At 73.7% G+C, this 57,671-nt stretch carries 46 protein-coding genes and 1 pseudogene (1 of these 47 cut by a window edge); 23 read left to right on the top strand and 24 right to left on the bottom strand.

All coding sequences use genetic code 11. From position 1 onward, the window contains the following. Together OG711_RS00515 and OG711_RS00520 are read left to right on the top strand one after the other, a co-directional pair. A protein-coding gene (locus OG711_RS00515; RefSeq protein ID WP_329558000.1) for an MDR family NADP-dependent oxidoreductase crosses the window boundary here: on the top strand, positions 1-527 show its 3' portion. It extends 490 nt beyond the left edge of the window; only the last 527 of its 1,017 coding nucleotides appear in the window; its start codon lies off the left edge, out of view; its stop codon occupies positions 525-527. A 28-nt stretch (positions 528-555) separates the two neighbouring features. Continuing rightward, on the top strand, positions 556-1,014 hold the full coding sequence (locus tag OG711_RS00520) for a MerR family transcriptional regulator (protein WP_329558001.1): 459 nt from the start codon (positions 556-558) through the stop codon (positions 1,012-1,014). A 191-nt stretch (positions 1,015-1,205) separates the two neighbouring features. Here the strand turns inward: OG711_RS00520 and OG711_RS00525 are convergent, their stop codons facing one another. The 3 genes from OG711_RS00525 to OG711_RS00535 all read right to left on the bottom strand — a co-directional run bounded on the left by OG711_RS00525 (position 1,206) and on the right by OG711_RS00535 (position 4,568). Beyond that, positions 1,206-2,876: an ABC-F family ATP-binding cassette domain-containing protein gene (locus OG711_RS00525; protein WP_329558002.1), complete on the bottom strand. Its 1,671-nt coding sequence runs from the start codon at positions 2,874-2,876 to the stop codon at positions 1,206-1,208. A gap of 377 nt (positions 2,877-3,253) precedes the next feature. Continuing rightward, positions 3,254-3,505 (bottom strand): hypothetical protein, encoded by a 252-nt coding sequence (locus OG711_RS00530; RefSeq protein WP_329558003.1) that lies wholly within the window; start codon positions 3,503-3,505, stop codon positions 3,254-3,256. A gap of 289 nt (positions 3,506-3,794) precedes the next feature. Then, positions 3,795-4,568, bottom strand: coding sequence for a helix-turn-helix transcriptional regulator (locus OG711_RS00535; RefSeq protein ID WP_073792608.1), 774 nt, complete (start codon positions 4,566-4,568; stop codon positions 3,795-3,797). Positions 4,569-4,734: 166 nt separating this feature from the next. Between OG711_RS00535 and OG711_RS00540 the strand changes: the two genes are divergently transcribed. The 7 genes from OG711_RS00540 (at position 4,735) to OG711_RS00570 (ending at position 14,567) form a co-directional block, all read left to right on the top strand. Further along, positions 4,735-5,772 (top strand): ABC transporter substrate-binding protein, encoded by a 1,038-nt coding sequence (locus OG711_RS00540; RefSeq protein ID WP_073792607.1) that lies wholly within the window; start codon positions 4,735-4,737, stop codon positions 5,770-5,772. A gap of 121 nt (positions 5,773-5,893) precedes the next feature. Then, positions 5,894-6,949, top strand: a complete 1,056-nt coding sequence (locus OG711_RS00545; RefSeq protein WP_329558004.1) for a FecCD family ABC transporter permease — start codon at positions 5,894-5,896, stop codon at positions 6,947-6,949. 119 nt (positions 6,950-7,068) lie between these two features. Continuing rightward, entirely contained in the window at positions 7,069-8,073 is a 1,005-nt protein-coding gene (locus OG711_RS00550; RefSeq protein WP_079184946.1) for a FecCD family ABC transporter permease, read from the top strand. Positions 8,074-8,132: 59 nt separating this feature from the next. Further along, complete coding sequence (locus tag OG711_RS00555; protein WP_079184945.1) at positions 8,133-9,074, top strand: ABC transporter ATP-binding protein; 942 nt, start codon at positions 8,133-8,135, stop codon at positions 9,072-9,074. A gap of 5 nt (positions 9,075-9,079) precedes the next feature. Then, positions 9,080-10,930, top strand: a complete 1,851-nt coding sequence (locus OG711_RS00560; protein ID WP_329558005.1) for a siderophore-interacting protein — start codon at positions 9,080-9,082, stop codon at positions 10,928-10,930. A gap of 129 nt (positions 10,931-11,059) precedes the next feature. Beyond that, positions 11,060-12,688, top strand: coding sequence for an ABC transporter ATP-binding protein (locus tag OG711_RS00565; protein WP_329558006.1), 1,629 nt, complete (start codon positions 11,060-11,062; stop codon positions 12,686-12,688). Then, the gene (locus tag OG711_RS00570) at positions 12,681-14,567 is read left to right on the top strand and encodes an ABC transporter ATP-binding protein (RefSeq protein WP_329558007.1); all 1,887 of its coding nucleotides are present in this window, start codon (positions 12,681-12,683) and stop codon (positions 14,565-14,567) included. The genes OG711_RS00565 and OG711_RS00570 overlap by 8 nt, the downstream gene beginning before the upstream one ends. A 142-nt stretch (positions 14,568-14,709) precedes the next feature. On the opposite strand, the gene OG711_RS00575 is transcribed toward OG711_RS00570, so the two are convergent. Beyond that, on the bottom strand, positions 14,710-15,132 hold the full coding sequence (locus OG711_RS00575) for a hypothetical protein (RefSeq protein ID WP_329558008.1): 423 nt from the start codon (positions 15,130-15,132) through the stop codon (positions 14,710-14,712). A gap of 211 nt (positions 15,133-15,343) precedes the next feature. Here OG711_RS00575 and OG711_RS00580 point away from each other — a divergent pair, with 211 nt between their 5' ends. Continuing rightward, on the top strand, positions 15,344-15,790 hold the full coding sequence (locus tag OG711_RS00580) for a hypothetical protein (protein WP_329558009.1): 447 nt from the start codon (positions 15,344-15,346) through the stop codon (positions 15,788-15,790). Between the two features lie 38 nt (positions 15,791-15,828). On the opposite strand, the pseudogene OG711_RS00585 reads toward OG711_RS00580, so the two are convergent. Then, positions 15,829-17,245 (bottom strand): annotated as a pseudogene (locus OG711_RS00585) (amidase). Positions 17,246-17,369: 124 nt separating this feature from the next. Between OG711_RS00585 and OG711_RS00590 the strand changes: the two are divergent. After that, positions 17,370-18,020 (top strand): TetR/AcrR family transcriptional regulator, encoded by a 651-nt coding sequence (locus OG711_RS00590; RefSeq protein ID WP_329558010.1) that lies wholly within the window; start codon positions 17,370-17,372, stop codon positions 18,018-18,020. 48 nt (positions 18,021-18,068) lie between these two features. On the opposite strand, the gene OG711_RS00595 is transcribed toward OG711_RS00590, so the two are convergent. From OG711_RS00595 to OG711_RS00605, 3 genes are all read right to left on the bottom strand, one after another. After that, entirely contained in the window at positions 18,069-18,872 is an 804-nt protein-coding gene (locus OG711_RS00595; protein WP_073792601.1) for a TIGR04222 domain-containing membrane protein, read from the bottom strand. A gap of 426 nt (positions 18,873-19,298) precedes the next feature. Further along, positions 19,299-19,559: a hypothetical protein gene (locus OG711_RS00600; RefSeq protein WP_073792600.1), complete on the bottom strand. Its 261-nt coding sequence runs from the start codon at positions 19,557-19,559 to the stop codon at positions 19,299-19,301. 237 nt (positions 19,560-19,796) lie between these two features. Further along, positions 19,797-21,338: an MFS transporter gene (locus OG711_RS00605; RefSeq protein ID WP_329558011.1), complete on the bottom strand. Its 1,542-nt coding sequence runs from the start codon at positions 21,336-21,338 to the stop codon at positions 19,797-19,799. Positions 21,339-21,428: 90 nt separating this feature from the next. On the opposite strand from OG711_RS00605, the gene OG711_RS00610 reads away from it, so the two are divergent. The 3 genes from OG711_RS00610 (at position 21,429) to OG711_RS00620 (ending at position 24,231) form a co-directional block, all read left to right on the top strand. Continuing rightward, on the top strand, positions 21,429-21,809 hold the full coding sequence (locus tag OG711_RS00610) for a winged helix-turn-helix transcriptional regulator (RefSeq protein WP_073792599.1): 381 nt from the start codon (positions 21,429-21,431) through the stop codon (positions 21,807-21,809). Positions 21,810-21,970: 161 nt separating this feature from the next. Then, entirely contained in the window at positions 21,971-23,767 is a 1,797-nt protein-coding gene (locus OG711_RS00615; protein ID WP_329558012.1) for a PP2C family protein-serine/threonine phosphatase, read from the top strand. Further along, complete coding sequence (locus OG711_RS00620; RefSeq protein WP_073792597.1) at positions 23,764-24,231, top strand: response regulator; 468 nt, start codon at positions 23,764-23,766, stop codon at positions 24,229-24,231. Before OG711_RS00615 ends, OG711_RS00620 begins: the two co-directional genes overlap by 4 nt. Here OG711_RS00620 and OG711_RS00625 read toward each other — a convergent pair. Continuing rightward, positions 24,168-26,522: an ATP-binding protein gene (locus OG711_RS00625; RefSeq protein ID WP_329558013.1), complete on the bottom strand. Its 2,355-nt coding sequence runs from the start codon at positions 26,520-26,522 to the stop codon at positions 24,168-24,170. The two genes, OG711_RS00620 and OG711_RS00625, sit on opposite strands and share 64 nt — an antisense overlap. A gap of 445 nt (positions 26,523-26,967) precedes the next feature. On the opposite strand from OG711_RS00625, the gene OG711_RS00630 reads away from it, so the two are divergent. Continuing rightward, positions 26,968-28,053 carry an NAD(P)/FAD-dependent oxidoreductase gene (locus tag OG711_RS00630; protein ID WP_329558014.1) on the top strand — a complete coding sequence of 362 codons (1,086 nt, stop codon included), beginning with the start codon at positions 26,968-26,970 and terminating at the stop codon, positions 28,051-28,053. A 147-nt stretch (positions 28,054-28,200) separates the two neighbouring features. On the opposite strand, the gene OG711_RS00635 is transcribed toward OG711_RS00630, so the two are convergent. Further along, positions 28,201-28,668 (bottom strand): MarR family winged helix-turn-helix transcriptional regulator, encoded by a 468-nt coding sequence (locus OG711_RS00635; RefSeq protein ID WP_073792594.1) that lies wholly within the window; start codon positions 28,666-28,668, stop codon positions 28,201-28,203. Between the two features lie 151 nt (positions 28,669-28,819). Between OG711_RS00635 and OG711_RS00640 the strand changes: the two genes are divergently transcribed. Together OG711_RS00640 and OG711_RS00645 are read left to right on the top strand one after the other, a co-directional pair. Continuing rightward, a complete protein-coding gene (locus tag OG711_RS00640; RefSeq protein ID WP_266504083.1) occupies positions 28,820-29,968 on the top strand; it encodes a winged helix DNA-binding domain-containing protein in 1,149 nt (382 codons plus the stop codon). A 277-nt stretch (positions 29,969-30,245) separates the two neighbouring features. Next, entirely contained in the window at positions 30,246-31,637 is a 1,392-nt protein-coding gene (locus OG711_RS00645) for a cellulose binding domain-containing protein (RefSeq protein WP_329558015.1), read from the top strand. A gap of 95 nt (positions 31,638-31,732) precedes the next feature. On the opposite strand, the gene OG711_RS00650 is transcribed toward OG711_RS00645, so the two are convergent. Next, positions 31,733-33,673: an HtaA domain-containing protein gene (locus tag OG711_RS00650; protein WP_329563539.1), complete on the bottom strand. Its 1,941-nt coding sequence runs from the start codon at positions 33,671-33,673 to the stop codon at positions 31,733-31,735. 322 nt (positions 33,674-33,995) lie between these two features. Between OG711_RS00650 and OG711_RS00655 the strand changes: the two genes are divergently transcribed. After that, positions 33,996-34,721, top strand: coding sequence for an SDR family oxidoreductase (locus OG711_RS00655; protein ID WP_073792591.1), 726 nt, complete (start codon positions 33,996-33,998; stop codon positions 34,719-34,721). A gap of 135 nt (positions 34,722-34,856) precedes the next feature. Here the strand turns inward: OG711_RS00655 and OG711_RS00660 are convergent, their stop codons facing one another. The 3 genes from OG711_RS00660 to OG711_RS00670 form a co-directional block, all read right to left on the bottom strand. Then, positions 34,857-35,432: a hypothetical protein gene (locus OG711_RS00660; RefSeq protein WP_073792590.1), complete on the bottom strand. Its 576-nt coding sequence runs from the start codon at positions 35,430-35,432 to the stop codon at positions 34,857-34,859. A gap of 240 nt (positions 35,433-35,672) precedes the next feature. After that, positions 35,673-36,356, bottom strand: coding sequence for a lysophospholipid acyltransferase family protein (locus OG711_RS00665; protein ID WP_329558016.1), 684 nt, complete (start codon positions 36,354-36,356; stop codon positions 35,673-35,675). 139 nt (positions 36,357-36,495) lie between these two features. Further along, positions 36,496-37,500 (bottom strand): translation initiation factor 2, encoded by a 1,005-nt coding sequence (locus OG711_RS00670; protein ID WP_329558017.1) that lies wholly within the window; start codon positions 37,498-37,500, stop codon positions 36,496-36,498. Between the two features lie 77 nt (positions 37,501-37,577). Between OG711_RS00670 and OG711_RS00675 the strand changes: the two genes are divergently transcribed. Both OG711_RS00675 and OG711_RS00680 read left to right on the top strand, forming a co-directional pair. Beyond that, positions 37,578-42,110, top strand: coding sequence for a peptidase C14 caspase catalytic subunit p20 (locus OG711_RS00675; protein WP_329558018.1), 4,533 nt, complete (start codon positions 37,578-37,580; stop codon positions 42,108-42,110). A 111-nt stretch (positions 42,111-42,221) separates the two neighbouring features. Further along, complete coding sequence (locus OG711_RS00680; RefSeq protein WP_266504103.1) at positions 42,222-43,718, top strand: lipase/acyltransferase domain-containing protein; 1,497 nt, start codon at positions 42,222-42,224, stop codon at positions 43,716-43,718. Positions 43,719-43,832: 114 nt separating this feature from the next. On the opposite strand, the gene OG711_RS00685 is transcribed toward OG711_RS00680, so the two are convergent. From OG711_RS00685 to OG711_RS00705, 5 genes are all read right to left on the bottom strand, one after another. Next, positions 43,833-45,821, bottom strand: coding sequence for a hypothetical protein (locus tag OG711_RS00685; protein WP_329558019.1), 1,989 nt, complete (start codon positions 45,819-45,821; stop codon positions 43,833-43,835). A gap of 174 nt (positions 45,822-45,995) precedes the next feature. After that, positions 45,996-46,595, bottom strand: coding sequence for a L,D-transpeptidase family protein (locus OG711_RS00690; protein ID WP_329558020.1), 600 nt, complete (start codon positions 46,593-46,595; stop codon positions 45,996-45,998). 190 nt (positions 46,596-46,785) lie between these two features. Next, a complete protein-coding gene (locus tag OG711_RS00695) occupies positions 46,786-47,409 on the bottom strand; it encodes a TetR/AcrR family transcriptional regulator (protein WP_073792583.1) in 624 nt (207 codons plus the stop codon). Further along, the gene (locus OG711_RS00700) at positions 47,406-48,503 is read right to left on the bottom strand and encodes a saccharopine dehydrogenase family protein (protein WP_329558021.1); all 1,098 of its coding nucleotides are present in this window, start codon (positions 48,501-48,503) and stop codon (positions 47,406-47,408) included. Before OG711_RS00700 ends, OG711_RS00695 begins: the two co-directional genes overlap by 4 nt. Positions 48,504-48,656: 153 nt before the next feature. Continuing rightward, positions 48,657-49,628 (bottom strand): AfsA-related hotdog domain-containing protein, encoded by a 972-nt coding sequence (locus OG711_RS00705; RefSeq protein WP_329558022.1) that lies wholly within the window; start codon positions 49,626-49,628, stop codon positions 48,657-48,659. A gap of 357 nt (positions 49,629-49,985) precedes the next feature. Here OG711_RS00705 and OG711_RS00710 point away from each other — a divergent pair, with 357 nt between their 5' ends. Together OG711_RS00710 and OG711_RS00715 are read left to right on the top strand one after the other, a co-directional pair. Beyond that, on the top strand, positions 49,986-51,569 hold the full coding sequence (locus OG711_RS00710; RefSeq protein WP_329558023.1) for an AMP-binding protein: 1,584 nt from the start codon (positions 49,986-49,988) through the stop codon (positions 51,567-51,569). Beyond that, entirely contained in the window at positions 51,566-52,462 is an 897-nt protein-coding gene (locus OG711_RS00715; protein WP_329558024.1) for a class I SAM-dependent methyltransferase, read from the top strand. Before OG711_RS00710 ends, OG711_RS00715 begins: the two co-directional genes overlap by 4 nt. Before the next feature lie 120 nt (positions 52,463-52,582). Here the strand turns inward: OG711_RS00715 and OG711_RS00720 are convergent, their stop codons facing one another. Continuing rightward, entirely contained in the window at positions 52,583-52,816 is a 234-nt protein-coding gene (locus OG711_RS00720; RefSeq protein ID WP_266504117.1) for a hypothetical protein, read from the bottom strand. A gap of 179 nt (positions 52,817-52,995) precedes the next feature. Next, positions 52,996-53,457, bottom strand: coding sequence for a helix-turn-helix domain-containing protein (locus tag OG711_RS00725; protein ID WP_329558025.1), 462 nt, complete (start codon positions 53,455-53,457; stop codon positions 52,996-52,998). A gap of 55 nt (positions 53,458-53,512) precedes the next feature. Between OG711_RS00725 and OG711_RS00730 the strand changes: the two genes are divergently transcribed. Further along, entirely contained in the window at positions 53,513-53,815 is a 303-nt protein-coding gene (locus OG711_RS00730) for a hypothetical protein (RefSeq protein ID WP_329558026.1), read from the top strand. A gap of 32 nt (positions 53,816-53,847) precedes the next feature. On the opposite strand, the gene OG711_RS00735 is transcribed toward OG711_RS00730, so the two are convergent. The 3 genes from OG711_RS00735 to OG711_RS00745 form a co-directional block, all read right to left on the bottom strand. Beyond that, positions 53,848-54,900, bottom strand: coding sequence for a Clp protease N-terminal domain-containing protein (locus OG711_RS00735; RefSeq protein WP_329558027.1), 1,053 nt, complete (start codon positions 54,898-54,900; stop codon positions 53,848-53,850). 186 nt (positions 54,901-55,086) lie between these two features. Beyond that, a complete protein-coding gene (locus OG711_RS00740; RefSeq protein WP_073792577.1) occupies positions 55,087-55,752 on the bottom strand; it encodes a response regulator transcription factor in 666 nt (221 codons plus the stop codon). Positions 55,753-55,815: 63 nt separating this feature from the next. Beyond that, positions 55,816-57,480: a histidine kinase gene (locus OG711_RS00745; protein ID WP_079184943.1), complete on the bottom strand. Its 1,665-nt coding sequence runs from the start codon at positions 57,478-57,480 to the stop codon at positions 55,816-55,818. Between the last annotated feature and the right edge of the window lie 191 nt (positions 57,481-57,671).

Here is a 57,671-nt window from a genome sequence, read left to right on the forward strand (position 1 = left end):
CGATGGCCGGTCAGTTCGCCCGGCTGCACGGCGCCGCCAGGGTCATCGGCAGCACGAGCTCCCGGCAGAAGGCCGACCGGCTGACCGACCGGCTCGGCTACGACGCGGCCGTGATCCGTTCGGCGGGACCCATCGACGACCAGTTGCGTGCGCTGGCCCCGGACGGGCTGGACGCGGTCATCGACCTGGTGGGCGGGGACCAGTTGCGTGCCGCGCTCGCGCAGGCCCGTCAGGGGGCGCGGATCGCGCTGGTGGGCAGTCTCGCCAGTCAGACGGCGGGCAGCGCCACGGCGCCGGTCGTCATCGACACCGCTCATGTCCTGAACCAGGGGATCACCCTGCGCGGTATCGCGGGCCACGCGCATCTGGACGCGCTGGGGCAGTGGACCGAGGAGTTCGGCCGAGGGCTGCGGGCGGGGACCCTCACCGTGCCTCATACGCTGGTGCACGGCATCGACCGCGCTCCGCAGGCCCTGTGCGACCTGCTCGCCGGACGCCATATCGGTGCGGTACTGATAGAGCTCTGACGACGGCCACACGGGGGGGGAAGACGGGATGCGCATAGGCGATGTGGCGGCGGCCACGGGGCTCACCACGCGTGCGGTGCGCTACTACGAGGAGCAGGGCCTGCTGTCCCCCGGGCGCACGCCCTCCGGTCACCGGACCTACACCTCGGCGGACATCAGGCGGCTGCGGACCGTCAGCGAACTGCTTCAGGCGGGTCTGACCGTCTCGGACGTCCGGAGCTTCGCCCACGTCCTGGACAGCGCGCCCCTCCGGGACCCGTCCGGGGCCGGTGAACCGGACCGCTGCGATGTCGCGGAGGTCGCTCAGCACCGCCTCGGGGAGCTCGACCAGCGCATCGCACGGCTGTCGTCGATCCGGGACGGGCTCGCCTCCCAGCTCACCAACCGTTTCGGTGACCTCTTCGCACCGGCACCGGCACCAGGTCCGGCGCCGGCGTCAGCACCGGTGTCCCGTCCCGGGAACTGCCCGGCTGCGGACGGGACGTGACCGTCCCGCTCGGGCCGGACGGGACGACGGGCCCCGCCCGGCTTGGGAGCACCTGTCGGCACTTCCGGGTGCTGGGCGGTGCAGGCGGTGCCGGTCAGTGCTCCCGTCGCAAGGCGGCGCAGGGCGCTACCGGTCAGTGCTCCCGGTGCCGCCCGGTCGTTTCACCCGCCCGACGGACCGGTCACGCCGGATCAGGCCCCCGGTACCGGGGGCTCGTCCAACTCCAGCCGCGGCCAGTCCGCGAGGTCCCGCAGGAGCTGCCGGTCGTGCGTCGCGACGACCACGGCGGCGCTCGTGCCGCGGATCGCCTCGGTCAGTTCGTCGACCAGCGCCGACGACAGATGGTTGGTCGGCTCGTCGAGCAGGATCAGTCCGGGCCGCCCGGCCAGCGCCAGCGCCAGGTCGAGGCGCCGGCGCTGCCCCTGCGACATCCGCCCGACCGGCGTGCGCATCGCGTCGGCGTCCAGCAGACCCATCGCCCTGAGCGGGACGGCATCGGCGTCACGCAGTGTCCCGCGGGCCACCAACCGCCCCATATGAAGCCCGTGCACCTCGCGGGCGGTCGGTCCGGGTTCCTGCCCTGCGGTCTCCTGGGTCACCCGGACGACCCGTGCCCCCTCCGCCGTCCGGACATGGCCGGCCGTGGGCGTGAGCGAACCGGCCAGCACCGCGAGCAGCGTGGACTTCCCGGCACCGTTGGGTCCGGTGACGAGCAGTCGGTCGCCGCCGTCGAGGACGAGGTCGACCGGACCGGCCAGCCGCCCCTGGACCGCGACGCCGAACGCCCGTAGCTGCGGAGCGCCCGGCCGGACACCGGGGTCCGGCCAGCGGAGCGCCGCCGGTGGCTCCGGTACATCGATCCGGTGCGCCTCCAGGGCGTCCTGCTGCCGCTTCAGGGCCTGCACCACGCCCGGTGCCCGGGACTGACGCTGGTGCTTGCCGGTCCCCTTGTCCGGCCGCCAGCCGGTGGAGAGCCGGTCACGGGCCTTCGACACGGCGTCCTTCAGCCGCCGGTGCTCGGCCTGCTGCTCCTCGTGGTCCTGCTCCCAGCGGTCACGCTCACGGCGTCGGGCGTCCTGCCAGCTGTCGTAGCCGCCGGCGTACAGACGCGGCTTGCCGTCGCGGGCCGGGTCGAGGTCGAGGAAGCGGTTCGCGATGTCGCGCAGCAGCGCGCGGTCGTGGCTGACGACGGCGAGCCCGCCGTCGTGCTCGCGCAGCCTGCGGGTCAGGAAGTCCAGCCCGCCCGCGTCGAGATGGTTGGTCGGCTCGTCGAGCAGCAGGATGTCGTGCCGCGCGCCGAGCAGGCACGCGAGCCGGACCCGGTAGCGCTGCCCGACCGACAGTGTCGACAGGGGGCGGTCGCGGTCGGCGCAGGCACCGAGGGCTTCGAGTGCGACATCGACGCGGCGTTCGGCGTCCCACGCGTCGAGCCGGGTGGCGGCGTCGAGTGCGGACGCGTAGCGGTCGTCGGCCGAGGGGTCGCCCTCGGTCATGGCCCGGGTCGCCTCGTCCAGGGCGGTGAGGGCCGCGAGCGAGGCGGCCAGCGCCTCGGAGGTCAGGGTGCCGACGGTCTCGCCGTCCCGTGCGGACAGTTCCTGGCGCGCCAGACCGATCGTGCCGGCCCGGTGCACGGTGCCGTTGTCGGGCGTGAGCAGTCCGGCGAGGACGTGCAGCAGGGTCGTCTTGCCACGGCCGTTCTCGCCGACGACGGCGATCCGCGACCGGGCGGAGACGGTGACGGAGACGTCGGCCAGGACCCGCCGGGACCCGCGGGTGACGGTGACGCCCTCGGCGCGGAGGTGTGCGCTGCCGTCGGCCGGGACGGAGCGGGACATGGCTTCGGGGGTGGGAGTGAGGTTCAACGGAGGCTCCGCGACTCGCAGTGGGAGCCGGGCAGCGGGAAGTGGCCGCCCGGCGGGAACCGGGACGGCGAGCGCAGATTCGAAAGGGAGAAGGCGCCGCCGTCAGCGGGCGGAGCGGACCTTCTGCGACCAGATACCTCGTGCCATGACAATCATGCTAGCAGCGCGGCTTTCCCCGCTCCTCCGGTTTTCCGGCGTGCCCGTCGGGGCCCGGCGGGCGCGTACCGCGGGGTTGCGGGCGGCGGACGGGGCGGGCGGTGCCGTCGTCCGCGGTCACTCGGACGACGACCACGATGTGTACCGGCTCCGCGACGCGTTCGGCTCTCAGCCGTCAGACGGACGCGGTCGTGGGTCGCCGGTGCGGCCAGGTCGGGCCACTACTTCCAGACATTCAGGTGGTAGGGCGGGTAGGGGTCACATCTGAACTCGGTGATGAGCCAGATGGCGACCAGGTGGTTAGCGATCCTCTCGCAATGCTCGTAGGACTGGTGCGGACCGTACGAGACCCAGTGGGCGGCCCCCGCCGCGGAAGCCGGCGGTGCGGCCTGCGCGGCCGGAGCGGCCAGCAGCCCGGTGCCCACCAGGGACACGGCCACAGTTGCGGTGGAGAGCATTCTGCGTAGGGACATGGCGATACGCACTCCTTCTTCACCCGGAGTACCGGAGACGTCACTCCGGTGACTGGCCGAAGCTTCCCGTCAGGTCTCCCCCAGGACAACGGGTAGCGCACATTCCTGTTACCCCCCGATCGGCGGGGCTCCCGGAGGGGGTACCCGGGCCGCGTGGCGTGCGCTCCTCCCGCGTCGGCTGCGGAGGCCGACTGTCCGCGTCTTCACCGAACCATGCCGAATGTGTCGATGGACGCCGACGGCCCACCGGGCATGGGCCGGTGGGCCGTCACCGCCGGTGGACCGGCGGTCAGGTCCGCCGGTCCGGGGCCACGTACTCCGTCGGGCTCATGTCGTAGAAGTCGCGGAAGGCGCGGGCGAAGCTGCTGGGGTCCTCGTATCCCACGCGCTGGGTGACCGAGACCACCGACGAGCCCGCGCGCAGCAGCCGGGCCGCGGCGTGCATACGGCTTCTGGTGCGCCACTGGCCGAACGTCAGTCCGGTCTCCGCGACGAAGGCCCGCTCCAGGCTGCGCCCGCTGGTCCGTACCGCGAGCGCCCAGTCGCGGATGCGCCGGTCGTCGCCCGGGTTGAACAGCAGGGCGCCCGCCACCGCGGCCGCTCCGGGGCTGGTGGGCAGCGGGAGGTCGTCGGAGGCCAGTGCCCGGCGTTCGAGGATGGACAGCACCTGCCGCTGGATGTTCGCGGAGGGGCGGATGATGGTGCTCTGGCTCTGGTGGAGGGCCAGGAAGTAGATCTTCTCGTCGTTGCGGATCGAGACGACCGTGATGTCGGTGAGCACGGTCGCGATCTCGTCCACCGAGATGGAGAGCGGGAACAGGACGGAGTTCGCCCGGACCTCCAGCGCGTGCCTGGTCCCCGCGGGCAGCCAGACGACCTCGCCCTCGGTGATCTCGACGGAGGTCTCCCCGCACTGCACGAGGGTGCTGCCCCTGATCTGCCAGAGCGCCATGTGTTCGTCGTCGTGGACCCGTTCGGGGATGTCGACGCCCGGTATGTGCAGCGGGAAGTCGAGTGACGAGAGGGCCGCGTGCGCTCCGGGGTCCCTTCGGCGTGGGGTCATCCGTCGGCTCCGATTGTCATCATCCGCATCGAAGTTGTCACTTTTCGCACTGGAGCCATCACATAGGTAAGGCTAACCATAGTTGGCAGCACATAGCGCCCTGCCGACCAGGTCATCAGACGGGTCCGGCCCGGGGCATCACCACCCGAGAGGTCCCATGCAAGCCTTGCGTACACCCCGAACCCGCGCGGCACGTCTGGCCGGAGCCGTCATCGCCGGGCTGATCCTGGTCACGGGCTGCGGCGCGGGTACCGGTGAACCCGCTGCCACGGGGACCTCGGCCGGTGCCTCCGCCGCTCTTCCCGCCGGGGAGGGCGTGACCGAGTACCCGCTGACCCTGCGGACCCCGTTCGGTGACACCCGGCTCGACCGGCGCCCCGAGCGGATCGCGGTGGTCACCGCGAACACCCTGGACACCGACGCGCTGGTCGCGCTGGGCGGGACACCGGTGTTCGCGCCGTCGACCGTCGACCGCAATCCCTGGCTCGACGCCGACGACATCGGGAAGATCGACAAGTTGTGGGACGCCGAGGCGGGTACGGAGGTGTCCGCCGAGGCGGTCGCCGCCGCGTCCCCGGACCTCATCGTCGCCCTCGCCGCCTACGAGACGTTCGACCAGGCACGGTTCGACAAGCTCAAGGCCATCGCCCCCGTGCTCCACGCGCCCGCGGGCGAGCTGACCTGGCAGGAACTCACGCGGAAGCTGGGCGACACCCTCGATCTGACCGCCGCGGCAAGGAGCGCCGTCGAAGCGGCGGAGAAGAGCGTGGCGAAGACCCGCGCCGACCACCCCGAGTTCAAGGGCAGGACCGCCACGCACGTCATCGTGTACGACGAGAAGTACGGTCCCTATTACGCGAGCTCCCCCGGCTCCGACACCGCGCTGCTCTTCGAGCAGCTGGGCTTCGTACTGCCCGCAGCCGCCAAGAAGTTCACCAAGGACGGCACGATCAGCGACGAGCTCGTCGGACTGATCGACGCGGACTTCCTGCTGCTCAGCACCTCCGGCGACCCCGGGTACTTCGTGGACGCGCCCCTGGTCGAGGCCGTGCCCGCGGTGGCCGACGGACGAGCGGTCGTCAACGCGCAGGACAAGAAGTCCGGCACCAACCACTTCGCGTGGGGACTGAATGTGCAGAGCGTGCTGAGCGTGCCGTGGCTGATCGACGAGCTCGCCGATCTGGGTGGAAAGGCGATCCGTTGAGGCACGCCGTGTCGGGAGGCAGCCCGTGCATGGCAGCCACTCCCCCGAACCTGATCCGCGGCTCCGGCTCCGGCCCCGCGTCTCGTACCGGCCGCGCGTCATGTGCGGTGGTCGCGCGCGTATGACGACCGTTCATGAGCCCGCTCCTGGCTCCTCGGTCCTCCGTCCCGACGAGGACCGCGCCGCGGCCCGGCGCGTCCCGGGTCTGGTGCTGTCGCTGTTCGTGCTGGTGGTGACGGCGTCGGCGAGTCTGGCCGTCGGTGCCAACGAGTTGTCCGCCGGACAGGTGTGGACAGGGTTCTGGCAGCGCGACGGGTCCCAGGAGTCGGTCATCGTGTGGGACCTGCGGGTGCCGCGTACGGTCGCCGGGGTCGTGGTGGGAGCGGCCCTTGGGGTGGCGGGCGCGTCGATCCAGGCGCTGACGCGCAATCCGCTGGCCGACTCCGGAATCCTCGGGGTGAACGCCGGTGCGGGCTTCGCCGTGACCCTCGGGGCGGGGTTCTTCGGGCTGTCCGGGATCACCGGTTACGTGTGGTTCGCGTTCGTGGGGGCGGCCGCCGCGACGGTGCTGGTGTATCTGATCGGTGCCGCTGGGCGGGGAACGGCCTCGCCGGTGACGCTCGTACTGGCCGGGGTCGCGCTGGGCGCGGTGCTGAACGGGTTCAGCACCTTCCTGACCCTGATCGACCCGGAGACCTTCCGTTCGGTCCGCGCCTGGGGGCTCGGGTCCATCGCCCGTACCAGCCTGGACGACACGGTCGCCGTCGCTCCGTTCCTCGCGGTCGGACTGCTGATCGCGCTGGTGGTCTCGGGATCGCTGAACTCGATGGCCCTCGGCGACGACCTCGCGGTGTCGCTGGGGGCGAAGGTGCTGCGCACCCGGGTCCTGGGTGTCCTCGCGGTGACCCTGCTGGCCGGTGGCGCGACGGCGCTGACCGGGGGGATCGCGTTCGTCGGGCTGATGGTGCCGCACGTGGTGCGGTGGTTCGTCGGACCGGACCAGCGGTGGATCACCGTCCACTGCGCGCTGGCCGGTCCGGTGCTGGTCCTCGCGGCGGACACGCTCGGGAGGGTGATCGCCCGTCCCGGGGAGATCGAGGTCGCCGTGCTCACCGCGGTGATCGGCGCGCCCGTGCTGCTCGCACTCGTACGGCGTCGGAAGGTGAGCGGACTGTGACCTCGGGAATCCCGGACGGCCCACCGGGCGTGGGGCGGCGCACCGAGGTGCGCGGGGCGGACGGCGTCGACTTCGGGTACGCGCTCCGCGTTGTCCGCGTCCCCTGGTTCTCCGCGCGGATGGGTGTGCGTACGGCGGCGGTGACCTTGGTGCTGTTCCTGGTGGCGCTGGCGTCGGCCGTGGTGTCGATCCGCTTCGGTGAGTACGCGCTGACGCTCGGGGAGGTCGTCGCCGCGCTCACCGGTTCCGGCACGGAGTTCCACCGGATGATCGTGGTGGAGTGGCGTCTGCCGGTGGTGGTGGCCGCGATCGTGTTCGGTGCGCTGCTGGGCATCGGTGGGGCGATCTTCCAGTCGCTGACCCGCAATCCGCTGGGCTCGCCGGATGTGATCGGTTTCGACGCCGGTTCCTACACCGCCGTGGTGCTGTCCCTCCTGGTGTTCGGCAACGGCGACTACTGGTCGCTCGCGGGCGCGGCGATCGGGGGCGGGCTGGCCACGGCGTTCCTGGTGTATGTGCTGGCCTACCGGCGCGGGGTGCAGGGGTTCCGGCTGATCGTCGTGGGTATCGGGGTGTCCGCGCTGCTCGGCTCGGTCAACGCCTGTCTGATCACCCGCGCGGACCTCACCGACGCGATGACCGTGGGCTTCTGGGGCGCCGGGTCCCTGACCCGCGTGTCGTGGAACAGCATGGTTCCCTCGCTGGCCGTCGCCGCGGTGATCGTGCTGGCGGCGGCCCTGCTCGCCCCGTCGCTGCGCCGTCTGGAGCTCGGTGACGACGCGGCAGTCGCCCACGGCACCAGGGTAACGGCCGTACGTCCGGCGTTGATGGTGGTGGGCGTGGCGACGACGGCGCTGGTGACCGCGGCGGCGGGGCCGATCGGCTTCGTCGCGCTGGTCGCCCCGCAACTGGCGCGGCGGCTGACCCGCTCGCCCGGGGTGGGTGTGCTCCCGGCGGCCGCGACGGGGGCGGCGCTGCTGGCGGCGGCGCACTTCCTCGCGGTTCTCGTCGCCGAGTTCCACCGGCCGGTCCCGGTCGGTCTGATCACCGTATGCCTGGGTGGTCTGTATCTGATCCGGCTGCTGATCCATGAATCCCGACGTACGTACGGCGTGTCCGGATGACCCCATCCGCAGAGCCCGCAGAGCCCGAGAAGCCCGAACAGAACGCGTGGATGGCCCTCATGTCCCATGAAGAACGAGACGACGGTCCCACCGCCGGGGCGACTGCCCCCGCACGCCTCGTCGTCGACGAGGCGACGATCGGATACGACAGGACCGTCATCTCCGAGCGGCTGTCGGTGGAGATACCCGACGGGTCGTTCACAGCGATCATCGGACCGAACGGCTGCGGCAAGTCCACCCTGCTGCGTGCCCTCGCCCGGGTGCTGGCCCCCGCGGCGGGACGGGTGCTGCTGGACGGGAAGGCGATCAGCGCCTACCGGTCCAAGGACATCGCCCGCCGGCTGGGGCTGCTGCCGCAGGTCTCCCTCGCGCCGGACGGGATCAGGGTCGCGGACCTCGTCGCCCGTGGCCGTGCCCCCCACCAGGGCCTTGTCCAGCACTGGCGCCCCCGCGACGAGGAGGCCGTGGCGGCGGCGATGCGGGCGACCCGGCTGACCGGGCTTTCCGGGCGTCCGGTGGACGAGCTGTCGGGTGGGCAGCGGCAGCGCGTGTGGGTGGCGATGCTGCTGGCCCAGCAGACGCCGATCCTGCTGCTGGACGAGCCGACCACGTTCCTGGACATCGCCCACCAGTACGAGCTGATGGAGCTGTTCCGTACCTTCCACGACCAGGGCAGGACGATCGTGGCGGTGCTCCACGACCTGAACCAGGCCGCCCGCTACGCCGATCATCTCGTCGTGATGCGCGACGGAGGCGTCGTCACCACGGGCAGCCCGGGTGACGTCGTCACGGCGGGGCTGGTCGAGGAGGTCTTCGGGTTGCGTTCCCTGGTCGTCGCCGACCCCGTCACCGGTACCCCGATGGTGGTGCCGCTCGATCCCCGGACGGCACCCGCCCCGCCGGACGGCGTCCGCGGACCCGGCGGTCCGGCCGAACCCGACGCACCGGGCCGGGTTCCGTCCGGCGGCGCCTTCATGGCCGTCACCCACCGAGAGAAGTGAGAACCGTGGCACGCAGTCCGAGGTCCATCGAGGTCTTCCCCATCACCACCCGCACACTGGACGTCCTGCGGGTGACGGACGTGACGCCGGGGATGCGCCGGGTCACCCTGGGCGGTCCCGAACTGGCCGCCCACACCGCGGCGAACGGATTCCCGGTGGCGGCGTTCCGCTCGGAGGGGTTCGACGACGAGTTCAAGATCGTCCTCAAGCACCCCGACGCCCCGGTGGCCGTCGGACCGACGCAGGCGGACGGACTGCTGAACTGGCCCCGTGACGATCCCCATATGCTGATCCGCACGTACACCGTGCGCCGTTGGGACCCGGTGGCCGGGGAGCTGGACGTCGACTTCGTCCGGCACGGTGCCGGTCCGGCGACGAGCTGGGCGTACCGGGTGCGGCCGGGTGAGCGGGTGCGGATCGCCGGACCGAAGTCGTCGTCGGCTCCGCCCGAGGGGGCGGACTGGACGCTGGTGGCCGGTGACGAGACCGCGTTGCCCGCGATCGGCCGGTGGCTGGAGGAGTGGCCCGCGGGCGTCCGTGGCCAGGTGTTCGTCGAGGTCGAACGGCCCGAGCACCGGCAGGATCTCCCGGTCCCGGCCGGGGTGACACTGACCTGGCTGAGCCGGGACGGTGCCGAACCGGGTACGACCACCCTGCTGTTCGACGCCGTGCGGAACGCTCCGTGGTGGGAGGGGACGGTGTTCGCGTGGGTCGCCGGGGAAACCCTCGGCCTCACCCCGATCCGGCGGTGGCTGAGGAACGAGAAGGGGCTGGCCAAGGAGCAGGTCGAGGTCACCGGGTACTGGCGCCGACGGCAGGCCGTGGTCCCCGGTGACGACACCGCGCCGCCCGGCTCCGGGGCGGGCGAGGACGGGGCGGAGCGGTTCCACGGACTGACGGAGATCGTCCCGGCCTTCGCCGTCCGGGTCGCGGCGACCATCGGTCTCGCGGCGGCGTTCGACGGCCGGCCGCGCACCGCCGCCGAGCTCGCGTCGGCGACCGCCACCGACCCGGTGGGCCTGACCAGGCTGCTGCGCTTCCTCGCCTCGGTCGGCATGACCGAACAGCTCGACGACGGCCGTCACCGGCTCACCGTTCTCGGCCGGGAGCTGGAGAACGAGTATCTGGCCGACGCGCTCCACCTCGACGGGGTGCACGCCCAGCGTGAGCTCGGGGGTGTCCTGTCGTTGCTGTCGGCGGTACGCACCGGACGGGGCGACCACGCCCGGTGGTTCGGCGCCGAGCACGACCGGCGCGTCGCGGACGACCCCGTCCTGCTCGCCGCCCGCACGGAGAGCGAGGCCGAGGACGCCGTGTACGTGGCGGGCGCGGTCGCCGCCGCCGCCGTGTTCTCGGACCTGTCGACGGTGGTGGTGTCGGGTACGGCGTCGGGCAGTTTCGCCGTCGCGCTCGTCGCGGCCCACCCCGGGCTGCGCGCCACGATCGTGGCCGCTCCCTCGCAGATCGACGCGCTGCGCCGGATCCACCCGGCGCACGAGCGCGTGGCGCACGAGGCGGGCGGCCCGCTCGGGCCGCTTCCCGTGACCGCCGAGGCGGTGCTCCTGGCCGATGTGCTGCACACCCTCGCCGACAGCGACGCGGTCCATGTGCTGCGTCAGGCGGCGGCCGGTCTCGGTCCGGGCGGCCGGGTGCTGGTGTTCGGTGACGTCCTCGACGTCGAGGTGGCGGACGAGCACGACTACGAGGACGATCTGATCGACTTCGCCCTGCACGGTGGCGGAGCACGGGACCAGGACGCGCACCACGCGCTGTTCGCCGCGGCGGGCCTGCGGCTCGTGGAGCGCACCACCATCGGCTGGGGCTACACCCTGCATACCCTCACCCAGCGGGGCTGAGCCGGGGTGTCGACACGGCGAGGTGCGGGAAGCGGACGGCGCTGGGGCCTGTTCGAAGCGGGCGCGGCGCCCCGGGGGCCGGGGCTGCGCGTCGATCCCGGGTGGTCGCCCGCGCGGTTGAGCGGGGCGGTGATCCGTTCCGCGTGGCCGTGGGTACTGCCCGGCGCGCTGCTGCTGGTGGTGTTCAACGTCGCCTCGATGCTGCTGCCGGTCGCGGTCGGACGGTTCGTCGACACGGTGATCACGCCCGCCGCGGCGGGGGCGGGGGCCGACGGGATCGGACCGGCGCTGACGGGCTGGTCGGCCGTGTTCGTCGCCCTGTACGCCGCGATCCATCTCGGCTACCGCTTCGGGGGGCGGCTGGGCTGGTTCGGGGTGCAGCGCGCGCAGTACGAGTTGTCCCAGGCCGTGCTCGGCCGGGTCCTCGACGAGCGCGGCATGGCCGGGACCGTCCGGGCGCCGGGCGTGCTGCTGTCGTTGGCGACCGCAGATGTGCACCGCACCTGTCTGGCCCTCTATGTGACCGTCTATCCGCCCGGTGAGGCCGTCGGGCTGGTCGTCGCGGCCGGAGTCCTGTTCTGGGTGCACCCGGCCCTCGGCGTCGGGGTGACCGTGGCGCTGCCGGTGGTGCTGCTGCTCATGCACGCCGCCGCCCGTACGCTGCAGCGGCGGAGCGGGGCCGAGCAGGCGGGCCTGGCCGACGCCGCGGCGGCTGCCGCCGATCTGGTGGCGGGGTACCGGGTGATCCGGGGCCTGCACGCCCAGGACACCGCCGCCGCCCGCTACCGGGGCGTGAGCCGTGCGGCGTTGCGGGCGACGTTGGCGGCGCGTGCCGCGCGGGCCGGGTTCGACGCGGTGAGCGCGGCGACCGCGCACGCGTTCGCCGCCGTGGTCGTGATCGCCGCCGCGGTACCGGCCTTCGAGGGCCGGATCAGTCCTGGACAACTGGTCACCGTCGCCGGGGTCGCGGTCACCCTGATCGGTCCGCTCGACAGTCTGGTGGGCGCGCTGGGCTCGTTCTGGGCGGTCTCGCAGGCCTCCGCCGCACGCGTCCTCGACCTGACGGCCACCCCGCCCCATCCCGCCGCCGCGGGCACGGCGGTGCCCGCCGGCCACCGCACGGGTCGGGTTCTCGGGTTCGAGCGGCTGGGCCTGGCGGACGGGGTGACGCTCGACGCCGTCGTCCCCGTCGGCGGGTTCGTCGTGCTGGAGCTGCCGCAGTCCGCCCAGGCGGCGCTGTCCGGTTTCCTCACCCTTCGGGCGGTGCCGTCGTCGGGGCGGGTCACCTTCGCGGGCCGGGCGGTGCACGAGTACCGCCCGGCGCTGCTCCGGGAGCGGTTGCTCGTCGCCCCGCGCGCCCCGGGGGTACTGGCCGGGACGGTGCTGGACAACGTCCGCGCGACCGGCGCCGCCCCGGCTGCGGCCGGTACGGCCCGGACCGCGCTGGCGGTCGCGGGGTTCGACGCCGCCGAACTGCCCGACGGGTACGACACCGTGCTCGGGGACGGCGGGCGGGAGCTGTCCGGCGGGCAGCGCCAGCGGATCGCCCTGGCCCGGTCGGTCGCCGCCGATCCCGAGGTACTGGTGCTGATCGAACCGACCACCTCGGTGGACGCCGTCACCGAGCACCGCGTCGCGACCCGGCTGCGGGAGCACCGGGCCGGGCGGACCACGCTCGTGCTGACCGCCGCCCCGGCCTTCCGCGCCGTCGCCGACCCGGTGGTCATGACCGATGAGGGGACGAAAGCCGATGCCTGAGACGGTGACGGTGCCACGGACCGACGGCCGGTCGCTGCCGGTCGCCCCGGGCGGACAGGTCGCCGCGGAGCTGTGGGAGATGCTGCGGGGCCGCCGCCTCGCTCTCGCGGGCATCCTCGTCCTGTTCCTGGCCGAGGCGGCCACCTCCCTCGTCTTCCCGCTGGTCGTGGGCCGGTTGCTGGACGCCGTGATCGCCGCGGACGGGGCGGGCGTGCCGGGGTCGTTCTGGTGGCAGGTCGCCCTGCTGGCCGGAGCGGCGGTCGCGGCGGGGGCGCTGACCTGGGTCGCCGCCGGGGCGCTGGCGCGGCTCGCGGAGACGGTGATCGCGGAACTGCGTGAGGCCTTTGTCGCCGCCGCGCTGGGTCTCCCCCGCTCCGTGGTGGAGGCCGCGGGTGCCGGGGACGTGGTGACCCGGGCCGGTGACGACATCGCCGAGGTCTCGGGCACGCTGCCGGAGGTGCTGCCACGGCTGTGCGCCTCGGCGTTCACCATCGTGCTCGTGGGGGCGGGACTGGGCGCCCTCGACCCCTGGTACGTGCTCGGGTTCGCCGTCATCGTCCCGCTGTACGCCATGACCGTGCGCTGGTACCTGCGGACCGCGCCGGAGGTCTACGCCGCCGAACGGGCCGCCCGCTCCACGCGCGGCCGGCACATCCTGGGCACCCTCACCGAGTTGCCGACCGTCACCGCCCACCGCCTCGAACAGCGTCAGTCGGCGCAGGTCCGCGACGCCAGCTGGCAGACCGTGCGGTGGGCCATGCGGACCCGGATCGTCCAGAACCGGCTGTTCGGGCGGCTGAACATCACCGAGGCGGTCGGGCTGGCCGCCGTCCTCGCCATCGGTGTGCGGCTCGCCCTCACCGGCGAGGCCACACCCGGTGAGGTGACCGCCGCCGCGCTGCTGTTCCTGCGCGCGGTCGCCCCGGTCGCCGCGCTGCTGTTCGTCATGGACGACGCCCAGTCGTGCCTCGCCGCGCTCGGACGGCTCATCGGCGTGACCCGGCGGCCCGGCCCCCGGGCCGGGGAGGAGCCGACGCCACCGGCCGCCAGGGAAGAGGGGCAAGGGACGGACACCGCCCGGCCCGGCGAGGCCCCCCGCGGCGTCGGTGTGGCCGCGGGGGAGCCCGCTTGGCGTGATGCGGTCGCCGCGGTGGAGACCGCCGATGTGCGCTTCGCCTACCGGCGGGACAGCCCGGTGCTGTCCGGCGTCGGTCTGCGGATCGCCCGCGGTGAGGTGGTCGCCGTGGTCGGGGCGACGGGGTCCGGCAAGTCCACGCTCGCGTCGCTCGTCGCCGGTGTCCATGAACCCCTCGCGGGGAGCGTCGTCCGGGGCGTCCCGAGGACCGGGATCATGACCGTGACCCAGGAGACCCATGTCTTCGCCGGGACGCTCCGCGACAATCTCACGCTCACGGCCCCCGGCAGCGACGACGAGCGGATACTGCGCGCCCTCGCCGTGGTCGGCGCCACGGCCCTGGTGTCCACCCTGCCCGAGGGCCTGGACACCCCGGTCGGTCATGGCGGGCATCCGCTGACCGCCGCGCAGGCGCAACACACCGCGCTGGCACGGCTGGTGCTCGCCGAGGCGGAACTGGTCATCCTGGACGAGGCCACCGCGGACGCCGACACCGCGGACGCCGGTCTGCTGGAACGGGCCGCGGCAGCCGCTGTCCGGGGACGGGCGGCGTTGGTGATCGCCCATCGGCTCTCCCAGACCGCGACGGCCGATCGGATACTCGTGCTCGACGCCGGACGGGTGGTCGAGACCGGTACGCACGACGAACTCGTCGCCGCCGAAGGGACCTACGCGCGGCTGTGGCGGACCTGGAGCACCGGACGCCCCACCACCACGCCGTCGGCGGACGTGGACGGCCGGTGACGGCCGTCCACCCGGATCGCGCCCGTCCCGCGGAGCAGGGTCGTACGGGAGTCGGCGGGCGATCCAGGGGCACCCGGTGGTGCCCCGGCACCTCGGGGTCGGCGAAGCGCACGGCCCGTCGGGCCGTGCGCTCACCGTTCCACTACCCCGGCTGGTCGGAGCGGGTGAGGTCCTCGGCCAACCGCCAGTCGTCGCCGGTTCGTTCGAAGACGAAGAGATGGGACGACACATAGGGAACGGTCGCCTCCGGCTTCGTACCGGTCGGGGTGGTCGTGTACGGCGTCGTGAGCTGCTGGACCCACACCTTGGCGCGTTCGCCCCGCTTCTCCACCTGGTCGACCCGGGCTTCGGCCGCCGCTCCGCCCCAGTCCCTGCCCGCGGGCGCCGGGTGATTCCGCCAGGACGCCGTGCTGAGGTCGGCGTCGCGCTGGAAGATCCGCTGGGCGGCGCGTTCGAGCGAATCCCGCTCCGCCGCGTCGAGCCGGTCCTGGACCACCAGCGTCGCCGGTACCGCGGCGAGCACGACCGCTGCCGCCGACAAGACGAACCTGTGCTTCCTGATCATGGAGCCCCCACCCCTGGAATACGACGAGCGTTCGGGAACGATGTCACGAAAACCCCCAAGTCAAACAGCGTATCGACCTGACAGGGCTTGATCAACGCTGAAGGTGAGCGCCTCGGAGGACAATTGGCCGGATCTCTTGTGGGCCGTGGAACCCGGCCACCGGAACCCGGCCACCACGGTCGATGTCAGTGGTGGATGCGACGATCACTGCATGGTGATGTGCGAATACTTCTCGGCGGCCGACGACGACGTGGCCGTCCGTGTCCTTGACCAGTCCGACGGGCCCGACCCCGCGACCTTCGACGTGGTCCCGCTCAGGGGGATCGATCCGGTCGTCGTGCTGGCCCGTCTCGAAGCGATCCTGACCGGCTGCTCCTATGACGAGGCGACCCGGCGCCCCCGCTCGGGACAGCTGCTCTCGTCCCCCGAGTCGGAGAGCGCCTTCATCATGAGCGTGTCCGACACCCTTCAGGAGGCGTTGGCGTCGGCCACGCCCGCCGCCCTCGCGGAAGCCGCCGGGCCGTGGTCGGGCACCGAGGAACTCGAAGCGTCCGGATACACCTCCGAGGACGCGGGTCAGGCGCTGGCCCAGCTGGCGGGGCTGGCCGGTCGCGCAGGGTCGGACGGTCGTCGTATGTACTGCCGGTGGGCCCTGTGACGGGGTGACGGCGGCGAGGAGAGCGGGCGGTGCGCGTCTCAGCGGCCCGGGTCCACCGGTGTGAGGATCCCGAGCCGATCCTCGACGGCCTGCGCGGCGGCCAGACACAGGTCCTCCCGGAACGCCCGTCCGACGATCTGCACCCCGGACGGCAGCCCCTCGCTCACCCCGGTCGGCACTGCCACACCGGGCACGCCGACGAAGCTGGTCACGGTGCACAGCCGCATCGCCGTGCCGACCCGGTCCCGGCCCGCCCGGTCGCGGGATTCCAGACCCGGCTCGACAGGCGGCTCGGTGAACACCGGGCCGAGCAGCAGCGGGTACGCGTCGAGGAACTCGGCCCATGAGCGGCGGATGCCCATCCAGGTGCCCATCAGCTTCATGAACTCGTCCGCGCTCGCGGGCGGGGTCCGCTCCATCGCCATCCGGATGTAGCGGTCCCCGCCCTCGCCGAGCAGTGTGCGCACCACGGGCCAGGCCGGGGCGAACTCGGTCATGGTGATCCGGCCGTACGCCTCCAGCGCCTCGTCCAGCCGTGGTACGTCCTCGATCTCACGTACGTCGTACCCGGCGTCACGGAGCGCGTCGGCCGCGGTCGCGACGGCCGCGCGGACAGTGGGGTCGACGCCGTGCCCGCCGGGGTCCGTCACGACCGCGACCTTCACAGGGCCGGGGAGCGGCTCGCCGTGGAGGGGCACCGGCACGGCCCGGGGGTCCCGCGGATCGGTCCCGGCCAGCACCTCGTACGCCAGCCGCAGATCGCCCACGCAGCGGGCCAGCGGTCCGTCCGTGACGAGCGCCTGAGAGGCCGGGCCGGGGTCGTCCGGGCCGAACACGCGGTGGTCGGCGGGGAAGCGGCCGGTGGACGGCTTCAGCACGGCCACACCGCAGAACTGGGCCGGGATGCGCACCGATCCGCCGGAGTCGTTGCCGAGCCCGAGCGGCGCGAGCCCCGTGGCGACGGCGACCGCGTCACCTCCGCTGGAGCCGCCCGGGGTCCGGCCGCCGTCCCACGGATTGACCGTGTCGCCGTACAGCTCGCTGCGGGTGTGCATCCCCGCCAGGATCAGGGTGGGGATGTTGGTGTGCCCGATGGGGACGGCCCCGGCCGCCCGCAGACGTGCCACCGGGAGCGCGTCGGCCCGCGCCACCAGGTCCCGGAAGCGTTCGGCGCCGAACGTGGTCGGCACGCCCTCGACGGGGGTGCTCTCCTTCACCGTGAACGGCACACCCGCGAGCGGGCCCAGCGGCTCTCCCGCGGCGCGGCGGCGGTCCGTCCGGGCGGCGGCCTCGTACGCGCGCTCCGCGAGGAGCTGGGTGATCGCGTTCACCCGCGGGTTGACCTCCGCGATGCGCTCCAGATGACTCCCGATCAGTTCGACCGCCGATATCTCCGCGCCGCGTACGGCCTCCCGCCTGGGCGGTGGCCGACATCTTCCACAAGGCGTCCCGCATGCCCGTCCCCTCCTCGTTCATGAACCGATGCGCTTGCATCGGAACCGTACTCCGGAATCGATACGGGCGCATCGAATAAAGTGGGCGGCGGAACCGCGCACCGAAGAACGGGGAGGCACCGGACATGCCCAAGCAGGTGGATCACCTGGGCCGGCGCCGGCTCATCGCCGAGGCCGTCTGCCACCTCGCGGACGAACACGGGCTGGAGGGTGTGACGCTGCGCGATGTGGCGGCCCGTGCCCAGGTGTCCATGGGCGCCGTCCAGCGGTGCTTCCGCACCAAGGAGGAGATGCTGGTGTTCGCCCTCGGGCACATCGGCGAGCGGATCACCGAGCGGGTACGGGCCCGTCTGGTCGGCAGCCCGGCCCAGTCGGCCGGCACCGCCCTGGGTCACGCGGCCGCCGAGGTCTCGCTGCTCCGCGGGGAACACCGCGCCGAGGCCAGGGTCTGGCTGGCCTTCGTCGCCCAGGCGGCGGTCAGCGAAGCGCTCGCCGAACCGCTGAGGGCGAACTACGTGGCAGTGGAGGAGATGTTCACCCGGCTCGTCGCGGAGGTCGCCGAGGACACCGGATCCGCCGGGCACCTCGATCCGGTACGCGCGGCCCGTACTCTCCTCGCCCTCGCGGACGGCCTCACCGCACATGTCCTCGTCGGCCACCTCACCGCCGAGGAAGCGCACGACATCCTGCACGCGCACCTGGTCGGTCTCTGGGAGCGGTCGGCCGTGCTGTCCCGGCCCGCGTCGGACACCCCGGGCCGCCCAAGCGGACGCTGACCCACCGTCCGCGAGAAGTGGGGCCCGTGCGGCCCTCCCCCGCCGTCGTCAGAGTCCGCCGAGTCCCGCCGGACCGTCCGGCTGCCAGGCCGAGGGCTCGGAACGGCGCAGGACCCGGGCGAGACCGTCGGGCATCAGCGGACTCCGCGGGCCGTCGGAGGCCACGCCGTGGAGCGTCCGCGCGTGCGGCCCGTCCTCGCGGGGCGGGAGCGGCTGCTCCTCGATGGCGCGTCGGCCCTCGGAGGTCGGGCCGTTGGGCAGGGGCCGCGTCCGGGCGAGGACGATCATCGCGAGGGCGCCGGGCGGCGCGGCCACGGCAGCGGCCAGACCGGCCTGGTCACTGCCCCGGACGTCCCAGACCATCAGGGCGGTCATGGCGAGGAACGCCGAGAAGAACGCGGCGAGGAGCAGGGCCCGTTCCCATGCCTCGATCCGGGCCAGCAGCCCGGGATGGGTGACCAGGCCGTCCCGGGCGAGGGAGTCACCGATCCGGCTGACCGGAGCGCTTCTCTTCGTCCGTCCCTCGACCCCGCGCGGCCGTTCGGGGCGTCCGGGGCGGCAGGCCGCCAGGGCCGCGGCCGCCACCGGGTCCGGGACATCGTGGTTCGCTCCGGTCCGGACGATCCGGCCGCGCCGGACCTCGATCAGGCCCGCGAGGTACAGGGCCGTCATCGCGGTCTGCGCCGTCCGCCGGCGCCCGCCGCACAGGAACGCGTACGCGTGGACCGGAACCGCTGTCCGCCGCTCGCGTTCCGCCACCGGGAACCGCCGCAATCTTCTGCGGGCGCGCGAGCGGCCCAGCGCCGCGCCCACCAGGAGAATCCACGCGCCGACCGCAAGTCCGAGCCACATCGCCCCACCCCCGGGGTCGCATTGTCCTCCCGGCCGGGCGACCCGCCAAGGGCGCGGGCGGACGGCCTGGCGGCCGGATCACGCAGGTCGGCAGGGTCCGGTGGGCCGGGTCCGGTGGGCCGGTCGGGTCGGCCGGGGGCGATAGGTCGGTCGGGTCGGCCGGGGCCGATAGGTCGGTCGGGTCGGCCGGGGCCGATAGGTCGTGCCCGACCGTCTGCCTGCCCGTCCGCCGGGGCGAGCTGCGGCCCGGCACCGCAACGGCGCTTCGTCCTGCGGCCCCGCGGTCCCGCGTGATCCGGCCGCCAGGCGGTCCCGGCCGAGGTCGCGGCAGCGGGACGAACCCGCGGTGCCGTCCCGAGGCGTCCGGGCCGGGACGCAGGCAGGGCCCGCCCTCCCGGGCGGGCCCTGCGTGTCGTGCGGGGAGGGTCAGCGGCTGTGCAGGTAGCGCGCGTAGAACCCGGCGCCCTCGGCGTGCAGGTGGGCCTCGCTGCCCTGCGCGTAGGTGATGCCGTACGGGCCGCCGAGGTTGAGGAACTCGCCACTCGCGTGGGAGCCGTCGACCTGGAAGTAGCCTCCTCCGAGTTCCGCGGCCTCCACCTCGGGAGAGGAGGTGGCGGCAGCGGGTGCTGCCGCCATGAACCCGGCGACGGTGACGGTTGCCAGGGCGATCGCGACACGACGAATCATGTGTTTCTCTCCAGTCCGTGAAGCTGTTGGTGCTGTCGCTCCACCATGAACGCCGACGGACCCGAATCCGGTCCGGGCGCGCGTCCCCACGGATGCCGCCACCCGATCGCACCCCGGTACTGATGCAGATGGAGCACGAGCGGACACCCCGGGGGCGGCACGGACCACCGTGACCGGTACCGGGCGCGACGCATGGCGTTCGACGGACCCAAGGACGGGTCCGGCCACGGACCGGTGTCAGCGGGCGGCGGGGCGCGGTCGGAGCAGGGCGGCGGCGAGGGCCGCCGTGGCGGCCAGTGCCGCCGACGTGCACACGGCGACCGTGGTGAAGCCGTGGTCGTACGCGGCCCGGGCCGCGCCGAGCAACCGGCCGGCCTCCGGGGGTTCCAGCCTGCCCGCGAGTTCCTCGGCCGAGGAGAACGATTCCGTCAGGGCGTCGCGGTCCGTCCCGCTCAGGCCCGGGGTGTCGGGCATCGTGAGCCGGTAGCTCGCGGTCAGCAGGGTGCCGAGGACGGCGACACCGAGTCCGGCACCGAGCTCGAACGACGTCTCCTGGATGGCGGCGGCCTCGCCCGAACGGTCGGGATCGGCGGCGGACATGATGGAGTCCGCGCCCAGCGTCATCACGATCCCCGCCCCGTATCCGGCGGCCACCAGGGGCGCGACGAGCAGCGGATACGCTCCCGTGTCACCCACCAGCGCCATCAGCGCCATCGCCCCCGCGAAAAGGACGAGCGCGCCGGTGAGCGACCACCGGTTGCCCCAGCGGGCCGAGACCCGGGGGGCGGTCGTGGCGCCGACGGCGTTCGCGGCGGCGAGCGGTATCAGCGCGAGGCCCGCGGCGACCGGTGCGAAGCCGCCGACCTGCTGGAGCCACTGGGTGAGGAAGAACAGCAGCGCGACATAGCTGCCGAAGCAGCCGACGACGCACAACGTGGCGGTGACGAAGCGGCGGTCGGCGAACAGGGAGAGGTCCAGCAGCGGTTCGGCCGACCGGCGCTGACGGCGGACGAAGGCGTACAGCAGGGCCGCGCCGGTCACCGCCGCGAGGGCCGCCAACAGGTCGGGGCCCGCGTGCTCACCGCCGCGCTTGAGGGCGAACACCACGACGGTCAGCCCCGTGGCGGACAGCGCCACACCGGCGAGGTCCCAGGTGCGGGGCCGGGGGGTCCGTGACTCGGGGATGACGAGGAAGCCGACCACGAGGATCACCAGGGCGACCGGGACGTTGATCAGGAAGGCGGCTCCCCAGCCCCACCGCTCGGTGACCAGACCGCCGACCAGCGGGCCGATCGTCGCGCCCACGCTGTGCGCGGCCGTCCAGACGCCGATGGCGACGGCCCGCTCGCGTGCGTCGGTGAACACGACCCGGATGATCGCGACGGTCGACGCCATGATCATGGCGGCACCGGCGCCCAGGAGCATCCGCGCGGCGATCAGCTGAGGGGTGGATTCGGAGAGGCCCGCGGCGGCGGAGGCCAGCCCGAACAGCGCGAAGCCGGTGAGGACCATCCGTTTGCGCCCGATCCGGTCCCCCAGTGTCCCGCAGGTCACCAGGAGCGCGGCGAGGGTGAGCGAGTAGACGTCGATGATCCAGAGCAGCTCGGTGCTGCTGGGGCGCAGTTCCCTGCTCATCCTCGGGACCGCCGCGTGCAGCACGGTCAGGTCGATCCCGCAGAGCAACAGGCCGGCGGAGACCACGGCCAGCACCAGCCGGCGCCGTCCGGCGGTATCGGCGGTCGGCGGGGCGGAGGGTAAGGAGGACGTGCTGTTCGTCATGGCAGCACTATCGGTCACCCGGTATCGCCCGGGGAAGTACGGTCATTTTTGTGCCATAGTGCCAGTCTGTATACCAAGGGGGAACCGCTGATGCGGACCACGGTCGACGACACACCCGACTACTGCGCGGTCGAGATCGCGATGGAGGTGCTCGGCGGCCGCTGGAAGCTGGCCATCCTCAAACAGCTGCTGGTCGGCACGCTGCGGTTCAGCGAGCTCAAACGCGGTCTGCCGAGGATCACCGCGCGGATGCTCACCCGTCAGCTTCGGGAGATGGAGGCCGACGGGCTGGTCGGGCGGACGGTCCACCGTGAGGTCCCGCCCCGGGTCGACTACACATTGACCGGCACCGGCCGCAGCCTCGAATCCATCGCGGGGCAGCTCGACACCTGGGGCCGCTGGTACCTGGACACCCACGGCAGGCCGCCGGGTAAGCGGCGCCCGGTCCCCGAGGAACAGCCGTCGGCGTGAGCGACGGGGCGGGTGGAGACCCGTGGCCGCGGCCGTCCCGGATGTCCGGGAGCACTGGTGAAGGGCGTTCCGGCATGGCATTCTCCCGTTCTGCTCGTGCCGGGGGGCCGTCCCGGCCGGGCCCGCGGCACGGGGACACGGAACGGGTGAGGAGCACAGTGATGCCGGAGAGCGTCTCCGCCGCCGGTTCGGCGGACACCGTCTGGTCGGCCCGTCTGCACGAGCTGTGGCGGGCCGCGCAGGACATCGATGACGTGGCGCAGATGTCGCGCTATGTGTACGGGCTGATGCTCGCGGAGCCGGGGGTCGTGGCCGTCGCCGGTACCCGGTGGAACGGCCGCGCTCTCACGTACGTGCGTTCCGCCGTGCCCGGGCAGCCCACGCGGACGACCGTGGCGCCGCCCTCCGGCGGCGCCGTCGCGGGACCCGGCCGGGTATCGCCGCCACCGGGCGGTGCCGGTACGGCGGGCAGCTCTCTCACCGTGTTCACCCATGATCTGACGGTGTCCGGCGAGGACTTCGATCCCGAGCGGGCCGTGCTGGCCGGGGCAGGGGCCGGGTACGCGGTGGAGTGCAGATTCGGTCTGGGGGGTTCCGACTGGGCCGCGTTCTCCGTCGGCGTGGCCGACCGGGCCGCGGCGGACCCGGGGCTGGTGCTGCGGCTGAGCCAGCTGTCCGAGGTGCTCGTGGCGAGCAATCAGCGGATAGTCGAGTACCGCGCGCATGAGCGGCGGCAGACCGAGGACGCCTTCCTCGCGGAGGCGTCGCTCCAGATGGATTCGAGTCTGGACGTGCAGGAGACGCTGGGCCGGGTGGCCCGGCTGGCGGTGCCCGCGGTGGCGGAGGGCTGTGTGGTGCATCTCTTCCAGCCGGACGGGGCGCTCGTCCCGGTCGCCTCGGCCCATGTGGCCGCGGAGGCGCAGCCGTGGTTGTCGCGGGTGTCCGGCGACGATCCCTGGTTCGCCGAGTTCCTCCGGCTGGCGCTGGAGAAGCGCGAGAGTGTGGTGCAGGAGTGCGGGGCCTTCACGGAAGGGCCGTTCGGTCCGCGCGCCGAGGGGTTCGGCGGCCGGGTCCGGGCACTGAGCGTGAGCCCGTTGAGCGCGCGCGGCAAGGCGCTCGGGACGCTGACGTTCATCTATCACCGGCGCAGCGACGAGGTGGCGGGTCTGCGGGTTCTCGACGACCTGGCGCGCCGCGCCGCCCTGGCCATCGACACCACGACGGCCTATGAGCAGCGGCGCCGTCATGTGGAGCAGCTTCAGCACCATCTGCTGCCCGGGGCGCTGCCCGACTGGCCGGGGCTCGAACTCGGTGCGGCCTATCAGGTCGCCGACTCGTCGCTGGAGGTGGGCGGCGACTTCTACGACGCGGTGGTCCGTGCGGACGGCGGGCTCGCCCTGTTCGTCGGGGACGTGTGCGGGCGGGGTGCGGAGGCCGCCGCGCTGACGGGTCTGGCGCGGCACACCCTGCGGACCTTGCTGGAGGACGGGACCGCGCCCGCGCCGGCGTTGAAGCGGTTGAACGCGACTCTCGCGGCGCAGTCGGCGACGCGGTTCGTCACGGCGCTGGTGGCCGTTCTCACCCATGACGGCGACGGGTGTCTGATGGAGGTGGCGTCGGCGGGTCATCCGCGGCCTTTGGTCCAGCGGGCGGACGGGGGGACGGAGGATGTCGCGGTGGGCGGGATGCTGCTGGGTGTCGTCCCGGAGATCGTCGCGGAGCCGGTCGCGGTGCGGCTCGGCCCCGGGGATACGGTGGTGATGTTCACCGACGGTCTCACCGAGGCCCGTTCCGAGGAGGGTGTGATGTTCGAGGGTCTCCTGCCGGACGCCGTGCGTCGGTGCGGGCCGTCGTCGGGGGACATGGCCGAGCGGCTGATCGCGATGGCCTCGGACTTCCGTACCACGGGCGACGACGACATCGCCGTGCTGGTGGCGCATGTGAAGGGAACCCGGTGAACCCCGGGCCCGGCGCTCGTCGGATCGACCACGGCAGTGTCCTGGTGGTGGAGGACTCCCATGAGGACGCGGAGGCGATCGAGCGGGCGCTCTCGCGGACGCATCCCGAGCTGCGGCTGGAGTTCGCGGCGCGGGGCGACGGGGTGGTGCCGGACCTCGTCGCGCGGGACGAGCTGCCCGGTCTGATCCTGCTGGATCTGAACATGCCCGGGATCAGCGGGCACGCCCTGCTCGCGGCGATCCGGGCCCGGCGTGAGCTGGCGGAGGTGAGGGTCGTGGTGTTCACCTCGTCGACGGAGCCCGCGGAGGTCGAGGCGTGTTACGCGGCGGGCGCGGACACGTATGTGTACAAGCCGGTGAACTTCACACTGTTCCGGACGGTGCTCAAGGGCGCGGTCGACTACTGGCAGGCGTCCCGCTCCGGGGCGCCGGGCGCGAGTGGTGACGGGCCCAGTGTGAAGTAGAACGCGGTCCCCTCACCGGGTGCGCTCTCCAGCCACAGCCGTCCGCCGTGGCGCTCGACGACACGTTTGACGACGGCGAGTCCCACGCCGGTGCCGCCGCTGTGTTCGGTCGGACCGTGCAGACGGCGGAACAGGTCGAACACCTCGGCCTGCCGTTCCGGTGGGATCCCGATCCCGTTGTCCCGTACGACGACGGCCGTGGCGGTGGCGTTCGGGGCGCCGGGGGCCGACGGGTCCGGCTCCACGGCGATCTCCACCCAGCGGTCGGGGCCGTCCCCGGCGTACTTGGCTGCGTTGACCAGCAGATTGACGAGGACTTCGTGCAGCCGGTCGGCGTCGGCCCGCAGTCGGGGCAGCGGCCGGCGCACCACCCGTACCCCCTGTTCGGCCAGCCTCGGGCCCGCGACCTCCAGGGCGGAGTCGAGGACGGTGTCGAGGTCCAGTTCCGCGACGCGCAGCCCGGCGCGGCCGAGTCTGGCGTAGTCGAGGAGGGAGTTGAGGAGGCCGTCCATGCGGCCGGCGAGCCGTTGCATGGTGCGCAGCCGCCGCAGGGTTGTCGCGTCGAGGTCGGCGGCGGCGTCCTCGATCACGAAGGTCGCGGAGTTGGAGATGCCGCGCAGTGGTTCCTTGAGGTCGTGGGCGGCGGCGTGGGCGAAGGAGTCCAGGTCGTGGTTGGTCATCCGCAGCTGGTCGTTGAGCGCGCGCAGCGCGTCGGCGTGCCGGAGCACCAGGTCGGTCAGCAGCCGCCACAGTTCACGTGCCGTCGCGTGGTCGTGCGCGGTCCAGGGGAGGCTGCGTCCGCGGACCGTCGCGCGGAACACGGCCCCCGATCCCCGGGGGGTGAGGCGTTCGCCGCGGGGGCCGACCTGTACGGGTGCGGAGGGGTCGGCCGCCCAGCGGCGGGGCAGCGGGCGTTCGCGGCGGGACCAGGCGAGGAAGTCGCCGGAGGGGTTCAGCGGCACCATGAGCACTCCGGCGGTGATGTCGTCCTCGGGTCGGGCCGTCCGGTACTCGGGGTGCTCCGCCAGTCGGTCCGTCGCCCGGAGGGAGCCGGGCCGGCTTCGGGCGCCCTGGTCGCCGAGGGCCTCGACGAGTGCGGCGGGGAGCCGGTCGCCGTCGGTGACGACCCGGCCGCCGCGCTTCAGGGTCAGGCCGTCGGCGCCGAGCAGGTCACGGACCGCTCCGCCGTGTTCGGCGAGCCGTTGCTCCAGTCCGCCGTCCAGGAGCGCGGCGACCTCGGCGGTGCGGCGCCCGGACCCGGCGAGGGCGTCGGCGCGCTCGCGTTCCCCTATCGCGGCGAGTTGCAGGGAGAACGCCGCGCCGAACATCTCGCAGGCGGACCGGGTCTCGGGGGCCATGCGCAGCGGACCGGCACCGTGGCAGGCGATCAGTCCCCACAGCCGTCCTTCCGTCAGGACGGACACCGACATCGAGGACCGGACGCCGATGTTGCGCAGGTACTCCAGATGGAATCCGGACACCGTGCGCAGGGCGGCCTGCGACAGATCGAGGGCGGTGCCGGTCGCCGCTCTGGTGGGCGGGTGCAGCCGGACGGTGGTGTCGTCGACGTCGCCGATCACCCGGATCCAGTTCTCCCGGTACAGGCGTCTGGCCTGCGGTGGGATGTCGGTGGCGGGGAACCACAGCCCCAGCCATGGCTCCCAGCCCTCGGTGACGTCCTCCGCGAGGACCTCACCGGGCCCGTCCTCGCCGTCGAAGCGGTAGGCGACGACCCGGTCGTAGCCGGTGAGGGCCCGGACCTCGCGGACCGCGATCCGGCAGCAGTCGGCGACCGTGGCGGCCGACCGCAGCCTGGCCAGTGCCCTGCGGACGCCCTGGTAGAAGCCGGAGAAGGTGAACTCCTCCCCGCCTTCCCTGGGCTCGAACTCCAGCACGAGCAGGCCGTCCTGGCGGTGCGCGGAGAGGTCGAAGTGCCCGCGTCGGGGGGCGGCGCCCGCGTGGACGGGGAGAGCGGCCGGCAGATGTTCGGCACCGTCGGTGGCCTCGACGGCCTCGGTCCAGTCGGCGGCGGCCAGGACCCGGGTGACCGGGGTGCCGACGAGGTCCTCGGCGTCGGTGCCGAGCACCTCGCGGGTGTTCTCGGCGGCCACCTCGACGAGTCCGGTGTCCGGGTCGACGGCGACCAGGGTCCCGTAGGACTGGATGCCACCGAGCAGGTGGATCGGTTCACGGACGCATTCCGACAGGTCGAAGCCACCGGGCACCACCTGCTCGGCGGCCCGCGCCCGCTCGGAGAGCCAACCGTCCTCGACCACTGTTCCGCCTCTCACCGTGCGACCGGCACGGTGAGGGTCCGCGCCGCCGGGGTCATCCTGCCATCCGGGCGGCGGGGGTCCGAGGCGCCACCTCGGGGTCGGGCACCGCCGCCGGGCGGACGCTTGCCGGGGGCGCCCCCCGGTCGGGCCGGGGACGCACGCGCCGCTCCCGGCCCGGGAAGGGACCGCGGCTACGGGCGACCCCCTTCCAGCGGGTGGCGCCGCGGGCGAGGTTCCGCGACGTCAAGGGAGACGTCGGACGGGCCTCGCCGGGCGCTACAGCGAGGGCCGCAACGCTCCCTGGGGGCGGGTGTATCGGCCCAGCCCCGCCGAGGGTGGTCTGGCGTTACGGCGTGCCGCCGCGACCGACCCCGGCGACGGCAGCACCCACTTGTAGTTCGCGTTGCGAACTAATACAGTTCGTGACACGAACTACATCGTGTGACGAGGAGTGGGAACCATGGGTCGTACCGTCGTGGTCGTCGGCGGAGGTTACGGGGGGTCAGCGGTCGCGAAGGCGCTGGACGAGGAGACCGATGTGGTGCTCATCGAGCCGAGGGACGCCTTCGTCCATGCCGCCGGGGCCTTACGCGCACTGGTCCGACCGGACTGGGCGGACAACATCTTCTTTCCGTACGACGCGCTGCTCAAGCGCGGTACCGTCCTGCGCGAGCGGGCCGTGTCGGTGGACCCGGACGGGGTGACCCTCGCCTCCGGCGAGCGCGTCGGCGCCGACCATCTGGTTCTCGCCTCCGGCTCCGGGTACCCGTTCCCGGCCAAGACGGACACCGACTCGACCGGGGAGGCGCTGGCGCGGCTGCGGGCCACGCACCAGGAACTCGCGGGCGCCGGGCGGGTGCTGATCGAGGGGGCCGGTCCGGTCGGGCTGGAGCTGGCCGGTGAGATCAAGGCGGTCTGGCCGGACAAGCGGGTGACCGTCGTCGACCCGGGGGAACAGCTGGTGCCCGGCTTCGGATCGGGGATGCGCGCCGAACTGCGCCGTCAGCTCGGCGCGCTGGGTGTCGAACTGCGGCTCGGCACCACCCTCACGACCAGGCCGCCGACCGGGCCCGGCCTGGCGCGGAGCTTCACCGTCGGCACCTCCGGCGGCGAGCTCCAGGCCGACATCTGGTTCCGCTGCCACGGCGTGCGGATCGACACCGGGTACCTCGGTCCCGCGCTGGCCGGGGCGCGGACCTCACGGGGGCTGATCCGGGTGACGGAGTCGTTGCGCGTCGACGGCCACCGGCACGTCCACGCGATCGGCGACATCACCGATCTCGCCGAGGCGAAGATGGCCGCGCACGCGGTGCGGCACGCCGATGTCGTGGCGCGGAACATCCTCTCCCAGCTGCGGGGCGAAGAGCCCTCCGCCGTCTACCGGCCGTCACCGGTGGGCTCGATCCTGATCCCGCTGGGACCGGAACTCGGCACCGGCCAGGCGTCCTCGCCCGAAGGGGCGACGGTGCTGAGCACGGAGACGGTCGTCCGGTACAAGGGCGCGGACCTGGCCACGGGCCGGTTCGCGGAACTGTTCGGTGTCTGACCGGCGCTGTCCGGCCGGGTCCCGGCTCCCGGGCCGGTCCGGTGTCCGACCCGCCGGCCTGGCACCGGGCGCCCGGGAGCCGGAACGTGCGGGCGGCGGCGCCGGGTACCGGCAACGCCAGGACGCGCCGCGACGCGCCGAGACGCGTCAGGACACGTGGACGTGCGCGGGCAGCGGGGGCGCTTCCTCCGTCGCCGGGAAGACGAGCGGAACCTTGTTGTCCCGCACGATCCGGGCGAGCAGTTCCGCGAGGCCGGTCCGTTCGGCGTCGGTGAGAGCGGCCGGAAGCGCCTCGATCCGCGAGGTGGTGCCTTCGTGGAACCGCTGGGCGACGTCCCGGCCCTCCTCCGTGAGGGCGACCAGGACGGCGCGCGCGTCGCCCTGGCACGGCTCCCGGCGCACCAGACCGCGCCGGGCGGTACGGTCCACCAGGCCCGTCAGGCTCGACTTCGCCAGCCCGAGGGTCGTACCCAGCTCGCTCATACCGTAGGGCCGCGCGATGAGCACGCACACGAGCTGGCCCTGCTGCGGGGTGAGCCCGAGAACGCGCGCCGACTCGGCGTACACGGCGTTCACCAGGAACGAGGAACGCACCAGAGCGGTCACGACACCCATCTGCTCACCCTCGGCTCTCATACGGCCAGGGTACGGCAGCAGAGGCGAACACCACCCCTGCGAGCGGTGCGTGGACGGCTCCGGGGGCGCCTGCGGCCCGGCTTCGCGACCGCGGGTTCCGCGCGGTCCGGCGGGAGGTCAGAATCGCGGTATGAAGATCACCGCACGCGCGCTCAACCGCGCCGCACTGGCCCGGCAATCGCTGCTCGGCCGCGAATCGCTCGACGTCGTGGACGCGGTGCGACGGGTGGTCGCGCTCCAGGCACAGCAGCCGGCCGCCCCGTACATCGCCCTGTGGAACAGGCTGAGCGGCTTCGATCCCACGGACCTCGACGCGGCCTTCGCCGGGCACCGGACGGTCAAGGCGACACTGATGCGGCTCACCCTGCACGCGGTCGACGCGGCGGACTACGCGTCGTTCCGCGCGGCGATGGAACCGGCGCTGCGCGGCGCACGGCTCGGTGACGTGCTCTTCCGGGCGTCCGGGCTCACCGCCGTGGAGACGGACGCGCTGGTCGCGCATCTGCTGGAGCACGCCGACCGGCCGCGGACCGCCGCCGAACTCGGCGGCCTCATAGCGAAGCGGATGGGCGCGCCGATGGATTCCGGGGCCCTGCGGATGCTCCGGGCGTGCGCACCGCTGTGGCACTCCCCCACGGGCGGGCCGTGGTCGTTCGGGACCCGGCCGTCGTACATCGCGGCGGTCGCACGGCCGGGGGCCGCGGACCCCGATGCCGCCGCGGCGGGTCTGCGGACCTTGATCCACCGGTATCTGGAGGGCTTCGGTCCCGCGTCGGTCGCGGACATGGCGCAGTTCGCGGTGCTCCCGCGGACCCGGGTCAGAGGGGCGGTGGAGTCGCTCGCCGACGAGCTGGAGCGGCTGGAGGGGCCGGACGGCACGGTCCTGTACGACGTCCGTGGCGCGCTCCGCCCGGACGAGGACGTTCCGGCGCCGCCCAGGCTGATGGCGATGTGGGACAGCGTGCTGCTGGCCTACGCGGACCGGGCGCGGGTCATCCCGCCCGCCTACCGCAGGCAGGTGATCCGGGTGAACGGTGATGTGCTGCCGACGCTGCTGGTCGACGGTCATGTCGCGGGCGTCTGGCGCGTGGTGGACGACGGGATCGAGGCGACGGCCTTCCATGCCCTGCCGGACCGGGTCTGGGAGGAACTGGGCGCGGAGGCCGGGTCGCTGGTCGCCTTCCTCGCCGCCCGTGACCCGAGGGCCTTCGGACGGTACGACCACTGGTGGGCCAAGGGGATTCCCGGCGCCGATGTACGGGTACTGCCCGGCGGTTGAGGGACGGGGCGGAGGGCGTCGAACGGGGAAAGGCGCGGACGAGGGGCCGGGTGTTCTTCGGTGGGATGTGCGGCCCCCGCCTTCGGCCGGTGGCCAAAGCGCGCGTAGGGGGCGGGGAAGCGGCCCCGGGAGGTCCGGCCGGATCGTGCTGGTGGGCGGGGTGTTCAGGATGTGATCACCCCGTATCGCGTTAGAGCGCCGTTCAGTACTCTCAACGGCTGTTGCCCGACGCATAGTTGGGTGACTCCCCGTCCCCTTGTCCGGGAGAGGCAGCGCCATGAGAAGAATCCCCCACAGACGGTCGCGTTCCCTCGCGGCCTGCGCGCTCACACTGGCACTCGGTGGTGCGCTCGCCGCGGTCCCCGCGGCCGCGAACGCCGCCGAGGGCCCGCTCGCCGTCCAGTACCGCACCAGCTCCTCCGGGGCCGCCGCCTCACAGGCCGCTCCCTGGCTGAAGGTCCGCAACACCGGGGCCGCCCCGGTGGCCCTCGGCACGGTGAAGCTGCGCTACTACTTCAAGGCCGACTCGGCGAACGCCGTGTACCGCTACTCCTGCGACTGGGCCGTCAAGGGCTGCGCCAACGTCACCGGGACGTTCGGTGCGCTCGCCACCCCCACGGCGACCGCCGACCGCTATCTGGAGATCGGGTTCACCGCCGCCGCGGGTTCCCTCGCCCCGGGCGCCGACTCGGGTGACATACAGGTGCGTTTCCACCGATCCGACTGGCAGGAGCTCGTACAGAGCGACGACCACTCCTTCGGCGCCGGGCAGAGCGCGTACAGCGACTGGACGAAGGTCACCGCGCGGGTGTCCGGCACGGTCGTGTGGGGGACGGAGCCCGGCGGTCCGGTGGTTCCGCCGCCTGGTCCGGTGCTGTTCGACGATTTCGACTACACGGCGCACAGCGATCCGCGGCTCGCGGCCAACGGCTGGTTCCTGCGGACGTACTCGGGCGGTCCCGGTGTCCCCGGCGCCACCTGGTCCCCGCAGAACATCAGCTTCGCCGCGGCGGACGGCAACTCCGTCATGAAGCTGGAGACCTCCACCTCGGGGACCGCGGCGAGCACCCGGCAGACCGAGATCGCCACCTCGGCGATGAAGTTCAGGAAGGGCACGTACGCGGCGCGGGTCAAGTTCAGCGACGCGCCGGCGCAGGGGCCCGACGGCGACCACGTCGTGCAGACGTTCTTCGCCATCAACGACCTCAAGGCGCCGATGGCCGACGACTACGCCGAGTACGACTTCGAGTACCTGCCCAACGGCGGCTGGGGCGAGACGTCGAACATCTTCTACACCACCTCGTGGGAGACGTACGACCCGAACACCGGGCAGGCCGTCAACCAGCACACGGTGGCCCGCAGCAGTCACGGCGGCTGGCGGGACCTCGTCGTCACCATCGACGACAACGACATCCGGTACTACGTCGACGGCACGCTGTTCAGCACGCACGGCGCCGCGTATCTCCCCGAGCGCCCGATGGTGATCGCTTTCAACCAGTGGCTGACGGACCTCACCGGTCAGACCTCCACCTCGCCGCGTACCTATGAGCAGCAGGTCGACTATGTGCTGCATGTCAAGGACCAGGTGCTGACCCCGGCCCAGGTCGCGGCGAAGGTGGGCGCGTACCGGACGGCGGGCCGGACGTTCGAGGACACCGTGACCCCGTGAGCGCCGGGCGGGCGTGAACGGCCGGACGGCCGGTCACCGGCGGGCGCGCGGGGCGCCTGCGGTGACCGGCCGCCGGTGTGACGGGTGGTGCGGGATCAGCGCACGTCGACCCGGTCGCTGGAGCTGGTGACGCCCAGCCGCGACGGGGTGGCCTTGAACTCGGCCTTCCAGGTGCCGTCCTTCTTGGCGGTGAAGCCCTTAGAGAACACGCCGCCGCTGTTGGTGCGCGCGGTGGACTGCTTGGTCCAGCTCCGGGCGCCGTCGGCCTTGAACAGGATGTCCACGGACGCGTTCGCGGTGTTCTTCCAGGTGCCGTCCAGGCTGCGCAGGGTGCCCTTGACGGTGATGGTGCGGCCCTTGCGGACCGGCTCCGGGCTCGCGTTGAAGCCGGAGACGGCGGTGCGCAGCTTGACGTCCACGTTGTCGCTGGAGCTGGTGGCCGCGGCGCGGTCGGCGGTCCCGGCGTAGCGGGCACGCCAGAGGCCGTCCTTGGTGACGGTGACCGACGCCGAGACGGCGCCCGCGCTGCTGGTGGTGGTCGTCGCCGCGCGGCTCCAGGTGCGGCTGCCGGCGGGCAGGGTCTCGATCACGACGGCGGTACGGGCCAGCGGGCGCCAGGTGTTGTCCGTCGAACCGGCGGTCTGGAGGGTGCCGGTCACCGTCAGCTTGCCGCCCTTGCCGACCGGCTCGGGACCGGCGTTGAGGGAGGTGATCCGGGTGGGGATCGCGGTGACGGTGAGGGTCGCGGCGGAGGTGGCCGTCTCACCGACGGCGTTGACGAACACGGCGCGGTAGCGGTGGGTGCTCTGGGCCGCGGTGGCCTTCACCGACAGGGTGGTGGAGGTGGCATCCGCGACGGTCTTCCAGGTCGCGCCCCGGTCGGTGCTGCGCTCCCAGCGGACCGAGTCGGAGCCGGTGGCCGCGGCGGTGAAGACGGCGTTGGCGCCCGAGCGGACGGTGGCGGACCTGGGCTGGGTGGTCACCGCGGCGGCGGAGCCGAACTGGAGCGGCTGGGCGACGTCCTGGGCGCGCGAGGGCATCCAGGTGCGGTCGGCGCCGTCGTGCGAGTTGAAGGTGGCGACGAAGCACGCGGTGACGCGGCAGTCCACGGGGGGCGGCGGAACGGCGCCGGCCGGGGTGAACTTCTCGGTGAGCTTCAGGGTCGAGGTGAAGGTGCCGTCGGCGCCGACCTGGCGGATGTAGGCGGCGTTGCCGAAGACGCCGGGGTAGGTGTCGCCGGGCAGGGCGACGGTCTGCGCGAGGTACACGCCGCGGCCGGGCCGGTAGCCCTTGCCGGTGACCGTGACCTCGGTCTCGGCGCCGAGGCCCTTCACCTGGCTGACCGTCAGGGTCGGGACGCTGACCTTGCCGCTGACCGCGAGGGGCTCCAGCGCGGAGCCGGCCGGGTACATGGGGGCGCCCCGGTAGGCGAAGATCTGCGAGCCCTCTTCGGTGAGGGTGCTCGTGATGCCGGTCCAGTCGATCGTGTCGCCGTCCAGGGCGCCGGCGGTCGCCGTCAGCTTGGCGAACGGCACATCGGCGGTGGTGACGGGGGCCTCACCGGCCACGAGGTCGGTGGTGACGTTCATGTAGAGCGTGCCCTCGCCGTCCTTGAGGACGATCCGGGGGCTGGCGAGGGTGATCGCGGTGATGCCGTGGTCGGGCACCGCGTAGGTCACCGAGCCGCCGAAGCGCACATCGGCGTCGCGCCCGGCGGGGTCCACCGAGCCGTGCTTGACGGGGTAGCCGATCAGACCGCCGGTCCCCTGGGTGGCACCGTCGGCGACGTTGACCGAGCCGCGCATCGCGAGGACGTAGTTGACCCAGGACGTCTTGAAGGCCCAGGCGGACTGTCCGGTGAGCAGGATGGGGGAGGACGCGGACGTGCTCCCTTCCTGTACCGCGGCAGCGGCGGCGGGTGCGGCGGTGACGACGCCCGGGGCGGCGGAGGCGGGAACGGCGAGGACACCGGTGCCCACCGACACGACGGTCAGTGCGGCGAGGGCGGCCAGACGGCGACTGCGGGGCATGGACATGCGCTGCATGTCTCCTTCGGGGAGGGAGCACGGCACGCCGATGGGCGGAGCCGTGCCCTGGTTTTCGGACACAGATAAGGGGGGAAGACCGGCTTCTCGGAGTGGGGGACCCGAAGTCGACTCCGATGATATTAGGTGAGCCTTACCTAAAATATCACCATGGGTGCCGAACGGTCCTCCGCCGCTTCCTGCGCGCGGCCCCTCCCGAGCCACTCCCCCGGGCGCCCCCGCCGGACGGATTCGATGTCCGCCGACCGCCGGTGTCCGGCGCTCCATGACGGTTCCCTGGTTCTCGTAACCACTGACGAGCAAGGGGATTTCCATGACGACGAGGGTTCTGGTGACCGGGGGCAGCCGGGGGATCGGCGCGGCGGTGGCGCTGCGGCTGGCCCGGGAGGGCGCCGATGTCGCGTTCACCTATGTCCGGGACGAGGACGCGGCGGCGAAGGTCGCCGCCGGGATCGGGGCGGCCGGGCGGCGCGGGATCGCGCTGCGCGCGGACGCGGCCGACGCGGACGCGGGCTCGGTCGTGGACCGGGCCGCGGATGCCTTGGGCGGGCTGGACGTCCTGGTGAACAACGCGGGTGCGGGTCTGATCGCGCCGCTGGAGTCGTTGACGCCGGCGGATGTGGACCGGGTGCTGGCCGTGAACGTGCGGGCGGTCTTCCTCACCTCGCAGGCGGCCGCCGCGCGGATGGAACGCGGTGGGCGCCTCATCGCCATCGGCAGTTGCATGACCCAGCGGGTGCCCGGTCCGGGCGGGACGCTGTACGCGATGAGCAAGTCGGCGCTGATCGGACTCACCAAGGCGCTCGCGCGGGAGTTGGGGCCGCGCGGGATCACCGCCAATGTGGTCCACCCGGGTCCGGTGGACACCGACATGAATCCGGCGGACGGTCCGTACGCGGCGGCTCAGCGGGCGTTCACGGCGCTCGGCCGTCACGGCCGTCCGGAGGAGGTGGCGTCGATGGTGGCCTGTCTGGCCGGGGCGGACGCGTCGTTCGTGACGGGCGCGGAGTTCTCGGTGGACGGCGGCCACGCGGCCTGACCGGCCCGGCCCCGGGGCGGCGCCGCACCCGCGTGTGCCGCCCCGGTACGCCGTCCGGGAGCGCCCGCGCCCGTACTCCGCGCGGGGCGCGGGAGGTCCCGGGCCCGTGCGGGGCGCACCCTCGTGATCCCCCGTTCAGCGCCGGAAGCTGTACTGGGTGAGACGGCTGCGCGCCTCACTCTCGGTCAGTCCGAGGGCCTTTCCGATCGTCTCCCACGACAGGTCGTCCGCCTGGGCGCCGTGGGCGGCGTCCCGGCCGACCCGCCGGGTGGTGCGTTCCAGCGCGGCCACCGCGCGCAGCGCCGCCAGCGGGGCCTCCGCGCACAGGGCGTGCAACTGCTCCTCCACCGCGTCCAGCAGTTCCTCCAGCACGACGGGCAGCGGCACCGAGCGCGACTCGACCTCGTCGATGTGCCGGGACCAGTCGTCGTAGGCGCCCGACGAGTCGAGGTCCGGGTCCCGGCCCGGCTGCCGGGGCAGTACGACGGGGTAGTCACCGGCGCCCCGCCAGCCGCAGGAGCAGCGGCCCCGAACCCGTGCGGCGCGCGGTCTGCCGTACCGGCCGTCGTAGACCCACCACTCGGTGGTCTCCTGGACATGGGAACCGCTGCCCATGTCGATGTACACGGGCCCCGGCTCGGTGCCGTCCGCCAGCACCACGCCCACTCTGCCCTCGTGGGACGACCCGAACTCCTCGGTCTGCCACCCCATCAGCGTTCCCCCTGTCTCGGTCCGGGTTCTCCCGGGTTCGACCGGACTCGGCCGGCCCCGCCCCCGGGCGCCGCACCGCGCGGCGGTTCCCGGACACGGGTCCTTGTCCCGAGCATGCCCGAGGGCGGGGGGCGGGCGGCGGGAAAACGTCCGTACCGGTCCGAATCCCGGCGCGTGGCTGGGAAACGTGCCTGGCGCACGGGGTTCGGCGCGGGCGCGCGCGACGGTGAACGCGCCCTCTCACGCCGTCTGTTCGGCGGGGACCGGGGCCGGGGGGACGGATTCGCCGGTGCGGGACGCGGCGGTGCGCCAGCAGTCGGTGACCGCGCGCCGGACCAGCGTCAGGGCCTCGTCGCGGTCGGCGGGGAGCTGGAACGGCGCGCCGACGTGGACGTGCAGGGCGGGGCGGCGCAGCGGGGCGGTGAGCAGACCGGCGAGTTGCTTGGCCCCGCCACCGGAGACCAGACGGCGTGATCCGGCCTGACCGAGAGGGACGACGGGGGCGCCGGTGGCGGTGGCGAGGCGCCACACCCCGCTGCGGAAGGGGCCGGGGGCCGTCTCCCGCGGGTCGCGGCGGACCGGAAGGCCGCCTTCCGGGTAGAGGAGGACGATCCCTCCGGCGGCGAGGGCCGCGGCGGCCCCGTCGAGGGCCTCGGCGGCGCGGGGGCCGCCTCGGTGGACGGGGACGAAGCCCTCGCGGGTGAGCGCGGCGCCCAGCAGCGGTATGCGCCAGAGTCCGGCCGTGGCGAGGACGGTGGGCCGGACCCCGAGGCGGTGGAGCGCGGCGAGGACGACCGCCGGGTCGCTGAGGGAGGTGTGGTTGGCGACGATGACGCTGCCCGGCCGGGGTGCGGTGCCGGTGTCGGTCGTGACCGTCAGGCTCCCCAGCGCGGGGACCACTGCACCGGCGATTCGGCTGAGCATGAGCGGGGCCTCCCTGATCGTGTGTGCCCTCATCGTCCCGGGGGAGGCCGCCGGGTCGCCTGAGTACCGCTACTCACTTCGGTACGGGTGCGACCGGGGAGGTACGGACGGGGTCGGCGAGGTAGGGACGGGGCCCAGGTCAGCTCGTCGCCGCCGCCTCATGGCGCCGGGCGACACGGCGTTCGGCCGCCTCGACGTCCAGGCGGCCCGCCGGGTCGCCGCCCCGGGCCTGTACCGCGGAGCGGACGAGCGCCAGATAGAACAGGGCCGGGGCGCACGGCGTCCAGGACTCCTCGGGGTGGTCGAGGAGGAACGAGAGGACCGAGTCCGGGTCGTCGGGGACGAACGCGAAGTCGTCGTGCTCCCACTTGTCCTCGACACCGCGGGACCACCGGGCGCGCAGCGCCCCCTCGTCCAGGTCGCCGAGGACGGCGCCGAAGAACGCCGCCCACTGGTTGTTGCGCAGGTCCAGGCCGAAGCCGAGCAGTTCGAGGTCGACCCGGTCGGATTCCTGGACGGCCAGTTCCTCGCGCAGCGCGCGGCGGGCGACGGCGTGCAGGCTGATGTGTCCGTCCGGGGCGATGTCGTGGTTGGCGGCCATGCCCTCGTTGGCGGAGGAGTTCCAGCGGGACCGGTTGGGGCCCACGACCCGTGCGCTGCGGTGTGAGAAGAGCATCTTGCGGTCGGGGCCGGTACGCACCGCCACGTTCACCCCGAAGCTGCAGAACATGTAGGGCGGCGCGTCCACGGGGTCCTGGCTCTCCAGGTACTGCTCGCGCAGGGTGAGTCCGTTGCGCTGGACGCGGTCGAGGTTGATGGAGGTGGTGAGGAAGTCGTAGTAGTCGGCGTCGCGCAGGGTGAGGGTGGCGACCGGCGCCTCCTCGGAGTCGGTGCGGGTGATGACCAGCCGGTCGACGGCGAAACGGGGGTTGTTCCAGCGGTGCGGGCGGCCCGCCGCCTCCTCGCGCCGCTCGTGGTCCTCGATGGCCTGCCGCCATCCCGCGATCTCCTCGGGGAACCCGACCCGTTCGGGGATGTACTGGACGCGTACGTCCTCCTCGGCGATCGGCCTGGTGCCGTCCCCTTCGAAGACATGGCAGTCGGTCTGGCGTCCGAGCAGTGTGAACCGGTCCCGCTGAGCCATCGAAATCCCCTCGTCCGCCCGTCAGTTGGTGAGAGTATGACGCGACTTCGGATGACGGGTCGACGGGGGTGGGGCCGGTGTCGGGGGACACGGGAAGAGGAACGCACCGCGGCGCGGGGCTGGTCGCGACGGTCGCCGTCGCGGAGTACGCGGAGCCCGCGCGGCCGGGGGGCCGTACGGTGCTGTCCCATGTGGAGGGTGTCCGCGAGCGGTTCGCGGACCTCGCGCGGGACCGGCTGGGGTTCGGCCGGCGGATGCGGCTCGACGGCACGGGGACGACCCGGGAGGCGCTGTGGGCGGGGCTCGACGCGTTCCGCGCGGACGGGGCGCGGCGCAAGATCCTCTACTGGACGGGGCACGGGGTGGACCGGGGCGACTCGGGCTACTACCTGGCGTGCCGTGACACCTGGGCGTCCGGGGCGTTCGACGCGGAGCACGCGGTCCCGGTCACGGAGCTGGTGGACCGGCTCCTGGACGCGGCGGAGGAGGCCGACACCCTGCTGGTCGTCGACGCGTGTTCGGCGCACGGGCATCTGCCGCGGGCCCTGGAGGCGGCGCTGAGCAAGGAGCGGTCGCGGGTGCGCCGGGCCCACCGCGAGCGGACCCGGGGGTTCGTGGTGGTGGGGACGTCCGGGGTGGGGCGGGTCGTGCCCGAGGGGCGCTGGGTGGAGTGGCTGGAGCAGGTTCTCGGCGACCCGGGGCTGCGGATGCGCGACGAGGCCCGGCCGCTGGACCCGTCCGCGCTGTATCTGCCGGTGGAGTACCTGCTGGAGGGGCTCGACGCGACGGCCGCCGCGTCGGGGCTGGACGAGCCGGAGGAACGTCCGGGCAGTGTCGAGGTCCGTTCGCTGCCGAACAGTTTTCTGCGCAATCCGTACTACGCCGAGGCGGGCGAGGTACGCGGTACGGCGCTGCTGACGGCCGACGACCCGTACCCCTGGCTGAGGGCGGAGCACTTCGGGCTGGAGGACGGCGGGGAGCTGGAGCGGTCGTTCACCGGGCGGCACGGGCCGCTGAGCCGGGTGGTGCGCTGGCTGGAGACATGCCGTCAGGGGCTGCTCGCGGTGACGGGACCGGCGGGGTGCGGGAAGACGGCGTTGCTGGGACGGCTCGCGCTGATGTCGGTACCGAGGAAGTGCGACCGGCTCGATCCGCCGCCGCCCTGGCAGATCCGGCCCCGGCCGGGGAGCGTCCACGCCCTGATGTCGTGCCGGGGGCAGTCGCTGAGCACCCTGACCCGGGCCGTGTGGAAGGTCCTGGGCGCGTTCGACGGGATGCCCCGGGTGCCCGCCGGGGCCGTCACCTGCGAGCAGTTGCTGTCCGCCACGGCGGTACTGGTGGGCCGGGCCGGGGCGCTGAATCTCGTCTTCGACGCGCTGGACGAGGCCCTGCCCGAGCAGAGCCATGAGATCGCGCGCCATCTGCTGAACCCGCTGGCACGGACGGCGGGGGTCAAGGTCGTCGTGGGGACCCGTCCCCAGCCGCGTCAGCAGAGCGCGTACCGGGAGCCGGACGAGAGCCTGCTGGAGACCCTGGACCGCACCGCGCACCCACTGGTGCTGGACGAGGACGAGGGCACCGAGCGGGACATCGCCGACATGGTCGAGGCGGTGCTGGCGCGGCCCGGTTCGCCGTACGCGGCGCCGGGCGCTCAGGCCGAGCGGGCCGCCGCCGCGGTCCGGGTGGCGGAGGAGAGCGGACGGCTGTTCCTGATCGCGCGGCTGTTCGCCGCCGAGCTGGCGCGCCGCGCGGAGCGGGTCCCGGAGGACCGGCTGGCGGCGCACATCCGCGCGGGCGGGGCGGGGCTGCGGGACCGGCTGGCCCAGGAGGTCGCCCAGTTGGGCGCGCGGGGTGTGGTGCGGGTCGCGGAGTTCGTCCGGCCGCTGGCACTCGTGCAGGGCCGGGGGCTGTCGCTGTCCGGGAAGCCGGACCGGGAGCTGTGGCTGCGGGCGGCGAACGCGCTGCGGGACGACGGTACCCCCGAACTGGCTCCGGACGAGCTGCGGTCGGCGGTGACGGCGGCGACGGGTTCGCTGGTGAGCGTGCAGCCGGAGCCCGAGGGTGAGCCCTCGTACGCGCTGGCGCATCCCGGGTACGGCACCTATCTGCTGGAGAGCGCGGGCATCGGCGCCGACGACGGGCATCGGCGGATCGTGCGTGCCCTGCGGGCCGGGGAGCGGGGGCGGTGGGCCGACTGCCATCCCTACACACGTCGTCATCTGGGGGCGCACGCGGCGCAGGCGGGCCAGGGGCTGCTGGAGGGGCTGTTCGACGATCCGGAGTTCCTGGTGCACACCGACCCGGATGTGCTGCTGCCGCTGACCACGGGGCTGCTGCGGGTGTGCGAGGGCGCGGCGCTGTACGCGCGGGTCGCGGACGTGTTCCGGTTCCGGGACGGGGTCCGGGAGCGGCGGGCGCTGCTGCTGGCGACCGCGTTCGTCAGTCACCGTGACACCTTGTACCCCCGGTTGCTCGGGGTGCCCGGTTTCGCCGCGCTGCCGTGGCGGGAGGTGTGGAGCGACGCGCCGCCGGAGGGCATCGAGGTGCGCTGGCCCGCTCCGCTGGGCGGCGCCCGCGCGCTGAGCTGGACGGCGGCGGGCCGGGGCCGGTCCGTGTCGGTCGGAGGTCAGGGCGAGATCGTGGTGCAGGACGCGGACACGGGCAAGCGGCTGCTGACGCGCCGTACCGGTGACGGCCCGGGACCCGGCGGCCGGCGTAAGGCGCTGACGGAGGTCCGGGAACTGGGCGAGGGCGCGCACCGGGTGACCGCCGCGCGGGACAGCCGGGCGGTGTACTTCTGGGTGGGGGCGGAGCGGCTGCCCTCGCAGGTCTACCGGTGGGGCGGCGCCCCGCACGGGCTCGCTCTGGAACGCTGCGGCGGCGCCGATGTCGCGGTCGTCGCCGACGGCCGTCTCACCTGGTCGTGGTGCTGGCCGTACCGGGGCCGTCCGGCGGACGGGTCCCTGGCCGAGGTGAGCCCCGCTCCCGCGGGGCGGATCGCGCTGTGCCGGCTGGGCGGGCGCGGTTTCCTGCTGCTGGCGGACCGGAGGACGACGCTGCGGGAGCTGCTGCCCCGGGCGCGGGGCGACGGCCCGCTGCTCGGACGCGCCTGGCCGCTGGCCGACGGCGGCCGGCCGGTGTACGCGGCGGCGGCCCTGACGGACCCGGAGACCGAGGGCGCCGACGGTACCGAGAAAGGCGGCGCGGTCGGTGCGGAGGGCGGGCCGGGTGCGTGGCTGGCGGCTGCGGACGGGGTGAGCGTCACGGTGTGGCGGCTGAGCCTTGCGGGTTCCGGCGACGAGGACGGGGCGCCCCACCGGGAGGCCCTGCCCCCGCTGTCGTCGAACGCGCGGGGGCTGGCGCTCGGGCGGCTCGGCGGGCGGCCCGTGATCGCGCTGCACGAGGGCGGCAGCATCCGGGTGCGGGGACTGCGCGACGACACCCTGGAGTGCGTGTTCCCGTTGCGCAGTCAGCGTGACCCCGAGGCGCTGGCCTTCGATCCGGGAGGTTCGGGCCTGGTGGCGGTCGGCGACGGGCCCGATGTACGGCTGCTGGACGTGGCGTCGGCGGTACGGGCCGGGAGCCGGGGGCGCCGGCGTGACCATCATGAGCGGCCCGTCCCGGCGCTGGCCGCCGGCCCCCGCCCGGACTCGCCCCTGCTGCTGTGCCGGGCATGGGGACGTGAGGTGGTCGTGGGGACCGTCGGGGGCCGGACGCAGCCGGTGGAGCCGGTGACGTTGCGGCACGACGAGCCGGTGACCGCGGTCAGGGCGGTGTGGGACGGCACGCGTTGGGCGGTGGCGGTGGCCGCCGGACGGCAGGTGCGGTTGTGGCGCCTGTCCCCGGACCTGACGGAATGCCACGGGACGGCGCCGGCCGGGCTGGGCGGCGATCCCCGGTCCAGGGTGCCCTCGCTGGGGCTCACCGCGGACGGCGCGGGGCTGTCGTTGTTCGCCCCGGCGGGCGGGACGATCCTCTGCCGGCGGATGTCCACCGCGGCCGGGGCACCGGACGGGTGGGGTCCGGAGCGGACGGTCCGCGCGGGGCTGCTGGTGTGCGGGCTGACCGCGCGGACCCTGGGCGACGGAGGGACCTGGGTCGCGGCGGACATCGGTGAACGGCTGGTCCTGTGGCGGGCCACGGCGGACGGGCTCGTCCGGGCCGGGACGACAGGTCTGCTGCGGCCGACGGCACCCGTGGTCCTCGGGGAGCACACCGAAGACGGGGAGTCGGTGCCGCTGCTCGCGTGGGCGGAGGAGGGGACCGTGAAGGTCACCGAGTGGGCGGGAGGCCGCTGGCGCACCGAGTCCGTGTCCGTGGGCACGGCCCGGGTCTCGGCGCTGGCGTTCACGGGGTCCGGGCGCAGGCCGCTGCTGCTCGTCGCGGGCGGCGCGCGTCCGCTGGCCGTCTGGGACGTCCGGCGGGGCGACTGGGTGCCGGAAGCGGCCGTGCCCTACCGGGGTTTTGATGTGACGGCCGTCGAGTCGGTGCCCGACGGCGAGGAAGCCGTGATGGTGGCGCTCCAGTCGTCACAGCGGTGCGATGTGCTGCGGCTGCGGACCGGTGGTGCGCCGTCGGTGCCCACCCGTCGGCGCACCCCACGGCTGTGAGCCGGACGGTGTACGTTGCGGCACCCCGGAAGGCTTCCGGAGCCCGAACATCCCGGCAGGCTCCCGGAGCCCGAACCCGAACTCGGACCCGAACCCACAGGAGATCCCGTCTTGCGGCACGACCTCGTCGTCCTCGTCCCCGGCATCCTCGGCAGCCGTCTCACCCGTGACGGGACGGATGTCTGGCACCAGTCGCTCGGCACCGCGCTGCACATGGCACGGCGACTGGCGGCGCACCCGGGCAGACCCGGGTCGGCGTTCGACCGGCTGGCGCTGCCCCCGGGAATCGGTGACGGGAGACCCGAGGCACCGTGGGCGGTGCGGGCGGACGGGCTGCTGAAGGCGCCGTCCGCGCTTCCGGGTCTGCTGGCGTCGCTCGGGTATCCGGACATCAGGACGCTGGTCGACGGACTGCACGAGGAGCAGTGCCTGACGTTCACCTACGACTGGCGGCTGTCGAACCGGCTGACGGCCGCCGATCTGCGGACCGCGGTCGAGCGGTCGCTGTCCCGCTGGCGGGAGCGGGTGGCGGAGGTGTATCCGGACGCGCGGGACGAGCCGAGGGTGGTGCTGGTGTGCCATTCCATGGGCGGTCTGGTCGCCCGGTACTACCTGGAGTGCCTGGGCGGGCGGGACACGGCCCGTTCGCTGGTCACCCTCGGTACACCGCACCGGGGCGCGGCGAAGGCCGTCCGGTTCCTGACCCGCAACGGGGTGGGCCCGGGTGACGACCAGCGGCTGCTGGGACGCGCCGCGCTGTCGCTGGCGGGCCGCTGGCTCAACCCCGCGCTCGCCGAACTGGCCGGGAGCTTCCCGTCCGTGGCGCAGCTCCTGCCGGTGTACCGGGCGGTGATGGTGCCCGGCTCGACCCGTACCCGTCATCTGGACGATCCCGGGATCAGCGTCCCCGACCTGCCGTCGGAGCTGGTGAAGGACGCGTTCGCGTTCCACGCCGAGTTCGAGGACGCGCTGGAGCGCAACCGGCGCCGGGACGGGACGGCCGCCCTTCCGTACAAGGTCCACTGTCTGGGCGGCCGGGCCCATCCGACGGTCCACGGGGTGCTGCTGGCTCCGGACGGGCTGCGGTTCCCGCACGCGCTGGACGACAGTGACGACTGGACGGGCGACGGGACGGTGCCGGAGGAGTCCGCGTTCGCCGGGTGGGCGCTGGACGAGATGAGCGACGCGATCTGGAGCGGTGACCGGCATGTGGACCTGACGGGGGTGGACGGTGCGCGCCACCAGCTCACGGCGGTCGTCCGGGGTCGCGGGGTGCGGGACACGCTCGCCGGGGACGAGGAGTTCGGGGTACTGGCTCCCGAGCTGGCGGTGGCCGGGGAGCCGTTCGACGTCCTGGTGACGGGCGCGGCGGTGGACCGCCCCCTGTCCGTGGCCCTGTGTCCGGCGACCGGTTCCCCGGCCGCGCCGGTGGGGGAACCGGTCGCGATGACGCCGTCCGGTGACGGCTCCCTGCGGGCCGCGCTCACCGCGGGCCCGGGTACCTGGGTGCTGCGGCTGGAGGCCGGGCGGCCGTACGCGGTGCATCACGAGGTGGTGACGGTGCTGGAGGCGCCCGCCGGGTTCCCGGGCCCGGTACCGACCGCCTGACGCCACCGGGCCCGGGCCAAGGACCCACGTCCCCCCAGCCACCAGCCACGGTCAGCGGTCAGCGGTCAGCGGTCAGCGGTCAGCGGTCAGCGGTCAGCGGTCAGCGGTCAGCGGTCAGTTCAGCATGAGGACGGCGACGCCCCAGAGCACCGCCGCCGTGACGACCAGCGGGCCCAGCGGCATGCCCTGTTCCGCCGGGTCGGCGTCGCGGGCGGGCCGGAGTTCGGGGTGGTGGCGCAGCACCCGCAGGGTGTCCACGGCGCGGGTCGCCGCGGCCGTGCCGCCGCGCATCTGCTGGACGGCCGCGGCGCCGGTCGGGGACAGCTCCACGTCCCGTCCGCCGGTCAGGCTGAACCTGATGCTGTCCGAGCCTTGGTGGACACCGGCGATCTCGTCCCAGCGCAAGCGGCGTACGCGCCACGCCCCGGCGATCCAGACCCCGTCGCGGTCGGCGGTGACCCGCCAGTTGAGGGCGGTGGACACCGAGTGGACGAGCCAGGGCAGCCCGATCACCAGCAGCAACGACTGCCAGGAGAAGCCGTCTTCGAGGATGGCCCAGGTGCCGCCGCCCTGCACGAGGAGCAGCAGCAGTCCGACGATCCGGGAGCCCCGGTCGGCGGACCAGACGAGGGGGTCGGTGGTGCGGGTCATGCCCCGGGCCGTCTCCGCGATCGAGCGGGTGCGCCGGGGGCCCCGGGTGGGCTCGGGGCCCCCGGCGCCACCCAGGTCGCCCAGGTCGCCCGGATCTCCCGGATCTCCCGGGCGGGTGCCGGCCCGCCAGGTGGTCCGGGGGAAGAGTCCCACGCCCACGGGCTTCACGGGGGTGACGCTGCGCTCCGCCTCCAGTTCGTCTCCGTCGTCCGCCATGGCGAGGAAGGCGATCTCGCCGCCGGCGCGGGGGGAGCCGTACAGGACGGCCTCGCGCAGCGGGGGTTCGGTGTCCTGGCAGGCGGCGACGGCTTCGGCGATCTCCTGTTCCCAGCGCACGGCCTCCATGTCGTCGGCCGCCGGGCCGGGCCGTTCGCCGCCCGCCATGTCCTCGGGGTACGCGTCGATGGGGTCATCGGGGTCGTCGACGGCGTACAGCGAGTGGAAGCTGAGGACGGGGCGCCGGGCGGTGAGGTCGTCGGCGGCGTAGACCCAGGTGCGTCCGTCGTCCTCGCCCTCGCGTACGAGGACCTTCAGGACCGGGAGCGGGGTCGTGTCGAGGCGGCGCTGACGGCGTTGTCCGGTGAGTCCGTTGGCGAGGAAGGCGAGGCCGGGCACGGCGGTGCCGAGCAACAGCAGTTGCCAGCCGACGATGTCGTACGGCTCGGCGACCAGGCGTGTCCAGCCGCCGTCCACGACGAGGACGACGGTGCTGCCGACGGGGTGGTCCTCGGGGAAGAGGACGGTGAGGCGGCGGGTGCTGTCGTCGGGCAGGGTCACCTTCATCGTGGCGCCGTCGTCGTCGCCGTCCACCTCGGTGACCTGGGCGGTGGTGCGGGTGCCCCGCTCGGCGCGGTCCTCGTACCCGGTGACGACCGACTGTCCCCGCCAGAGGGCGAAGAGGGAGACCGCGAGCAGCAGGGAGGCCATGACGAACGAGACCCGGCCGCGCCGGAAGCCGCGTACCTCGGCGGGCAGCCGGTGGCGCTCGGGTCCGGCGGCGGCCTCGGCGAGGGAGCGCTGGCGGCGCCGGGCGGCGACGCGGTGGGCGAGGGTGAGCAGCGCGAAGGCGAGGGCGCCGAGCATGGCGACGTCCTGGGGGCCCGTGACCAGACCGGTGGGTCCGGCGTCGAGCAGCGCGCCGCCCGCGGTCACGGCGAGACCGGCCAGGGCGAGACGCGGTTGCCGCCATGTCCAGTACAGGGTCAGTACGGCGACGAGCGACAGGGCCACGTACTGCCAGTCGGCGTCGCACGGCTGGGCCACGGTGCAGATGTCGTCCGGGGCGGCGGCGATCGACCACACGGCGGCGGCGGAGAGTGCGGCCACCGCCCACAGCGGATGGGTCCACCGGGCGGGGGCGGCGGCCGCCCAGCGGGCGGTGTCGGTGCCGCGCCAGTCACGGGTGCCGGGTGGTATGTGCTCGGCCGGCAGCGGAAGGGGAAGTTCGCTCACGTCCGTATTATCGTGCGACCGGCTCGCGGGCTGTCCGCGGGTCCGGCCTGCGAGGGCGATCATGGCCGCGAGGGCTCAGAGGCGGTGTGCGGCGTGGCGCGGCCCGCCGGGGCCGGGTGAGGGCTCCGGCGGGCCGCTGTCGGAAACCGCCGCGGTGTCACGCCACCCGGGTGGCTAGCTGGTGACGACCAGGCCCTTGACCCGGGACCAGCCGAGGGAGTCCGCCTTGGCGAACAGTGCCTTGATGTTCTTCGGGTTGAGCTTGATGCAGCCGTTGGAGTAGTAGTCGTTCGGGTTGGTGTCGGTCCACTTCTCGGACTCGATCCGGCCCTGGCCGCCGTTGGGCTTCATCTCGCTGTGGATGAACAGCTCCGTGCGCTTGGTGCCGTTGTGGCAGCGCTTGTCGGTGACCTTGATGACATAGCCGTTGATGAGGCCGTCGAAGTCGGTCCGGCGGAACTCGATGCGGTACTTGCCGTTGGGCAGCCAGCCCTTGCCGACCGCGCACGTGTTGGTCGAGGTGCCGGAGCCCGCCTTGTAGGACTTGATGACCCGGTCCGGACCGCTGACGCTCCGCATCAGCGACAGCCGGGAGTTGGTGACCGTGCCCTTGTCGAACTTGAGGTAGTAGCTCGGTGCCGCGGCGGACTGCTGTTCGGCCGGTGCGGCGGCGGGCTGGGCGCCCGCCTGACCGGCGGCGGTGACGGAGAACGCCACTCCGAGTGCCGCGACGGCGGCGACGGTGTTCCTCTTGGTCCTCGACTTGATCGTCATGTTCCTCGATCCCCCTGGATTCGGTGGTCCGTTGCGGAGCCGGATGCCCCCCGGTGGTGCTGCTCCGGGGCGACACGTCGACCATGCCGGGGCGGACTGGGAGGAAACCTTGGGGAAACCTTGGACGGGTCCGGGCGGGCCGCCGGGCGGGGGTGCGTGCGGCGGGCGGGAGTGCGTACGGCGGGCGGTGTCAGTCGGCCGGTGCGGTGAGCAGGGCGACGGCGGTGGCGAGGAGCCGGGCGTCGCTCTCCGGCGAGCGCCGGGAGGTGATGCCCGAGCGGAACAGGGACGCCCCCTCGATCAGCATGATGAACACCTCTGCGCGGGCCCGGCGGTCCGCGTCGGGCAGGGCGGGGCGGTGCCGCCGGATGTGCTCGGTGAGCCGCTCCCGGTAGTCGTGGTAGAAGGCCCGGACGGCGGTGGCGACCGTCTCGTCGAGCGCGGCGAGCGCCCACAGTTCGGTGAACAGTCGGACGAGGGCCGGGTCGTCCTGGTCTGCCAGCAGGGCGCGGACCAGTCCGGTGGCGTCAAGGGTCTCGGGGGCCGCCGCGAGCAGGGGGTCCAGCCGCTCCAGCGAGCGGCGCAGCACCCGGTCGAGGAGCGCGGCGACGAGGTCGGGGCGGGTCGGGAAGTAGTACTGGAGGTGGCCGAGCCGTACCCCGGCGGCCGTGGCGACGGCCCGCATGGAGAGTTCCGGGTATCCGGAGGCGAGCAGGACCGTCTCGGCGGCGTCCAGGAGCTCACCGCGCTTGCGTTCGCCCTTGCCGGTTCCGGCGGGGCCCGCCGGGGGCCGGGCGGGCGGCGGGCCCGTCATGCCGCGCGCTCCGCGGTCCGGTCCCGCGCGGTGTCGAGGGTGACACCCTGGGCGGCGAGAGCGGCGGCGACGCCGTCCGGGAGCGGGGTCTGTTCGGGCAGGACGACACCGGTGGGGGTGGGGGCTCCGTCCGCTCCGAGGACCCGGTGCAGCCCGAGGAGGCCGCCGACGGCGGTGAGGTGCGCCTGGCCGGCCGGGTCGGTGAGGGTCGCGGTGCGGGTGCGGCCGCCATGGGTGACGTCGACACGTACGAGCGCGGTGCCACCGTCGCCGGGCGCGTAGAGCAGGGAGCGGCGGGCGGAGGTGAAGCGGTCACCGCGGCCCCAGCGGAAGAAGCCGATCCGTTTCGCGGCGAGCAGCGCGGTGGTGGAGGCGGCGGAGTCGAAGCCGATCCTGGTGACGGCGGTGGTGGTGCCGAGCGTCAGCGGGAGGGTGAACTGCTCGGGGGTGTCGATCCGGGCGACCCGGGTGGGGAAGGCGCCGATCCGGACGCGGCGGGCGTCCCCGAGCGGTGCGACGCTGCGCCGCCGGCCGTCCTCGACGATCTCGTAGTCCAGGCCGAGCCGGTCCATGAACTCGACCGAGTCGGTGCCCGCCCGGTCGTTCAGGTCCCAGCGGATCGCCACGTCCACGGTGTCGGCGCCGCCGAGTTCATGGGCGAGGGCGGCCACCGCGAGGCTGATCACCCCGCCCATCCAGGCGGACGAGAGCAGGACCGGGGCGGTCGGCCGGCGCAGGGCCGCGACGGTGACCGCGCGCTGCACGCGGGCGGTCCAGCGGGTGAGGTCCACATAGGGCACCCCGCCGTCGAGCGCCGCGCGCAGTACCCGGTCGTCGGGGTCGTTGACGACGCTGACGACCGCGCGGACGGCCGACGCGAAGGGTTCGGGGTCCGCGAGGTCCCAGCGGACGGTGGTCGCGCCGGTCTCGCGGGCCAGGTCGGCGCCGCGCGCCACGGTCCGTCCGGCGAGCAGGAGGGGCCAGTGCGGTGCGGCCATCCGGGTGAGTTCCGCCCCGACGGTGCCGTATCCGCCGACGAGCAGGACGGGGCCGTCGGGGTCATGGGTGAGCTGGTCGTGTGGTGCGTGGTTCATGGAATCCACTATAGGTCATGCGACCTATAACTTTAGGTCGCATGACCTAATCAATGTGAGGGAGACGGCTCGGGAGCCGCAGCGGGGGTGCGTCGACGGGAGGCGCCGGGGCGGGCGCCTCCCGGCCTGCCCGCCCCGGCGCGGGTCACCGCTTCACACGCCCACAGTCACCAACTGGGCACGGGCCACGGTCATCCCGCCCTGGACGGCCTCGAAACGCAGCTCGCCCGGGCGGGTCCCGGTGGACCCGAGCGACAGCCGTACCGGCAGGTCGGTCTCGCAGAACCGGGTCGGCCGGAGATCGATCTCCCGCACCTCGACGCGCCCCCCGTGGCGCGCGTGGACGAGCTGGAGCGCCGCGTCCGCCAGCGCGAGCGCGGGGAGGTGGTCGTAAGCGGGGTCGTGGACCACCGGGTGGGCCGCGGGGACCCGCAGCAGCGCACGCGTCCCGTCGGGCGTGTGCCGCACCCCGGCCACGAACACGTTCTCCGGCCGCCGCCGTCCGACCTCCCCCGGGGTCGCGCTCCCGGCCGGGCCGTCGTCCGGCCGCTCGGCACGCAGCGCCGCGATCCGCAGCCGCCGCTCCTCGGCACGCAGCGCGGCGAGTCGACGGCTGTCGAGGATGGTGGCCCGCCCTTCGCAGCTCCCGGCCGAAGGGGCGCCGGGCGACCCCGTGGAGTGCGTCGCCGCGAAGGACCAGAAGGTGTCCCGGAGCCGTGCACGCCTCATCACATATCCCCCCGGCCCACCGGGCTCCCCGGGGCGGGGCGCCGGGACGACGGACGGCGCCGGACGGATCAGCCGGGCCCGCGCGATGGCGACGCACATCCCGGCGCGCCGGTCGCCCACCGCTTCGAAGGCCAGGAACGCCGCCGCGCGCCCCATTTCCAGGATCGTGCGCAGATCCACTCCGTCCTGACCCTCCGGCCGGTCACCGAAGTAGGGGTGACCGGCGGTGGGACGCGGTACGGCGGTGATCCGCTCTCCGTCGAAGGCCGCGGAGGCGAACAGGACGTTCTCCGGCCGCTCCCGGTCGACGAGACGCGGGGGCACCGTGTCGTACCGGCAGGGGTGACCCGGCGCGGGGGCGCCGAGCAGGGAGGTCTGGTCACAAGACGTGGTCATGTGTGGGCAAACGAGCAAACCTTCCTTCACGTAGCGCCTGTTCGGGGAACACTTCCGTCGCGTCAACACGGCGCCGCCGCACGGCGCGCGGGGATTCCCGGCGAGGCCGGGCGCGGGGGACCCGGCCGGGGCCCGCGCGTCATCCGTTCGGCTGACCCCGCACCCCGTGCGCGGCGCGACCCCGCCTTTTGACTGAATGTCGCCGGCTGACTACGTTGTGTCCGCCCGGTGGGGTGTGCCCGCCTTGAGGCGGGTTCCTCCGCCGCCCGGACCCGCTCTCCCCCATGCCCGCGCGACACCGCGCCCCGGGTGCCCCGCCCTGTCGGCCGGTCCCCGGCCCGCCCCCGGAAGGGACCCATGCCCGACCAGCACCGCTTCGTGGAGAACACTCTCGCCGTACTCGCCGCACGTCCGGACGCCGAGGCCGTGGTGCAGGGGCCGCGCCGGATCACCGCGGGCGAGTTCCGTGCCCTCGTCCTGCGGACGGCGCGGGCGCTGCGGCGCCGCGGGCTGCGCCGGGGGGACGGGGTGGCGCTGCTCGGCCGGAACTCGCCCGAGGTGATCGCCGTCCGGTACGCGGCCCATCTGCTCGGCTGCCGGGTCGGGCATCTGTCCACCGGACTGACGGCGAAGGCGCTGGCCGCGGGGGTCGAGGACATCGGCGCCCGGGTCCTGATCGCCGACCCCGCGTCGGCCGGCCTCGTCGCGGCCGCACCGGACCTGGCCGCCGTCCCCGATGTCCTGGCACTCGGGCCCGGGGGGCACGGTGACGACCTGCTCGCGCTCGCGGCCCGGGAGTCCGCCGACCCGGTGGAGTCCCCCACCGCGCCGGACGACCCCTGCGCGATCCATCACACGGGCGGCACCACGGGCCCGCCGAAGGGCATCTGCCGTACATACGGGCAGATCGGCGGGATCATCGCGGCGCCGCTGCCGCCCACGCTGGCGGAAGTGCCGGACGGGGAGCGGCTGTTGGTGTGCACCACGCTGACGATGTTCGGCGGGTTCCTCGCGGACCGGGTCCTGGCGCGGGGCGGCACGGTCGTCCTCCAGGACGGCTTCGACGCCGCCGCCGTACTGGACGCCGTCGAGAGGGAACGCGTCACCCGGCTGTTCCTGCCCCCGCCGCTGCTCTACGCGCTGATCGACCATCCCGCGGTCGGCGACCACGACCTCTCCGGTCTGCGCGTCCTGCTGTACGGAGCCTCCCCCGCCTCCCCCGCCCGTCTCGCCGACGCGCTGCGCACGCTCGGTCCGGTCCTCGTCCAGCACTACGGGCAGAACGAGGCGGGCAGCATCAGTCTGCTGGCCGCCGCCGACCACGACCCGGCCCGGCCCGAGCTGCTGCGCTCGGTCGGCAGACCACTGCCCGGTGTGTCGGTGGAGATCCGCGATCCGGCGGGCCGCGTCCTGCCGACCGGCCGGGTCGGGGAGATCTGGGTGCGCTCCCCCGGCCTGATGAGCGGCTACTGGAAGCGGCCCGACCTGACGGCCGAGGCCCTGCGCGACGGCTGGCTGCGCACCGGGGACCTCGGACGGTTCGGCCCCACGGGCCTGCTGACGCTCACCGACCGGATCAAGGACGTCATCGTGGTGGACACCGTGAACGTGTACACCACCGAGATCGAGCACACGCTCGACGCCCACCCCGAGGTACTGCACAGCGCGGTGTACGGGGTGCCGGACGCCGACGGGGTCGAGGAGGTCCACGCGACGGTCGTCAGGGCGCCCGGTGCGGCCGTCGACGCGGAGGCGCTGCGCGCCTGGGCGCGGCGGGAACAGAGTTCCGTGTACCGGCTCGCGAGGGTCGCCTTCACCGACCGGCTGCCGCTCACCGAGGGCGGCAAACCCGACAAGCGACTGCTGCGCCGGCTGACGGGCACCCCGGCCGGTTCCCTTCCGGGCACCCCGGCCACCTCTCTTCCTGGAGACCGGACATGACCGACGCACTGACCGCGGTCGAGCGGACCTCGCTGCTCACCGCGGCCACCCGGGGCCGTGAGCACGCACGGCCCGACCGGCTCTACAGCGACCCCTACGCGGCCCGGCTCGCGGGCGACGCGGGCCTCGCGCTGCTCACCGAGGCGGCCCGGATCATCCGGCCGGACGGACGGGTCCGGGCGATGGTCAGCACCCCCGACTTCGGGGTCATCCGCACCCGGCTGTTCGACGACTTCCTGCGTGCGGGCACCACGTCCGGCCGCGCCTCGCAGATCGTGCTCGCCGCCTCCGGGATGGACACCCGGGTGTACCGGCTGCCCTGGCCGCCGGGTACGCGGCTCTTCGAGATCGACCGGCCCCCGGTGCTCGCCCACAAGGCGGAGCGGCTGCGCGAGGTCGCGCCGCGCGCCGATCACCGGACGGTCCCCGCCGATCTGGTCACCGACGACTGGGAGCCCGCGCTGCTGGCCGCGGGCTACGATCCGGCGCGGCCCTCGCTGTGGGTCCTCGAAGGGCTGCTGCACTATCTGCCCCCGGCCGAGGTGCACCGACTGCTCGACCGGGTGGCCGCGATGACGGCGCCCGGCAGCGGTATCGCCGCGGATGTCGCCGGGGCCCGCGCCCTCACCTGTGAGTCGATGCGTCCCTTGTGGGAGCTGTTCGCCCGCTGGGGCAGCCCGTTCCGCTTCGGGGACGACCACCCCGTGGAACTGTTCGCCCGGCACGGCTTCAGCGTCGGCGCCACCGAGCCGGGCGCCGGTGACACCGCGGCGTACGGCCGCTGGCCCGACCCGGTCCCCGAGCCCTCGCGCACCGACGTGGCGCGCGGCTTCTACGTCCGAGGGACACGGAACGGGCCGCAGGACGACTCCCGCGACGGTCTGCCGGGCTGAGCGGCTCGCCGACCCCCCGTGCCCGGCGAGCCGTCCGCTCATGGTTCCGTCCGGCCCGGAGGCCGGGGGCCGTCCGGCCCGGCGCGTCCGACAGCGGCGGCCGGGCCGGACGGCGGGCGGTCAGATGCGGACCGACAGCAGCCAGGCGTCGTTCCTGCCCTGGAACGATTCACACTTGTAGATCAGGCCCCACAGGGGGTAGCCCGCCTGGCCCGCCGTGTGGCACGCGGCCGAGGTCGGGTAGACGCTGTGGGGGCGGAAGTACGGGTCCGCACTGGCGGCGGGCGCGGATGCCATGAGGAGCCCGGCGGTGGCGACAGTGGCTCCGGCGAGGACACCGAGACGTTTCAGCATGAACGCAACTCCCTTGTGGTACGAGCGATATGACGTGCCATCAGTGGTCACACGGGGCGCGTCCGCCCCTGACGACCCCCTGTGACCAGGCAGAAACGTAACGGCACCGCAGATGGCCGCACAAGAGGTCTGGACCAGCAGGGAGTTCGGTCCCGGAATGCCGACCGGGGCGGCGGATGTCAGTCGTTCGCGAAGCCCGCCCCGGAGGTTTCGGCGGCCTTGACGAGGGGCAATGCGCGCAGGGCCAGGGGCCAGCCGGGACGAGCGGCGGCGGACTCCGGTGGGACGCCCGTGAGTTCGCAGATCCGGGCGATGCGGTTGAGGACGGTGCTGCGGTGGCAGTAGAGCGCCTCGGCGGCCCGGGCCGCCGGGCAGCCGTTGTCGAGCCACACCCGCAGGGTGCCGAGCAGCACCTCGCGTTCCGCCCCGGTGGCCGGCACCGGGCCCAGATGCACGGCGACGATCCGTTCGGCGGTGTCCGGACGGCCGACGCGCAGGATCCCGGTGAGCCGGTCGTCGAACGCGGCGGCCTCACCGCGTCCGGCGGGCAGGGTCCGCAGGGGCTGTTCCGCGAGCCGCAGCGCAAGGCCCGCCCGGTCGAGCCGGTCGAACTCCGGCGAGAGTCCGGCCGTCGCGCCCATATCGTGGCGCAGCAGGTCCAGCAGCGGGCCGCTTCCCTCGCGCGGCAGCCGGACGATGCCCGCGAAGTGGCCGGCCCAGCCAGAACGACCACATGCCCCGGGCTTCGAGGACCGGTCCCGGATTCGGCGGGGCCGCCGGGTCCTGGGCGACGACGACCACCGCGTACCGGTCCTGGAGCGGCACGCCGAGCGCGGCCGACGCGGCGACCGCCACGGCCGGGTCGTCCGCCGCACGGCCGTCGAGGAGCGCGTCGAACAGGGCGACCCGCCGGGTGTCCTGACGGCTTTCCGGCTCCACCACCCGCGCCCGTCCTCGCGGTACGGCGGTGTCCGGCCTCGCGGTACGTCCCATGACTGACCACGCCGTGCGGCTGGGACCGGCCCCGCGGTTCAGACGGGGAAGCCCAGGGTGATCAGCAGACGCCGGGCCCGGTTCTCGCCGTGGAGGAGCGACCGGGTGAGCGGGCCGGTACCGTCCCCGCCCTCGAAGGCCTCCAGATACGTGTCGGGGTCCCGGTCGTCCTCGCCCAGCTGATGGCCGTCCCGCTCCACGGCGCGGCGCACGGTGAGGTAGTCGACGCCGAGGGCGTGCAGCGCCGCGCCGCCCGCGAACCGGTCGGCCACGTCGGCGCCGTCACCGTCGGCGGACGCGCCCGCCATGGCGAGGTGCGGGTATCTGACGGCGACCTCGTGGGTGGCGAGCACGGACAGCAGCAGGTGCTCGGTGCCGAGTGGCTGCTTCAGGGTGCCCGCCTGCTGGACCGCGTCGAAACCGAGCCAGCTGACGGGCGAAGCGGCGAGGTTGGCGCCCTTGGCGAGGCGCAGGAGCAGCCTTCGCCACAGGGAGGTGGCGGTCGGTGAGCGGCGCCCGAGGAGGGTGTCGCGGGTGGGCCACAGCTGCGGGGGCAGTCCGTCGTCGGCGGGCTCGAAGTCGCCCTGGTCGAGGCGTCGGAGCACCTCGGTGGCGTCGGTGCCGCAGAGGGTGAGCATCCGGGCGGCGCGGCTGGTGCCGTCGGCGAGGAGGCCGCGCAGCAGGTGTTCGGTGGTGTAGTGGTCGGACCCCGCGCTCCGCGCCTGGTCCATGGCGTGGGTGAGGGCGCGGACGGCGGCGCCGGACAGTCGGCGGCGCTTGTCGCCGTCGTCACCGAGCAGTTCGACGGACGGCACGCTGGTGTCGGTGTCGTCGGTGCTGTCCCAGACGGCGGCGCCGTCGTGGTGGTCGCGCAGCACGGCGAGCTGGGCGGTGACGGTGGCGCCCGCGACGGAGAGGGCCTTGGCCGCGTCGCTGCGGGTTCCCGCGATCCCGGCGAGCAGATGTTCCGTCGCGATGGTGTCGCTGCCGTCGGGGACCGCTCCCCACGCCGCTCCCATGACACCCGCCACCCGCCAGTGCGCCTGCGCTGTCACCGTGTCCATCGGGTCCGCCTCCTTGTCGCTGGTCATGCGGCAACGATCCCCGCAGGACGGTGCCGGGCGCGTCCGCCGAAGGTCGTTGCCCGGTGCGACGTACGGCGCGACGACGGGAGCGGTGCGAGGTGTTCGTACGGATTGTCCGCTTCGGGCGGGCGGAACAGCGGCGCGGGCGGCGGTTGGTCCGTCATCGAAGGTCGCGGGGGCGAAGGCCGGACGTCAGGTGCCGAGACCGGCGTCGCGGGCGAGGAGGGCCGCCTGGACACGGTTCTCGCATTCCAGTTTGGCGAGGATTCGGCTGACGTACGTCTTCACGGTGGCCTCGCTCATATGCAGCCGCCTGCCCGTGTCGGCGTTGGAGAGGCCCTCGCCGAGCAGCGCGAGCACCTCGTGCTCGCGGTCGCTCAGCCGGTCGACCCGGGCCCGGGCCGCGCCGCCCCGGGCCGCCGCGCGGCCGGAGGCGAGCTGGTCGACGACATGCCGGGTGGCCGCCGGGGAGAGGTACGCCTCCCCGGCGGCGGCGGCGCGGACCGCGCCGATCAGTTCGGCGGGCGCGGTGTCCTTCAGCAGGAATCCGGCGCCACCGGACTCCAGCGCGCGCAGGACGTTGTCGCGTTCCCCAAAGGTGGTGAGGATGATGACAGGGGTGCCGGGGGCGGTCCGGCGCAGTTCGGCGAGGGCGGTCAGCCCGTCCATGACCGGCATCTGGATGTCGAGGAGGACGACGTCCGGGGCGTGCGCGCGGGTCAGTTCGATCGCGGCGCGGCCGTCCGGCGCCTCGGCCACGACCTCGATACCGGGGTCCGAGGTGAGGATCAGCCGGATGCCCGCCCGGATCAGCGGTTCGTCGTCCGCGATGACGACCCGGACCCCGGACCCCGTCATATCCACCCCAGTTCCCCGGCGGTCCGGTCCCCCGGTCCGCGATCGTCCTGCCCCGAGACAGGGCTAGATCTTCACCTCGTACGACTTCTTCTCGATCAGTCTGCCGTCCTTGAAGCAGAACCGGAAAACGGCCTCGGTGCTCCAGCTGCTGCTCATCTCCTCCGACACGACCACCAGACAGCTCGCCCCGGCGGGCGCGGCGGGGGCTTCGCCCTTCTGCCGGATGTCCTCGTGGAGGAAGTGTTCGCCGTCCGGGAGCCGCTCACGGGCCTCGGCCTCGGGCATGCCGACGCTCAGGTCGTCGTATGTGGCGGTCGACACCATCTCGTCGCTCATGGACCGCACGAGCAGCACGAATCCGGCCACGATCAGCACGCCCACGGCGAGTACGGCACCCGCGGTGATGCCGCAGCCGAGGCCCACCCCGCTGAACCGGCTGGGCACGTGCGGCGGATGCGGAACCCACGGCACACCGCCGCCCGGAACGGCCGTGCCGGGGGCGTACGGGGCGCCGGGCACGTACGGCACGCCGAAGGGGAGGGGGGCGCCGGAGTGGTGGGAGGCACCGGGTGCGGGAGGCGCCCAGGGGGTGGACGGCGCCGGGCCGGGCACGGGGTGGGCGGTGTCGCCGCTGCCGTAGGGCAGCACACCGGCGACCCGGAAGCCGCCGTCGTCGGTCGGCCCCGCGTGCACGATGCCGCCGACCAGCCGCGCGCGTTCACGCAGCCCGGTCAGCCCCTGGCCTCCGCTGACGACATCGGCCGCGGGACCCCGGGAGGCGGCCCCGCTGGCGATCTCGACGACCAGCGAGTCCGGTTCGTACCGCAGCTCGACATCGATCCGCGCGCCGGGCGCGTGCTTGTACGCGTTGGTGAGGGACTCCTGGACGATGCGGTACGCGGCGTGCCCGGCGGCGGCGGCCAGGGGCCGTTCCGGTCCGGTGCGGCGCAGCCGGACGGTGTGTCCCGCGCCCCGGGCGTCCGCCACCAGTGTGTCGATGCCCGCGGTGCCACGGGCGGCGGGTCCCGCGCCGTCGGCCGGCGGCGGGGTGCCCTCGATGCCGTCCCGGAGGATGCCGACGACCTCACGCAGTTCGTGCATCGCGGTCACCGAGGCGTTGCGCAGCACACCGACGGCCTCCCGCTGGCGTTCGGTGAGGCTCGTGTCGACCTCCAGGGCACCGGTGTGCACGGCGATCAGCGCCAGTTGGTGGCCGAGGCTGTCGTGCATGTCCTGCGCGATGCGCTGCCGCTCCAGGAGCCGTGCCTGTCCCGCGACCATCTGGTGCTCCCAGACGAGCTGGGTGTTGCGCTCCTGGAGGGCGTGCAGCAGGGTCCGGCGCTGGCTCCAGTAGCGGCTGGTGAGGCCGGGCACCACGACCATCGCGAGAAAGGCCAGGGTGCCGAACATCGTCAGCGCCACCGGCGACTGGCGCGCCCACATGCCGATCTCCGCGAGCCCGGTGCCCAGGTAGAGCAGGTACGACACCGCGAAAGCGGCGAGCGCCCGGCCCGGGAGGGCGATCCGGCGGCCGGCCGACCAGGCGACGAACATCTGCATCAGCGCGAAGCCGGCGAACGCGGCGCCGAGCGCGCTCATCAGGATCAGGACGGTGGCGGGCAGCCGCCGTCGCAGCAGCCACAGCCCGAAGGCGCTCGCCGCGGACAGGGCCATGGCGAGGGCCCCGGCGTCCATGAGTTCCTCGACCCCGGCCGTCAGCAGGGCCATCGCCAGGGCGACGAGCAGTTCCCGGGCGGGTCCTCGCCTGGCCACGGCGAGGGGCTCCGGTCCCGGCACACCGGGTTCGGGCGCGGTCAGCAGGCCCCAGCAGGACCGGAGCGCCGACCTGGTCTTCAGCAGCACGTTCACACCGAAGACCCTAGGCGGACGGTCTGCCTGGTCACGGCCCACTTTCGTCC

Origin of the sequence: Streptomyces uncialis, from assembly GCF_036250755.1 — a bacterium.
GTDB classification, from domain to species: domain Bacteria; phylum Actinomycetota; class Actinomycetes; order Streptomycetales; family Streptomycetaceae; genus Streptomyces; species Streptomyces uncialis.

Bases quoted from the DNA above. Each gene is read 5' to 3' on its own strand.
- OG711_RS00520 (WP_329558001.1), top strand. From the start codon at position 556: ATGCGCATAGGCGATGTGGCGGCGGCCACGGGGCTCACCACGCGTGCG.
- OG711_RS00530 (WP_329558003.1), bottom strand. From the start codon at position 3,505: ATGTCCCTACGCAGAATGCTCTCCACCGCAACTGTGGCCGTGTCCCTG.
- OG711_RS00535 (WP_073792608.1), bottom strand. From the start codon at position 4,568: ATGACCCCACGCCGAAGGGACCCCGGAGCGCACGCGGCCCTCTCGTCA.
- OG711_RS00545 (WP_329558004.1), top strand. From the start codon at position 5,894: ATGACGACCGTTCATGAGCCCGCTCCTGGCTCCTCGGTCCTCCGTCCC.
- OG711_RS00550 (WP_079184946.1), top strand. From the start codon at position 7,069: ATGGGTGTGCGTACGGCGGCGGTGACCTTGGTGCTGTTCCTGGTGGCG.
- OG711_RS00555 (WP_079184945.1), top strand. From the start codon at position 8,133: ATGTCCCATGAAGAACGAGACGACGGTCCCACCGCCGGGGCGACTGCC.
- OG711_RS00570 (WP_329558007.1), top strand. From the start codon at position 12,681: ATGCCTGAGACGGTGACGGTGCCACGGACCGACGGCCGGTCGCTGCCG.
- OG711_RS00575 (WP_329558008.1), bottom strand. From the start codon at position 15,132: ATGATCAGGAAGCACAGGTTCGTCTTGTCGGCGGCAGCGGTCGTGCTC.
- OG711_RS00580 (WP_329558009.1), top strand. From the start codon at position 15,344: ATGGTGATGTGCGAATACTTCTCGGCGGCCGACGACGACGTGGCCGTC.
- OG711_RS00590 (WP_329558010.1), top strand. From the start codon at position 17,370: ATGCCCAAGCAGGTGGATCACCTGGGCCGGCGCCGGCTCATCGCCGAG.
- OG711_RS00595 (WP_073792601.1), bottom strand. From the start codon at position 18,872: ATGTGGCTCGGACTTGCGGTCGGCGCGTGGATTCTCCTGGTGGGCGCG.
- OG711_RS00600 (WP_073792600.1), bottom strand. From the start codon at position 19,559: ATGATTCGTCGTGTCGCGATCGCCCTGGCAACCGTCACCGTCGCCGGG.
- OG711_RS00605 (WP_329558011.1), bottom strand. From the start codon at position 21,338: ATGACGAACAGCACGTCCTCCTTACCCTCCGCCCCGCCGACCGCCGAT.
- OG711_RS00610 (WP_073792599.1), top strand. From the start codon at position 21,429: ATGCGGACCACGGTCGACGACACACCCGACTACTGCGCGGTCGAGATC.
- OG711_RS00615 (WP_329558012.1), top strand. From the start codon at position 21,971: ATGCCGGAGAGCGTCTCCGCCGCCGGTTCGGCGGACACCGTCTGGTCG.
- OG711_RS00630 (WP_329558014.1), top strand. From the start codon at position 26,968: ATGGGTCGTACCGTCGTGGTCGTCGGCGGAGGTTACGGGGGGTCAGCG.
- OG711_RS00635 (WP_073792594.1), bottom strand. From the start codon at position 28,668: ATGGGTGTCGTGACCGCTCTGGTGCGTTCCTCGTTCCTGGTGAACGCC.
- OG711_RS00640 (WP_266504083.1), top strand. From the start codon at position 28,820: ATGAAGATCACCGCACGCGCGCTCAACCGCGCCGCACTGGCCCGGCAA.
- OG711_RS00645 (WP_329558015.1), top strand. From the start codon at position 30,246: ATGAGAAGAATCCCCCACAGACGGTCGCGTTCCCTCGCGGCCTGCGCG.
- OG711_RS00650 (WP_329563539.1), bottom strand. From the start codon at position 33,673: ATGTCCATGCCCCGCAGTCGCCGTCTGGCCGCCCTCGCCGCACTGACC.
- OG711_RS00655 (WP_073792591.1), top strand. From the start codon at position 33,996: ATGACGACGAGGGTTCTGGTGACCGGGGGCAGCCGGGGGATCGGCGCG.
- OG711_RS00660 (WP_073792590.1), bottom strand. From the start codon at position 35,432: ATGGGGTGGCAGACCGAGGAGTTCGGGTCGTCCCACGAGGGCAGAGTG.
- OG711_RS00665 (WP_329558016.1), bottom strand. From the start codon at position 36,356: ATGCTCAGCCGAATCGCCGGTGCAGTGGTCCCCGCGCTGGGGAGCCTG.
- OG711_RS00670 (WP_329558017.1), bottom strand. From the start codon at position 37,500: ATGGCTCAGCGGGACCGGTTCACACTGCTCGGACGCCAGACCGACTGC.
- OG711_RS00690 (WP_329558020.1), bottom strand. From the start codon at position 46,595: ATGACGATCAAGTCGAGGACCAAGAGGAACACCGTCGCCGCCGTCGCG.
- OG711_RS00695 (WP_073792583.1), bottom strand. From the start codon at position 47,409: ATGACGGGCCCGCCGCCCGCCCGGCCCCCGGCGGGCCCCGCCGGAACC.
- OG711_RS00700 (WP_329558021.1), bottom strand. From the start codon at position 48,503: ATGAACCACGCACCACACGACCAGCTCACCCATGACCCCGACGGCCCC.
- OG711_RS00705 (WP_329558022.1), bottom strand. From the start codon at position 49,628: ATGACCACGTCTTGTGACCAGACCTCCCTGCTCGGCGCCCCCGCGCCG.
- OG711_RS00710 (WP_329558023.1), top strand. From the start codon at position 49,986: ATGCCCGACCAGCACCGCTTCGTGGAGAACACTCTCGCCGTACTCGCC.
- OG711_RS00715 (WP_329558024.1), top strand. From the start codon at position 51,566: ATGACCGACGCACTGACCGCGGTCGAGCGGACCTCGCTGCTCACCGCG.
- OG711_RS00720 (WP_266504117.1), bottom strand. From the start codon at position 52,816: ATGCTGAAACGTCTCGGTGTCCTCGCCGGAGCCACTGTCGCCACCGCC.
- OG711_RS00725 (WP_329558025.1), bottom strand. From the start codon at position 53,457: ATGGGCGCGACGGCCGGACTCTCGCCGGAGTTCGACCGGCTCGACCGG.
- OG711_RS00730 (WP_329558026.1), top strand. From the start codon at position 53,513: ATGCCCGCGAAGTGGCCGGCCCAGCCAGAACGACCACATGCCCCGGGC.
- OG711_RS00735 (WP_329558027.1), bottom strand. From the start codon at position 54,900: ATGACCAGCGACAAGGAGGCGGACCCGATGGACACGGTGACAGCGCAG.
- OG711_RS00740 (WP_073792577.1), bottom strand. From the start codon at position 55,752: ATGACGGGGTCCGGGGTCCGGGTCGTCATCGCGGACGACGAACCGCTG.
- OG711_RS00745 (WP_079184943.1), bottom strand. From the start codon at position 57,480: ATGGCCCTGCTGACGGCCGGGGTCGAGGAACTCATGGACGCCGGGGCC.